Source organism: Streptomyces sp. NPDC002403 (assembly GCF_053593015.1).
Genome location: NZ_JBSFBQ010000003.1, coordinates 108930 through 164992 on the forward strand (window position 1 = coordinate 108930; position 56063 = coordinate 164992).

At 70.5% G+C, this 56063-nt stretch carries 51 protein-coding genes and 1 pseudogene (2 of these 52 cut by a window edge); 31 read left to right on the plus strand and 21 right to left on the minus strand.

Annotated features, from left to right (window positions below; translation table 11 throughout):
• Both ACWCPY_RS05100 and ACWCPY_RS05105 read right to left on the minus strand, forming a co-directional pair.
• Positions 1 to 190: the 5' portion of a fluoride efflux transporter FluC gene (locus ACWCPY_RS05100; RefSeq protein WP_451262930.1), read on the minus strand. The gene continues 185 nt to the left of window position 1, outside the view; only the first 190 of its 375 coding nucleotides appear in the window; it begins with the start codon at positions 188 to 190; its stop codon lies beyond the left edge, outside the window.
• A complete protein-coding gene (locus ACWCPY_RS05105; protein WP_451262931.1) occupies positions 187 to 657 on the minus strand; it encodes a fluoride efflux transporter FluC in 471 nt (156 codons plus the stop codon). The genes ACWCPY_RS05100 and ACWCPY_RS05105 overlap by 4 nt, the downstream gene beginning before the upstream one ends.
• Positions 658 to 854: 197 nt before the next feature.
• Between ACWCPY_RS05105 and ACWCPY_RS05110 the strand changes: the two genes are divergently transcribed.
• From ACWCPY_RS05110 to ACWCPY_RS05155, 10 genes and pseudogenes are all read left to right on the plus strand, one after another.
• A complete protein-coding gene (locus ACWCPY_RS05110; protein WP_451262932.1) occupies positions 855 to 1817 on the plus strand; it encodes an urea transporter in 963 nt (320 codons plus the stop codon).
• 68 nt (positions 1818 to 1885) lie between these two features.
• The gene (locus ACWCPY_RS05115; RefSeq protein ID WP_451262933.1) at positions 1886 to 2191 is read left to right on the plus strand and encodes an urease subunit gamma; all 306 of its coding nucleotides are present in this window, start codon (positions 1886 to 1888) and stop codon (positions 2189 to 2191) included.
• A gap of 4 nt (positions 2192 to 2195) precedes the next feature.
• On the plus strand, positions 2196 to 3017 hold the full coding sequence (locus ACWCPY_RS05120; RefSeq protein WP_451262934.1) for a sirohydrochlorin chelatase: 822 nt from the start codon (positions 2196 to 2198) through the stop codon (positions 3015 to 3017).
• Positions 3014 to 3487 (plus strand): urease subunit beta, encoded by a 474-nt coding sequence (locus ACWCPY_RS05125; protein ID WP_451262935.1) that lies wholly within the window; start codon positions 3014 to 3016, stop codon positions 3485 to 3487. Before ACWCPY_RS05120 ends, ACWCPY_RS05125 begins: the two co-directional genes overlap by 4 nt.
• Positions 3487 to 5211, plus strand: coding sequence for an urease subunit alpha (gene ureC / locus ACWCPY_RS05130; protein ID WP_451262936.1), 1725 nt, complete (start codon positions 3487 to 3489; stop codon positions 5209 to 5211). Before ACWCPY_RS05125 ends, ureC begins: the two co-directional genes overlap by 1 nt.
• 4 nt (positions 5212 to 5215) lie before the next feature.
• Positions 5216 to 5983 carry an urease accessory protein UreF gene (locus ACWCPY_RS05135; protein WP_451262937.1) on the plus strand — a complete coding sequence of 256 codons (768 nt, stop codon included), beginning with the start codon at positions 5216 to 5218 and terminating at the stop codon, positions 5981 to 5983.
• 35 nt (positions 5984 to 6018) lie between these two features.
• Entirely contained in the window at positions 6019 to 6639 is a 621-nt protein-coding gene (gene ureG, locus ACWCPY_RS05140; RefSeq protein ID WP_451262938.1) for an urease accessory protein UreG, read from the plus strand.
• Position 6640: 1 nt separating this feature from the next.
• Positions 6641 to 7624 carry an urease accessory protein UreD gene (locus ACWCPY_RS05145; RefSeq protein ID WP_451262940.1) on the plus strand — a complete coding sequence of 328 codons (984 nt, stop codon included), beginning with the start codon at positions 6641 to 6643 and terminating at the stop codon, positions 7622 to 7624.
• Positions 7625 to 7682: 58 nt separating this feature from the next.
• A complete protein-coding gene (locus ACWCPY_RS05150; RefSeq protein WP_451262941.1) occupies positions 7683 to 9032 on the plus strand; it encodes an ammonium transporter in 1350 nt (449 codons plus the stop codon).
• A gap of 174 nt (positions 9033 to 9206) precedes the next feature.
• A pseudogene (locus ACWCPY_RS05155) lies at positions 9207 to 11537 on the plus strand (alpha-L-fucosidase).
• Here the strand turns inward: ACWCPY_RS05155 and ACWCPY_RS05160 are convergent.
• From ACWCPY_RS05160 to ACWCPY_RS05185, 6 genes are all read right to left on the minus strand, one after another.
• The gene (locus ACWCPY_RS05160; protein WP_451262942.1) at positions 11515 to 12951 is read right to left on the minus strand and encodes a lipase maturation factor family protein; all 1437 of its coding nucleotides are present in this window, start codon (positions 12949 to 12951) and stop codon (positions 11515 to 11517) included. The pseudogene ACWCPY_RS05155 and the gene ACWCPY_RS05160 sit on opposite strands and share 23 nt — an antisense overlap.
• A 37-nt stretch (positions 12952 to 12988) precedes the next feature.
• On the minus strand, positions 12989 to 13507 hold the full coding sequence (locus ACWCPY_RS05165) for a DUF1990 family protein (RefSeq protein ID WP_451262943.1): 519 nt from the start codon (positions 13505 to 13507) through the stop codon (positions 12989 to 12991).
• Positions 13504 to 14352, minus strand: coding sequence for a YndJ family protein (locus ACWCPY_RS05170; RefSeq protein ID WP_451262944.1), 849 nt, complete (start codon positions 14350 to 14352; stop codon positions 13504 to 13506). The genes ACWCPY_RS05165 and ACWCPY_RS05170 overlap by 4 nt, the downstream gene beginning before the upstream one ends.
• 136 nt (positions 14353 to 14488) lie before the next feature.
• A complete protein-coding gene (locus ACWCPY_RS05175; protein ID WP_451263189.1) occupies positions 14489 to 15502 on the minus strand; it encodes a FecCD family ABC transporter permease in 1014 nt (337 codons plus the stop codon).
• Positions 15503 to 15549: 47 nt separating this feature from the next.
• Positions 15550 to 16587, minus strand: coding sequence for a FecCD family ABC transporter permease (locus ACWCPY_RS05180; RefSeq protein WP_451262945.1), 1038 nt, complete (start codon positions 16585 to 16587; stop codon positions 15550 to 15552).
• A gap of 16 nt (positions 16588 to 16603) precedes the next feature.
• On the minus strand, positions 16604 to 17653 hold the full coding sequence (locus ACWCPY_RS05185; protein ID WP_451262946.1) for an iron-siderophore ABC transporter substrate-binding protein: 1050 nt from the start codon (positions 17651 to 17653) through the stop codon (positions 16604 to 16606).
• A 404-nt stretch (positions 17654 to 18057) separates the two neighbouring features.
• Between ACWCPY_RS05185 and ACWCPY_RS05190 the strand changes: the two genes are divergently transcribed.
• Positions 18058 to 19110 (plus strand): chitinase, encoded by a 1053-nt coding sequence (locus ACWCPY_RS05190; RefSeq protein ID WP_451263190.1) that lies wholly within the window; start codon positions 18058 to 18060, stop codon positions 19108 to 19110.
• Positions 19111 to 19217: 107 nt separating this feature from the next.
• On the opposite strand, the gene ACWCPY_RS05195 is transcribed toward ACWCPY_RS05190, so the two are convergent.
• On the minus strand, positions 19218 to 20585 hold the full coding sequence (locus ACWCPY_RS05195) for an FAD-dependent oxidoreductase (RefSeq protein ID WP_451262947.1): 1368 nt from the start codon (positions 20583 to 20585) through the stop codon (positions 19218 to 19220).
• 256 nt (positions 20586 to 20841) lie between these two features.
• Between ACWCPY_RS05195 and ACWCPY_RS05200 the strand changes: the two genes are divergently transcribed.
• From ACWCPY_RS05200 to ACWCPY_RS05245, 10 genes are all read left to right on the plus strand, one after another.
• Positions 20842 to 22908 (plus strand): SpoIIE family protein phosphatase, encoded by a 2067-nt coding sequence (locus ACWCPY_RS05200; RefSeq protein ID WP_451262948.1) that lies wholly within the window; start codon positions 20842 to 20844, stop codon positions 22906 to 22908.
• 125 nt (positions 22909 to 23033) lie between these two features.
• The gene (locus ACWCPY_RS05205; protein WP_451262949.1) at positions 23034 to 24422 is read left to right on the plus strand and encodes a wax ester/triacylglycerol synthase family O-acyltransferase; all 1389 of its coding nucleotides are present in this window, start codon (positions 23034 to 23036) and stop codon (positions 24420 to 24422) included.
• Between the two features lie 145 nt (positions 24423 to 24567).
• The gene (locus ACWCPY_RS05210; RefSeq protein ID WP_451262950.1) at positions 24568 to 25551 is read left to right on the plus strand and encodes an aldo/keto reductase; all 984 of its coding nucleotides are present in this window, start codon (positions 24568 to 24570) and stop codon (positions 25549 to 25551) included.
• Position 25552: 1 nt separating this feature from the next.
• Positions 25553 to 25864 carry an L-rhamnose mutarotase gene (locus ACWCPY_RS05215; RefSeq protein ID WP_451262951.1) on the plus strand — a complete coding sequence of 104 codons (312 nt, stop codon included), beginning with the start codon at positions 25553 to 25555 and terminating at the stop codon, positions 25862 to 25864.
• Between the two features lies 1 nt (position 25865).
• The gene (locus ACWCPY_RS05220; protein ID WP_451262952.1) at positions 25866 to 26723 is read left to right on the plus strand and encodes an amidohydrolase family protein; all 858 of its coding nucleotides are present in this window, start codon (positions 25866 to 25868) and stop codon (positions 26721 to 26723) included.
• 33 nt (positions 26724 to 26756) lie between these two features.
• Positions 26757 to 27617 (plus strand): Fpg/Nei family DNA glycosylase, encoded by an 861-nt coding sequence (locus ACWCPY_RS05225; RefSeq protein WP_451262953.1) that lies wholly within the window; start codon positions 26757 to 26759, stop codon positions 27615 to 27617.
• 88 nt (positions 27618 to 27705) lie between these two features.
• A complete protein-coding gene (locus ACWCPY_RS05230) occupies positions 27706 to 28458 on the plus strand; it encodes a LytR/AlgR family response regulator transcription factor (RefSeq protein WP_451262954.1) in 753 nt (250 codons plus the stop codon).
• Positions 28459 to 28520: 62 nt separating this feature from the next.
• Positions 28521 to 28883 (plus strand): COX20 family protein, encoded by a 363-nt coding sequence (locus ACWCPY_RS05235; RefSeq protein ID WP_403774662.1) that lies wholly within the window; start codon positions 28521 to 28523, stop codon positions 28881 to 28883.
• A complete protein-coding gene (locus ACWCPY_RS05240; protein WP_451262955.1) occupies positions 28880 to 30343 on the plus strand; it encodes a sodium/solute symporter in 1464 nt (487 codons plus the stop codon). The genes ACWCPY_RS05235 and ACWCPY_RS05240 overlap by 4 nt, the downstream gene beginning before the upstream one ends.
• A 40-nt stretch (positions 30344 to 30383) precedes the next feature.
• On the plus strand, positions 30384 to 31613 hold the full coding sequence (locus ACWCPY_RS05245; protein ID WP_451262956.1) for a sensor histidine kinase: 1230 nt from the start codon (positions 30384 to 30386) through the stop codon (positions 31611 to 31613).
• Positions 31614 to 31632: 19 nt separating this feature from the next.
• Here ACWCPY_RS05245 and ACWCPY_RS05250 read toward each other — a convergent pair whose 3' ends face one another.
• Positions 31633 to 32151 (minus strand): hypothetical protein, encoded by a 519-nt coding sequence (locus ACWCPY_RS05250; RefSeq protein ID WP_451262957.1) that lies wholly within the window; start codon positions 32149 to 32151, stop codon positions 31633 to 31635.
• 110 nt (positions 32152 to 32261) lie between these two features.
• Here ACWCPY_RS05250 and ACWCPY_RS05255 point away from each other — a divergent pair, with 110 nt between their 5' ends.
• On the plus strand, positions 32262 to 32459 hold the full coding sequence (locus ACWCPY_RS05255; protein ID WP_451262958.1) for a zf-HC2 domain-containing protein: 198 nt from the start codon (positions 32262 to 32264) through the stop codon (positions 32457 to 32459).
• Here the strand turns inward: ACWCPY_RS05255 and ACWCPY_RS05260 are convergent.
• From ACWCPY_RS05260 to ACWCPY_RS05270, 3 genes are all read right to left on the minus strand, one after another.
• A complete protein-coding gene (locus tag ACWCPY_RS05260) occupies positions 32393 to 32962 on the minus strand; it encodes a sigma-70 family RNA polymerase sigma factor (protein ID WP_451262959.1) in 570 nt (189 codons plus the stop codon). The two genes, ACWCPY_RS05255 and ACWCPY_RS05260, sit on opposite strands and share 67 nt — an antisense overlap.
• 197 nt (positions 32963 to 33159) lie before the next feature.
• On the minus strand, positions 33160 to 34602 hold the full coding sequence (locus ACWCPY_RS05265) for an amino acid permease (RefSeq protein ID WP_451262960.1): 1443 nt from the start codon (positions 34600 to 34602) through the stop codon (positions 33160 to 33162).
• Positions 34603 to 34711: 109 nt separating this feature from the next.
• Positions 34712 to 35173: a universal stress protein gene (locus ACWCPY_RS05270; RefSeq protein ID WP_451262961.1), complete on the minus strand. Its 462-nt coding sequence runs from the start codon at positions 35171 to 35173 to the stop codon at positions 34712 to 34714.
• A gap of 165 nt (positions 35174 to 35338) precedes the next feature.
• On the opposite strand from ACWCPY_RS05270, the gene ACWCPY_RS05275 reads away from it, so the two are divergent.
• Complete coding sequence (locus ACWCPY_RS05275) at positions 35339 to 36181, plus strand: polysaccharide deacetylase family protein (RefSeq protein WP_451262962.1); 843 nt, start codon at positions 35339 to 35341, stop codon at positions 36179 to 36181.
• 72 nt (positions 36182 to 36253) lie between these two features.
• Here the strand turns inward: ACWCPY_RS05275 and ACWCPY_RS05280 are convergent, their stop codons facing one another.
• From ACWCPY_RS05280 to ACWCPY_RS05290, 3 genes are all read right to left on the minus strand, one after another.
• Positions 36254 to 36787: a hypothetical protein gene (locus ACWCPY_RS05280; RefSeq protein WP_451262963.1), complete on the minus strand. Its 534-nt coding sequence runs from the start codon at positions 36785 to 36787 to the stop codon at positions 36254 to 36256.
• Between the two features lie 175 nt (positions 36788 to 36962).
• Complete coding sequence (locus ACWCPY_RS05285; RefSeq protein WP_451262964.1) at positions 36963 to 37730, minus strand: bestrophin-like domain; 768 nt, start codon at positions 37728 to 37730, stop codon at positions 36963 to 36965.
• 16 nt (positions 37731 to 37746) lie between these two features.
• Positions 37747 to 37878 (minus strand): hypothetical protein, encoded by a 132-nt coding sequence (locus ACWCPY_RS05290; RefSeq protein WP_451262965.1) that lies wholly within the window; start codon positions 37876 to 37878, stop codon positions 37747 to 37749.
• Between the two features lie 1106 nt (positions 37879 to 38984).
• On the opposite strand from ACWCPY_RS05290, the gene ACWCPY_RS05295 reads away from it, so the two are divergent.
• Positions 38985 to 39803, plus strand: a complete 819-nt coding sequence (locus tag ACWCPY_RS05295; RefSeq protein WP_451262966.1) for an SAM-dependent methyltransferase — start codon at positions 38985 to 38987, stop codon at positions 39801 to 39803.
• Complete coding sequence (locus ACWCPY_RS05300) at positions 39800 to 41974, plus strand: putative bifunctional diguanylate cyclase/phosphodiesterase (protein ID WP_451262968.1); 2175 nt, start codon at positions 39800 to 39802, stop codon at positions 41972 to 41974. The genes ACWCPY_RS05295 and ACWCPY_RS05300 overlap by 4 nt, the downstream gene beginning before the upstream one ends.
• 43 nt (positions 41975 to 42017) lie before the next feature.
• On the opposite strand, the gene ACWCPY_RS05305 is transcribed toward ACWCPY_RS05300, so the two are convergent.
• A complete protein-coding gene (locus ACWCPY_RS05305) occupies positions 42018 to 42908 on the minus strand; it encodes a LysR family transcriptional regulator (RefSeq protein ID WP_403774699.1) in 891 nt (296 codons plus the stop codon).
• 95 nt (positions 42909 to 43003) lie between these two features.
• Between ACWCPY_RS05305 and ACWCPY_RS05310 the strand changes: the two genes are divergently transcribed.
• From ACWCPY_RS05310 to ACWCPY_RS05320, 3 genes are read left to right on the plus strand one after another with little or no spacing between them, the layout of a single operon-like run.
• Entirely contained in the window at positions 43004 to 43711 is a 708-nt protein-coding gene (locus ACWCPY_RS05310) for a succinate dehydrogenase (protein WP_451262969.1), read from the plus strand.
• A 1-nt stretch (position 43712) separates the two neighbouring features.
• Positions 43713 to 45662: a fumarate reductase/succinate dehydrogenase flavoprotein subunit gene (locus ACWCPY_RS05315; RefSeq protein ID WP_451262970.1), complete on the plus strand. Its 1950-nt coding sequence runs from the start codon at positions 43713 to 43715 to the stop codon at positions 45660 to 45662.
• Positions 45659 to 46405: a succinate dehydrogenase/fumarate reductase iron-sulfur subunit gene (locus ACWCPY_RS05320; RefSeq protein WP_365470425.1), complete on the plus strand. Its 747-nt coding sequence runs from the start codon at positions 45659 to 45661 to the stop codon at positions 46403 to 46405. The genes ACWCPY_RS05315 and ACWCPY_RS05320 overlap by 4 nt, the downstream gene beginning before the upstream one ends.
• 71 nt (positions 46406 to 46476) lie before the next feature.
• Here ACWCPY_RS05320 and ACWCPY_RS05325 read toward each other — a convergent pair whose 3' ends face one another.
• From ACWCPY_RS05325 to ACWCPY_RS05335, 3 genes are all read right to left on the minus strand, one after another.
• Positions 46477 to 48243 carry a glycosyl hydrolase family 18 protein gene (locus ACWCPY_RS05325; RefSeq protein WP_451262973.1) on the minus strand — a complete coding sequence of 589 codons (1767 nt, stop codon included), beginning with the start codon at positions 48241 to 48243 and terminating at the stop codon, positions 46477 to 46479.
• A gap of 248 nt (positions 48244 to 48491) precedes the next feature.
• The gene (locus tag ACWCPY_RS05330) at positions 48492 to 50915 is read right to left on the minus strand and encodes an ABC transporter (RefSeq protein WP_451262974.1); all 2424 of its coding nucleotides are present in this window, start codon (positions 50913 to 50915) and stop codon (positions 48492 to 48494) included.
• Positions 50916 to 51130: 215 nt separating this feature from the next.
• Positions 51131 to 52501, minus strand: coding sequence for a polysaccharide pyruvyl transferase family protein (locus ACWCPY_RS05335; RefSeq protein WP_451262975.1), 1371 nt, complete (start codon positions 52499 to 52501; stop codon positions 51131 to 51133).
• A 267-nt stretch (positions 52502 to 52768) separates the two neighbouring features.
• Between ACWCPY_RS05335 and ACWCPY_RS05340 the strand changes: the two genes are divergently transcribed.
• Positions 52769 to 53848: a hypothetical protein gene (locus ACWCPY_RS05340; protein WP_451262977.1), complete on the plus strand. Its 1080-nt coding sequence runs from the start codon at positions 52769 to 52771 to the stop codon at positions 53846 to 53848.
• Between the two features lie 12 nt (positions 53849 to 53860).
• Positions 53861 to 54349 (plus strand): phosphatase domain-containing protein, encoded by a 489-nt coding sequence (locus ACWCPY_RS05345; protein ID WP_451262978.1) that lies wholly within the window; start codon positions 53861 to 53863, stop codon positions 54347 to 54349.
• 61 nt (positions 54350 to 54410) lie between these two features.
• Here the strand turns inward: ACWCPY_RS05345 and ACWCPY_RS05350 are convergent, their stop codons facing one another.
• Complete coding sequence (locus ACWCPY_RS05350; RefSeq protein WP_072488929.1) at positions 54411 to 54626, minus strand: dodecin; 216 nt, start codon at positions 54624 to 54626, stop codon at positions 54411 to 54413.
• 202 nt (positions 54627 to 54828) lie between these two features.
• Here ACWCPY_RS05350 and ACWCPY_RS05355 point away from each other — a divergent pair, with 202 nt between their 5' ends.
• Positions 54829 to 56063, plus strand: partial view of an extracellular solute-binding protein gene (locus ACWCPY_RS05355; RefSeq protein WP_451262980.1) — the 5' portion only. The gene runs 22 nt beyond the window's last position; the window shows 1235 of its 1257 coding nt (coding positions 1-1235); it begins with the start codon at positions 54829 to 54831; its stop codon lies off the right edge, out of view.

A 56063-nucleotide genomic window follows, 5' to 3' on the forward strand; every position in this document is an offset into this window, starting at 1 on the left:
CCCGGGGCCCCAGATCCCCGTCGGTCACCGCCTCGGAGAGGAAGCCGAGGAGCAACGCCGCTGTCGCGTTGGCCGCGAAGGTGCCCCACGGAAAGGCGGTGTGGAGACGGAACTTCGCGTCCACACCGAGCAGATAGCGAAGCGGAGCGCCGGCCAGTCCGCCGGCCAGCACCAGCAGCCAGTCGGTCATCGGACGCCGTCCCGGTCCGCGTAGCCGCGCCCCAGGGCCAGATGTGCGGCGAAGGCGCCCGTCGTCACGGCGGCAAGGGCCACGACCACCGTCAGCAGCAGATAGCCGACCGCATAGCCGGGCCGGCCGTTCTCGAAGAGCTGTCGCACGTTGTTCGTGTAGTGGGAGAACGTGGTGAACCCGCCGAGCACACCGGTGCCCAGCAGCGGACTGATCAGCCGCGGCGATCCGGGGAAGCGCAGCTTCAGGGTGACCATCAGAACACCCATGAGGAAGCAGCCCACGGCGTTGATCAGCACAATCGTCCACGGGAACGCCGCAGGACCGGTCGGCCAGAGACGCTCGGCGCCGTAACGGGCCACGGCCCCCGCGGCGCCGCCGATCGCGACGGCCACCACTACGGCCGGCTGCGCCCCGGGGTGGTGATCGGGGTGGGTGTGGTGGTGCAGTCGCATCCTGGGGGACATCCGGCGAACCTAGCCAGCCGAACCGCGCAGGCAGGTCCAGCGCGCGCAATGGCGCACTTCCGGACTCGAACGGCGCAGTGGGACACCGCACGACGAGAAGTGCCGCCCGGCATATGCATTGATGGCGGTGAGCCACTTCCCGCCCCCTCCGCTCCACGTGGAGAGCGCCCTTCCCCGTCGAGTCGCTGGAGCCTCCCTTGCCCATCGTCGAGCCGGCAGTCGTCCGGAAGCTCGAAGGCCGGCAACCGACGGCCTTCCTCCTCGCCTCGGTGCGCGGAGTCGGACAGGTGGACCTCCAGTCGTGCATCTGGACCGGCGCGTTCATCCTCGCCGGGCTGTGGGCGGCGGGCTGGCGGACCGGACTCTTCGCCACCCTGGGCACCGTCGTCTCGACGCTGACCGCCTACGCGCTCGGTGTCGACCGGTCCGGCATCGCCCTCGGCCTCCACGGGTACTCCGGCTGTCTCACCGGCATCGCACTGGTCACCTCGCTCGGGCACCACCCCGCGACCTATGTGCTCGCCGTCATCGGCTCGATCATGTGCACCGTACTGACGATGACGCTGACGACCCTGCTCAAGCCGTACGGACTGACCGCGCTCACCGCACCGTTCTGCCTGGTCTCCGGCGTCATGGTGCTCGGGGCGCCGTCCTTCGGGCGGATCTGGCACGGAGCGCCGAGGGCCGTGTCCAGCACCACCAGCGGTGACACCGCGATCTCCTGGGACGACCTGTGGCACGCCTTCTTCACCAATGTCTCGCAGGTCTTCCTGGTGGACGCGTGGTACGTCGGACTCATCATGCTCGTCGGCCTGGCCTTCGCCGGGGTGCGCGTGGTGCTGTACGCGGCGGCCGGCTCCGTCGTCGGAATCGTCGCCGCCTGGGCACTCGGCGCCCCCACCTCGCTGATCGCCGACGGGATCTACGGATACAACGCCGTGCTCGTCGCCATCGCCGTCGGCGCGGTCTTCCTCACCGGCACGGTGTGGAACGGGGCGTACGCGCTCTTCGGCGCCGCGGCCTCCAGCGGCCTGACCGCCTCACTGACCTCGTTCTTCAAAGCGTTCGGCGGCCACACCTTCACCTGGCCGTTCATCCTCGTGACCTGGGCGCTCATGGCGGCCGTCCCCCTGCTGCCCCGCTTCCGCAGGAGCAGCTGACGACGCCCGGCCCCGGACCCACCTCCACCCCTCCACCCCTCCCCGTATCCCAGAGGAAGGTACTGACGATGAACCTCGCACCTCGCGAGATCGACAAACTGCTGGTGTACGTCGTGGCCGATCTGGCCCGCAAACGCCGGGACCGCGGCCTCAAGCTCAACTACAGCGAGTCCGTGGCGCTGATCAGCGAGGCGATCCTGGAAGCCGCGCGCGACGGAAAGAGCGTCGCCGACTGCATGGAACTCGGCCGTCACATCGTCGGCGAGGACGACACCATGCCGGGCGTGCGGGACATGCTCGGACTGCTGCAGATCGAGGCATCCTTCGTGGACGGCACCAAACTGGTGTCCTGCCACGACCCCATCGGCGGCTGAACCGGTGTCCGCCCCCTGCCGGGTGATCGCCGTGTGCGGCCACGAGGCCGCGTACGGAGAGGCCTTGCGCGGCCTCGTGGACCCCGGGGTGACCGTCGTGACGAACGGCCGCGAACTGTTCCGTACCGTCGCCGCGCTGAGCCGCCGGGGCGAGGAGAGCTGCGTCGTCCCGATGACGCTCGGCCGCGACCCGGAACTCGTCGCGGACAGCGCCCGCACCCTGCGCGCACTGCCCGCCGCCGACCGTGCCCGGGCCGTGCTGGCCGAGCCGTTCGCCACCTCCCAGCATCTGATCGCCTGGCTGCGCGCGGCGGCCGGCCGTGTCCCGGACACCGCCGCGTTCCTGGTCACCGCCCCGGCCGGCGACCCGTTCGAGGACGCCGAGCTGTACCGGGTCGCCAGCCTGGTCCGCCGCTACGGCAGTCACGACCTGGTGGAGGTCGCGTTCACCGGGGGCGACCCCGACCCCGCCGAAGGCGTCCGGCGCTGCACCCTGCTCGGCGCGCGGCACGTGGTGCTGCTCCCGGCGGCGTTCGCGCAGCCGCCGGTGCCCGGCGTACCCGGTGCGCGCGTGGAGTACGCCGGTCCGCTGATCGCTCCGGCAGCGCTGGCCCGGGTGCTCGCCGAGCGCGTGGCCGATGCCCTGCGGCACCGGGGCGAGCGCGGTGACGACGGCATCGCGGCCGGACTGACCGCCGCCGACGACCACGGCCACTCCCACACCCACCCGCCGGGCACAGCACACCACCACGGTCACGGACATCCGCACCCGCATCAGCACACCGATGGACATGGTGCGGGCCAAGTCATCAGGAGCACCGCATGACGTTCCGTCAGAAATACATCTACGGCAAGGAACCGGTCGAGATCAACGCCGGCCGCCGAACGGTCAAGCTCACCGTGAGCAACACCGGCGACCGTGCGGTCCAGGTCGGCTCGCACTACCACTTCTTCGAGGTCAACTCGGCGCTGTCGTTCGACCGCCAGAAGGCGCTCGGCATGCACCTCAACATTCCCGCCGGCACGTCCGTACGCATCGAGCCCGGTGGATCGCGCGAGGTGGAACTGTGCGCGTACGGCGGAACCGGGCGCCTCGTCGGCTTCAGCGGGCTCCTCAACGGCAGCCTCGCCTCGCACCCGGCCAAGGTCGAGGCCGTCCGGAAGGCGATCGAGCAGGGATTCCAGGGCGCTCAGAACAGTGCCGACGGCTCCGATGCTCCGGAGAAACGCGCCAAGAGCGTCAAGAGCACCAAGGACTCGAAGGACTCCAAGGAAAAGAAGAAGGGTTCGCGCTGATGCCCATCCTGCCGCGCAAGCAGTACACCGACATGTTCGGTCCGACGGTCGGCGACCGCTTCCACCTCGCCGACACCAACCTCGTCGTCGAGGTCGAGAAGGACTTCAGCGAGGGCCAGTACGGGGACGAGGTCCTCTACGGCGGTGGCAAGACCATGCGCGACGGCATGGCCTCCGATCCACAGTGCACCAGTGTCCAGGGCGCCCTCGACACCGTCATCACGAACGTCGTCGTCATCGACCCCGTCGTCGGCGTCGTCAAGTGCGACATCGGCATCAAGGACGGCTTCATCGCCGGGATCGGCAAGTCGGGCAACCCGCAGACGCAGAACAACGTCCACCCGGACCTGGTCATCGGGCCCGGCACCGAGGCCATCGCCGGTGAGCACCTCATCGCCACCGCGGGCGCCATCGACACCCACGTTCACCTGATCTCGCCCCAGCAGGCCGAGCAGGCGCTCACCAACGGCATCACCACCCTCATCGGCGGTGGCACCGGCCCCTCCGACGGCACGAACGGCACCACCTGCACGCCAGGTCCGTACAACATCGCCCGGTTCCTCCAGGCGGCCGAGACCTTCCCCATCAACCTGGGCATCATGGGCAAGGGCAACGGCAGTCTCCCGGAAGCGCTCAACGAGCAGATCGAAGCCGGGGCCTGTGCCCTGAAGGTCCACGAGGACTGGGGCGCCACCCCCGCCGTGATCGACAACTCGCTGAGTGTCGCGGACCGGTACGACGTCCAGGTGGCCATCCACACCGACAGCCTCAACGAGGGCGGCTTCTTCGAGGACACCCGCTCCGCGTTCGACGGCCGCACCATCCACACCTTCCACAGCGAGGGCGCGGGCGGCGGCCACGCCCCGGACATCCTGCGGGTGGCCGGCGAGCCGAACGTACTGCCTTCCTCCACCAACCCGACGCTGCCGTACACCAAGAACTCGGTGGACGAACTGCTCGACATGGTCATGGTCTGCCATCACCTCAGCCATGACATTCCCGAGGACGTCTCCTTCGCCGACAGCCGCGTGCGCGCCGAGACGATCGCCGCCGAGTCGGTCCTGCACGACCTCGGTGTGATCAGCATGATCTCCTCCGACTCGCAGGCCATGGGCCGGGTCGGTGAGTCCGTCACCCGGACCTTCCAGATCGCCCACCACTGCAAGGACAAGCTGGGCACGTTGGAGGGCGACTCCGCCCGCAACGACAACCAGCGGGTGCTGCGCTACCTCGCGAAGGTCACGATCAACCCGGCCATCGCCACCGGCATCTCCGACCACGTCGGCTCGATCGAGAGGGGCAAGATCGCCGACATCGTGCTCTGGCCCATCCATTCCTTCGGGGCCAAGCCGAAGATGGTGATCAAGGGCGGCATCATCTCCTGGGCGCAGATGGGCGACCCCAACGCCTCGCTGCCGACCCCGCAACCGGTGATCTACCGGCCGATGTTCGGGCAGTACGGCAAGGCCCTGCCGACGACCCACATCACCTTCATGTCCCAGGCCGGCATCGCCGCCGGGGTACCGGCCGCACTGGGCCTGGAACGCAAGGTGCTGCCGGTCAGCCGCACCCGGACCATCGGCAAGCACAACATGGTCCGCAACGACGCGCTGCCGGACATCAAGGTCGACCCGGAGACGTTCAAGGTCACGCTCAACGGCAAGGTCGCCACCATCGACCCGGCCGAGGAACTGCCTCTCAACCACCTGTTCTTCCTCGTCTAGGCCGATGTACCGCGACGAGAAGGACGTCCTGGGCGAGGCCGACCGGGCGCCGGGCGCGGCCACCGCCGGGACACCGGCCCCCGAGCCCGCGCTCGGGCCGCTGCTGGTCGGCCTCCAGCTGACCGACTCGGCCTTCCCCAGTGGCTTCTACACGCTGTCGCACAGTCTGGAGGGGTTCGCCCAGGCCGGGGCGGTCGACCGGGAAAGCCTGCCGCTGCTGCTGGAGGACCTGCTGGTGCACGGTGTCGGCCCGGCCGACGCCACCGCGCTCGCGCTCGCCCACCGCGCGACCCGGGCGGGCGACGCGGCGGCCGTCGTCCGTATCGACGAGCACCTGTTCGCCACCAAGCTGGGGCGCGAGATGCGTCAGGCGGCCACCCGGACCGGCCGTCAGCTCCTCGACCTCGCCGCCGAGGTGTTCGACCGCCCGGAGATCACCGAGCACTTCGGCCGTGTCGTACGCCGCGAGTCCCCCGGGACCCAGGCGGTGGCCGCAGGCGTCATCCACGCGGCGACCGGCGTCCCGGTCCGCCAAGCGGTCGCCTCGGACCTGTTCGCGTTCTGCGCGAGCTTCGCGGGCGCCGCGCTGCGGCTGCGGCTCACCGACCACCGCGGGGCACAGACCCTGCTGCGGGCCGCCGCACCCGTCATCGAGGCGGCTGCGGAGGCTGCGCTGCGGCGCGAACTCGCCGACGTCGGCGCCACCGTCTTCGCCTCGGACATCATGTCGGGCCGTCATGAACGCGCCGAGGCCAGGCTGTTCGCCAGCTGATCCAGCCATCCCCCCCCCACGAGCCAGGGAGCATCATGGACGACAACGTACTGCGGGTCGGCATCGGCGGACCCGTCGGGTCCGGCAAGACCGCGCTCATCGAGGCGCTGGTCCCCCTGCTGATCGAGCGCGGCCACCGTCCCTCCGTCATCACCAACGACATCTACACACAGGAGGACGCCCAGCACATCCGCCGCACCCTCGACGGCGTCCTCGAACCGGAGCGCGTCGTCGGTGTCGAGACGGGGGCCTGCCCGCACACCGCCGTGCGCGACGACCCCACGATGAACCTGGCGGCCGGTGCCGAGCTGCTGGAGCGCTTCCCCGACACCGACACGCTGCTCTACGAGTCCGGCGGCGACAACCTCACACTCACCTTCAGCCCGGCCCTGGTCGACCTCTTCGTCTTCGTCCTGGACACCGCCGAGGGCGAGAAGATGCCCCGCAAGCGCGGCCCGGGCATCACCGACTCCGATCTGCTCGTCATCAACAAGATCGACATCGCCGAGTACGTCCGCACCGACATCGGCGTGATGGAGTCCGACGCCCACCGGGTCCGCGAGAACCGCCCGGTCGTCCTCACCGACTGCCTCACCGGCGTCGGGGTCGAGGACGTCTTGGGCTACCTCGAATCGCGCCGCAAGGCGCTGATCTGACATGCTCCCCACCCCGTCCGCGCACCCCGGCTCGTCGCCGCCCCGGCCGGACCGGCTCGCCCCCGAGTACTACACCGCGGTCCGCGTCCCCCCGGACGTGGCGGCGCTGGCCTCCGTGCCGGACACACTGGCGCCGGGTTCCCCGGCCAAGGTCGGCATCCTCGACCTGGCCTTCGCGGTACGGGGTGGGCGCACCGAACTCGTCGAGCGTTACCAGAAGACCCCGCTGCAGATCATGCGGCCGCTGTGGATCGACCCGGCAATGCCCGGCATGAGTTACGTCTATCTGATGGCGACCGGCGGCGGCATCGCCCAGGCCGACCGCTACCGGATGGACTTCCGCTGCGGGCCCGGCACCGAGGTGCATCTGACCACCCAGGCGGCCACCAAGGTCTTCCGCATGGAGCACGACTACGCGAGCCAGCGCGTGCACCTCACGGCGGACGAGGGTGCCTACGTGGAGTATCTGCCGGACCCGCTGATCCCGTTCAAGGGCTCGCGGTTCTACCAGCGCACCGAGGTCACGGTCGCGCCCGGCGCCACCGCGGTCGTCGGCGACACCCTGACCGCGGGGCGGCTCGCCCGCGGCGAGCGCCACGACTACCGGGTCCTCGCCACCGATCTGCACATCGCCCGGCCCGACGGCGCCCTCCTCGCCATCGACACCCTGCGTCTGGCACCGGGCGCGGGGGCGCACGGCGACGGCGTCGTCGGCCCGGGGGTGTTCGCCGGGCACGACCATGTCGCCTCGCTCTTCGTCGTCACCGACCGCACCCCGGCCACCGAGCTCGCCGACACCCTCCACGGTGCGCTGGCCGGGCTCGGTGTCCTGTACGGAGTCAGCGTGCTGCCCCACGACTGCGGCGCCTGGGTCCGGCTCCTGGGCGACAGCCCGGTCGGGGTGGCCGCCGCGCACACCGCGGCCTGGGACGCCGTACGCCGGCTGCTCACCGGCCACCCGGCCCCCGATCCGCGCAAGCCCTGACGCACCACCGACCGGCCCCCGTACCCCATTCCGCCCCCCCACGACGAGGTATCCGCAGATGAACATCGCTCCCGCGCCGATGCCACCCGCGTACGACTCCGGTGACACCGCCTGGCTGCTCGCCTCCACTGCCATGGTGCTGCTGATGACGCCGGGACTGGCGTTCTTCTACGGCGGCATGGTGCGCACCCAGCACATCCTGATGATGATCAAGATGAGCTTCGCCGCGCTCGCCTTCGGCACGCTCGTCTGGTGGGTGATCGGCTACTCGCTGGCCTTCGGCCCGGACGTCGGCGGCGCCGGACTCATCGGTAATCTCGACCACGTGTTCATGCACGACATCGAGCTGAACACGCTCACCGGTCACATTCCCACCTATGTCTACAGCACCTTCCAGATGGGCTTCGCGATCATCACGGTCGCGCTGGTCAGCGGATCGATCGCGGACCGCGCCACGATGAAGGGCTGGCTCGTCTTCGTCGTCCTGTGGCTGCTCGTCGTCTACATCCCCCTCGCGCACTGGGTGTTCGACCAGGACGGGTGGATCGTCAAGCACCTCGGTGCGCTGGACTTCGCCGGCGGTCTGCCGGTGGAACTCAACTCCGGGGTCGCCGGGCTCGCCGTCGCACTGGTGCTGCGGGCGCCGCGCGACTTCGCCCGCCGCGAGGAGCGGCCCAACAACATTCCGCTCGTGGTGATCGGTGTCGGGCTGTTGTGGTTCGGCTGGTTCGGCTTCAACTCCGGTTCGGCGCTCAGCGACCAGGGCAACGCGGCAGCGGCCTTCATCAACACCCAGCTCGGCGCCGCCGGCGCCATGATCACCTGGCCGCTGGTCGAGAAGTGGCGCACCGGCACGGTCACCACCATGGGCGTGGTCTCCTCCGCCGTCGCGGGCATGGTCGCCATCACTCCCGCCTGCGGTGAGATCAACACCCTCGGGGCGGTGGTCACCGGCCTCGTCGTCGGGGCGGTCTGCGCGTTCGCCATCACGCTCAAGTACCGCTTCGGCGTGGACGACACGCTCGACGTGGTGGGTGTGCACGGTGTGGGCGGCCTGATCGGCCTGATCATGGTCGGCCTGTTCGCCACCGCACGGATCAGCGGCAAGAAGGGGCTCTTCTACGGCGGCGGCTGGGGGCTGCTGGGCAAACAGCTCGTCGCCATCGTCTCCGTGATGGCGTTCTCCTTCATCCTCACCTGGATCATCGCGAAGGTGGTCGATCTGGCCGTCGGCTTCCGCGCGCAGGACGAGTACGACACCGTTCCCGGTACGGAGCGGGAGCGCGCCTACGACTTCCAGACGGCCGAGCGCCTCGGCGCCCTGGTCTCCGGGAAGGCCGTGACCAGCGACGACGAACTCGTCCGGCAGATCACCAAGCTGCTGCGGGCCCGCGAGGAGGCCAAGTGACGTGCTCTGCCGGGGCCGGGCCCTGAGGGACCCGCTCCGGGAACGGCTCGGTCAGTCATCGGATGAGTACGGGAAAACTGTTTCGTTCTGTCTGGAAGATTGCATTGACAGGTTCGCGCCGCGCTCCAATCATCGGACGTCATGACCGAACTTCCCAGACGCCATGTACTCGGAATGACGGCAGGGGCGGCAGTCGGCGCCGCCCTGCTCACCCCCGCCACCGCCGATGCGGCCCCGCACCCCCGGGCCGCCCCGCGCACCGGAGCAGGCACTGACGACGGGGAATGGGACACCGTACCCGCCGCCGTGCCCGTGCCCCTCGACCAGTGGTTCGACAACGACGGCATCGACACCGCCGACGCCCGCGGCGGCGACTTCGACGGCTCCGGCTACACCTTCCCGGGTGAGGAACTCCCGGCCGGAGAGCGGGAGATCGGCGGCACCGCCTTCCTCTTCCCCGGCTCCGCAGCGGGCACCAAGAACAACGTCGTCGCCCTCGGCCAGCGCATCGGCCTGCCGCCAGGCCGCTATCTCTCCGGGCTCTTCCTCACGTCGTGCAGTTACGGCGACGCGTCCGGCAGAGCCACGGTCCACTACGCCGACGGCACCACGACGACCCCGCTGCTCGGCGGGCCCGACTGGTACGGCGGCAGCGGCGCCCTCACCGCCCCGTACCGCTACACGGCCGACGGCGCCAAGGATCCGCACCAGGTGTCCATCGCCGTCAGCGAGATCGCCCTCGACCCGGGCAGGGAGGCCGTCGCGCTCACCCTGCCCACCACTCAGCCCGCCGAGGCGGGCAAGCCGTCCCTGCACATCTTCGCGCTCTCGCTCCAGCCGGCCGCCCGGGGCAGGGCGTTGGCGCTGCGCGACGCCCACTCCACCACCTCGCTGCTGGACTCCGGCGCCCAGAGCGTCGAGGCCACCGTCGTGAACGCGGGCACGGTCGGCATCCTCGCCGCCGACGGCCTCACCCTCTCCGTGGACGTGGCCGGGGCCCGTACCGTCGAGCCCGCCCGGGTCGGCCGCCTCGCCCCCGGTGAGCAGGCCCGCGTCCGCATCGGCATCCGCAGCGGACCCGGCACCGCTCCCGGCACCGCCCGGGAAGGCAACGTTGTCGCGCGCGGCCGCGGAGCGCGGGCGGCCACCGTCCGGCGCTCCCTCACCCTCGGCGTCCCCGACTACGCGCCGACCGACGACTCCCTTGCCACCCATCAGGCGCCGTACTGGTTCCAGGAGGCCAAGTTCGGGATCTTCATCCACTGGGGGGTCTACTCGGTGCCCGCCTGAGCGCCGGTCGGCACCCAGTACGCCGAGTGGTACTGGAGCCAGATGCAGGATCCCGGCAACCCCACCCACGCCCACCACCGCGAGACCTACGGCGAATCCTTCGCCTACGACGACTTCATCCCGCGGTTCCGCGCCGAACGCTTCGACCCGCGCTCCTGGGTGGAGCTGTTCCGGGACGCCGGCGCCCAGTACCACGTCCTCACCTCCAAGCACCACGAGGGCTTCGCGCTCTGGGACACCAAGCTCTCGGACCGCAACTCGGTGAAGATGGGGCCCGGGCGGGACCTGGTCAAGGAGCTCTTCGACGCCTCGCGCCGCTACACCCCCGAACTCCACCCCGGGCTGTACTTCTCCATGCCCGAGTGGTTCAACCCCGACCACCCGTGGATGGGCCACGCACCGCGCAATCCGTACACCCTGGAGCCCGTCCCGTACACCGGCCACCGGGCGGGCAAGGACTACGTCACCGAGTTCCAGGGCCCGCAGATGCTGGAGCTGATCCACCGGTACGGCCCCGAGATCCTCTGGTGCGACATCGGCGGCGACAACGACAGCCACCGGGTGCTGGCCGAGTACTTCAACCACGCCAAGAACCGGGCCCGCCCGGTCGAGGTCACCGTCAACAACCGCTCCGGGATCGGCCCGCACGACTTCACCACGCCCGAGTACACGACGTACGACCAGATCGTCACCGCCAAATGGGAGTCCAGCCGCGGCCTCGATCCGTACAGCTACGGCTACAACGCCCAGACGCCGGACGAGAAATACATGACCGCCGAGGAGATCGTGCACTCGCTCGTCGACATCGTCTCCAAGAACGGCAACTTCCTGCTGGACATCGGGCCCAGGGCCGACGGCACGATCCCCGCCATCATGCAGCGCAGGCTGCGCGAGACGGGGGAGTGGCTGAAGACCAACGGGGAGGCGATCTACGACACCACGTACTGGTCACGGATGCCGCAGCTCGGCGAGGACCTGCGGTTCACCCTGAGGCCGAACCGGGCGTTCTACATCCATTCCCTGGTACGGCCTGGCGCGACCCTCACGGTGGAGGCACCGGTGCCGGTCCGCGGCGGTGACCGGATCACCCTGCTCGGTCACGACCGGCCGCTCAACTGGCGGGTCCGGGGCGGCTCGCTGGTGATCGACGTACCGGCGGCGGCCCGCAGCACCGGGCGGCACGCCTGGGTGTTCAAGATCGCCTGGTCGGGCTGATCCAGGAGGGGCCGAGCGAGACGGGGCGCATGAAGTCCCGCACATAGGTGCGGTGCCACCAGCGCCCGGTGGCCCGCAGTTCGCGCCAGGACGTGTACCGGTAGCGGTACACCCTGGCGCGGACGTGCGCGGGCGGGGCGTCGGGGAACGGGTTGTGACGCAGCAGCCGCAGGGTGTCCCGGTCGTTCTCCAGCAGCCGCTCCACGAACGGGCCGAACCAGGGACGGGCGTACGCGGGGGACAGCGCCGCGAACCACATCAGCCAGTCCAGCCGCAGATGGTACGGGGCGAACTGGCGGGGCATCCGGCGTGGATCGCCCGGTTTGCCGCGGAAGCCGTACTCCCGCCAGACGGTGCCGTCGTGGAGCACCTCCTCGTCCGTGCCCTCGACCACCACCTCCAGCCGGACCCGGCTGATGCTGCCGAATGCCCCGTAGGTGTTGACCAGGTGCAGCGGGTCGAACGAGCGGTTCATCACCTGGCGGCGGGAGACCAGATTGCGTGCCGGGCGGTAGCTGAGGAACACGACCAGCGCGGTCACCGCCAGGACGACGATCTCGTACCACAGCGGCGGCGCGGACTGGGCGGGCGGCGCGGTGAACAGCGACCAGTCGACGGCGGACAGGGCCAGGGTGATCGTCAGCCAGTTCAGCCAGGCGAAGTTCCCCGAGAAGACCAGCCAGAGCTGGGTGACGATCATCAGCCCGGCGGCCGCGCTCGCCACCGGCTGCGGAGTGAACAGGAGCACCGGCACCAGGAGTTGGGTGACATGGTTGGCCGCCACCTCGGCCCGGTGCACGGGCTTCGGCAGCCGGTGGAAGAACCAGCTCAACGGCCCCGGCATCGGCTGCGTCTCGTGATGGAAGTACAGACATGTCAGCCTGCGCCAGCACTCGTCGCCGCGGATCTTGATCAGCCCGGCACCGAACTCGACCCGGAACAGCACCCAGCGCAGCAGCCACAGCACCAGGACCGGCGGAGCCGTGTGCGCGTTGCCGAGAAAGACGGCGAGAAATCCGGTTTCCAGCAGCAGCGATTCCCAGCCGAAGCCGTACCAGGTCTGGCCGACCTGGACGATCGACAGATACAGCGCCCAGGGCAGCGCCCAGAGCACCATCGCCGCCCAGAGCGGAAGGTACGAGTCCGCACCCGCGAGCAGGGCGACGGCGATCGCGCAGCCGGTCCAGGAGACGAGGGCGAAGAAGCGGTCGCTGTAGTGGAGCCGGAAGAGTCCGGGTGCGCTGCGCCAGTCGGTACGCCGCAGGAAGTCGGGTACGGGCAGCATGCCTCGCTCGCCGATCAGCGCCCGGAACTGGAGCGCGGCGGCGAGAAAGGCGACCAGGTACACAGCCGCCAGAGCCCGCTGGAAGACCAGCCGGCTGAGCCAGTACCCGTCTGCGGTGAACCACTCCATCGCTTCCAGTATCGGCCCGCCGGCTCCGCCCAGCCCTTCAGCCCCGCGCGGCCCCGGCGACGATCCGGCGCAGCGTGGCTCCGAGCCGGCGGGCGTACCACCGCTGGGTCATCGGGACGAGAGGGCCCGCGAGGCGGGTGTACCAGGCGGCCGGGCGGCTGAACGCCGTGACGGTGAACCACACCGTCCCGTCGTCGGCCGACTCCACCACGAAGGACTCCTCGCCGCATTCGGGGTGTCTGTCGAGTGTCCCGTAGGCGAATCCGACGAGGTCCTTCTCGTACGCCGCCCAGACGACGCGGCAGGGGGCGGTGAACCGGAACGGCCCGGCGCCGAGCGACACCCGGACGCGGACTCCGGCCTCCGCGCGGTCCGCCGACGCCCGGACCCCGGCCCCGGAGGTGCGGTGCATGCGCCAGCCGGTGACGGCGGCCCCGGCGGCCTCGAAGTCGGCCCGGCCGCGGCCGACCCGGGTCCGGTGGTGGAGGTGGTGGTATCCGTCGGGGAGCGGGCCGAGGCGGGTGGAGCCGACCTCGGGGTAGGTGAATGCGGTCATGCGGTCCTGCCTTCGTGGTCGGTGCGGTTCTGGAGTCTTCGCCAGGCGAGCAGCGAGCAGAGCGCGAAGCCCAGCGCGTTCCCGACGCCATGGGTGGCGGCCATCCAGGTCAGTGTCGGGTGGGGGAGTCCGGTGGCCTCGCCGAGCGCCCAGCTCAGCGCGAGCACCATGGTGACGGCGAGCACGGCGGACGAGACGGCGAGCAGCGCCCGGGTCGTCCGGTCCCGGTTCCGGTCGCGGATCGAGCGCCAGGTGAGGAGGGCGACGGTCCACATCCCGGCGGTCAGCACGACCGCGCCGGCCAGCTCGGCCCGGTCCCCGATGAAGTAGCCGATCAGGACGAGCAGGGTGCCCAGCGGCACGCTCAGCGCGGCGAACCTGCCCGCACGGCTGTCGGTGGTCCGGCAGACGAGCCCCGAGACCAGCGCGGCGGCGAATCCGGCGAAGTGGAAGTGCGGCACGGTCAGTGCGAGGATGCCCGGCCCGAAGCCGAGGAGGGGGTGCCCCGCGCGTTCGGCCACCAGGGCCGTGGCGGCGATCGACGGCGTGACCAGGGCGGTGAGCAGGGCGATCTCGGCGGGTGCCCGGGATGTCGGCAGGCCGCGGAGCACGAGCAGCCGGGGCAGTGCGTGCAGGGCGAGGAGTACGGCCCCGAGCGCGTAGCAGGCCGCCAGGGCGGTGGCCGGTCCGCCGCGTGGCAGCCACAGGGCCACGGCGCCCGGGACGGCGAACAGTGGCCACCAGCGGCGGATCCGGTCCAGCTCGGGCGCACCGGCCAGCCGCAGTCCCACCGGGACCACCACCAGCATGCCCAGCATCACGGTCAGACCGACCAGTACCGACACCACGACCCCCTGAATTGAACGTGTTCAAGTGTCTTCGGGGATGACTGTACGGCCCTTCTTGAACGTGTTCAAGAAGGGCCGTACAGTCGGGGTGCGCCGGGTCGGGCCGCAGCGGGGCGGCGTCCGGTGCCCGGCGTCACAGGACTCCCCGGCGCCACTCCCGTATCAGCAGGTAGCCGAGGTACACGCCCCCGATGGCCATCGTGTAGATGCCGACGGGCAGGTTGTCGAAGAGCGGCAGCTGCTGGGCGCAGAGATCCGCGAGCACCAGCAGCAGCGCGCCGGTCAGCGCGGACAGCGCCAGATGCGGGCCTGACGCCCGGGTGATCCGTTTGGCGATCTGCGGCGCCGTGAGCGCGATGAACGCGATGGGCCCGGCGACCCCGACGGCGGCGGCGGAGAGCACGATGGCGAGGACCACGGCGATGGTCTTCGTGTTCCGGGGCTCCGATCCGAGCGCGCTCGCGATGTCGTCGCCCATCTCCCCGACGGACAGCCGCCGCGCGATCAGCGCGGTGAGCGGGGCAACGGCCAGGAGTACCAGCCAGATCGTGGTGGCGTCCTCCCAGGACCGCGCCGACAGGCTGCCGTTGACATAGGCGGTGAGCACGGCGGCCCGGTCCCGCTCCATGGCGTATACGACGTACTGGGTGATCGCGGTGCCGATCGCGGCGACCCCGATGCCCGCGACGACCAGCCGGGCCGGGTTGCGGAATCCGGTCCCGGTCGACACGTGGACGAGCACCATGGCGAGCACGGCGCCGAGCAGCGCGCCGAGCGCCACCGGCACGGTGTCCGGGAACAGCAGCGCGGTGATCGCGGCACCCGCTCCGGCGCCGGACGCCAGCCCGATCACGTCGGGGCTGCCGAGCGGATTGCGGGTGACGGACTGGAACAGCGCACCGGAGAGCCCGAGCGCCCCGCCGGTGCCCACGGCGACGACCAGACGGGGCCCGCGCAGCCGTTCGACGACGAAGGCGTTCTTGCCCTCGGCCCCGCCGGTCACCGCCCCGGGCAGATCGGCGAGCGGAATGCCCAGCCGTCCGAGCGAGAGTGTGGCGACGGCGCCCGCCACCAGCAGCACGAACAGTACGAGCGCCGTCAGTACGGACACCCGCCGGACCGGCAGGGCCACTCGCCCGCCGACCATCAGGACCTTCCTCGGCGACGCGGTGCGGATTCCGGCCTGATGCGACGTCATGAGTTTCCCCTCATCCTGCGTACGGCGATGAGCAGTGCGGGCGCCCCGATGAAGGCGGTCACGACACCGACCATCAGCTCCTGCGGGCGCATCACCACCCGCCCCACGACATCCGCCAGGAGCAGCAGCGCCGGGCCGGTCAGCGCCGAGAAGAGGATCTGCATCCGGAAGTCGACCCCGACCAGCGCCCGCACCACATGCGGAACGGCCAGTCCGACGAAGGCGATCGGGCCGACCGCGGCCGTGGCCGCCGCGCTCAGCAGCGTGGCCGAGAACAGCCCGCCCGCCCGCACCAGCGCCGGGCGGGCCCCCAGGGACGCCGCCGTCGAGTCCCCGAGGGCGAGCGCGTTGAGGCCGGGGCCGAGCACCGCGGCCAGCACCAGACCGGCCACGGCGAACGGAAGGACCGACCACAGGACGTCGAAGTCCCTTCCGCCGAGAGCCCCGACGACCCAGTACCGGTAGCTGTCGAACACTTTCGGACGGCTCAGGGTCACCGCCTGGATGAACGCCATCAGCACGGCGGAGAGCACCGCACCGGCGAGCACCAGCCGCACCAGCCCGCTGCCCGACCCCGCCGATCCGATCGCATGGACGAGCAGACCGGCGATCAGGGCACCGGGCAGCGCCCACCACATGATCTCCGTGCTGCCTGTCGCCCCGAGGAACGCCGTCGCGGCGACGATGCTCGCGGAGGCGCCCGCGTTGATACCGAGGAGGCCCGGATCGGCCAGCGGGTTGCGGGTCACGCCCTGCATGAGCGTGCCCGCGACGGCCAGGCAGAGACCGGCGAGCAGACCGAGCGCGGTCCGCGGATACCGGCTCTCGACGATGGCGGTGACATTGGGGTCGGCGGACTTGGACAGCACGTCCAGCACATCGCCGAACGAGGTGGTCCGGCTGCCGAACATGATGCTCGCGAACACGGCGAGCACGAGAACGACCAGTGCGACGACGAGGAAGGACACCCGCCGAGCGGTGCCGGCCCGTGAGGTGCCGGCACCGCTCGGCGGTGCGTGCGTGGTGGTGGCCATGTGGGTGATGGCCGGATCAGCCGTTGTCGGCGGCCTTGATGGCCTTGTCGATCAGTGGCAGGTAACGGTCGATCACCCACGGCACGGTGAGCGGGTTGATGATGGAGGAGGCCGTGACGAAGGAGTTGTCGTTGCTGTACACCATGGCGCCGCTCCTGACCGCGGGCATCGCCGCGTACAGCGGCTGGGCCTCGATCTCCTTGCGGGACTTGTCGTCCATGTAGAAGGTGAAGAGCAGATCGCTGTCCTTCAGCTTCTCGGCGTTCTCCAGGCCGATGAGCGCCGAGTCGGTGCCCTTGGTCTCCTTGAAGGAGTTCACCACGGGGTCGACGGTGAGGCCGAGCGAAGTGAGCATCTTGACGCGCTGCTCCTCGGGCTTGAACACGCCGAGGGTGCCGGGGCCGGTGTTGTAGATGTACGAGAACGTGTGCTTCTTGTAGTCCGGCCGGGTCGCCGCCGCGTCGGACAGCTGCTTCTCGATCTTCGAGACGAGGCCCTTCGCCTCGTCCGTCTGTCCCAGCGCCTTGCCGATGATGTCGATCTGCTGGTCCCAGTCCGTGCTCCACGCCAGATCGGGGTAGGCGACGGTGGGGGCGATGTCCTTGAGGATGTCGTAGTCCTTCTGCGTGATTCCGGACCACGGCGCGAGGATGACATCCGGCTCCAGCTCGGTGATGGCCTCGAAGTCGATGTCCTCACCGCCTGTGAACTGGGTCGGCAGCTTGTCGCCGGACTTCTTCACCGCGTCGTGGATCCAGGGCAGATAGCCCGTCTTGTCGCTGCCCCACTCGTACTTCTCGATGCCCACCGGGGTGTGACCGAGCGCGATGGCGGTCTCGGCCGAGCCCTGGCCGAGGGTGACGACCCGTTCGGGCTGCTCCTTGATCTCCGCGGTGCCGAGCGCGCTCTTGATGGAGACGGGGAACGCCCCGCTGGTCTTCCCCGGGGCGCCGGAGGTCTCCTTGCCGTCGTCGCTCGACGAGCAGCCGCCGAGGGCGAGAACGAGGGCTGCGGCGGCGGCAGTTGCGGCGAGCGTCCGGCGACGCGCGCGGGTGAACCGGGACATGGATGTTCCTCATGCTTGACGGATGGAGCGGCAGACCCCGCGACCGCGTGAGGGCATGCCGAAGGAACGGCCGTACGGATACGACGGGCGGCCCCGATGCAGATCGCAAGGAGTTAGGCAAGCCTAAGCTAAGTCTTTGTGCGGCGACAATCGACCCCCCGGCAAGTGCGTCCGTCTCCCGTGTCGTGCCGGTGTCGGCCGGTGCGCCCGAGCGGCTTCTTTGGTCCAGACCTATTGACGGGGGGTTCGGGCCTCCCTAGCGTGTGGCGAGCCGTGAAATACGAGACCGCATTCCGCCTGGATTGTCAGGGGCATGCCATTCACGCGCCAACTCGCCCTGTGCCGGGCCGCCTCGGGCATCCGTACCGCCCCGGCACCCGGCCGCGACAGGAAGGTAAATGAGCATGTTCGGTCGGACATCACGCCTGCTGGGGGTCGGCCTCGCGGCGGCATGTGTCGTACAGATGCTGGTCGGCGCAACGCCGAGCTCCGCCCAGGACGAGACCTGCGCGGTCAAGTCGAAGCCCGCCGGGAAGGTGCTCCAGGGGTACTGGGAGAACTGGGACGGCGCGTCGAACGGTGTGCATCCGCCGCTCGGCTGGATCCCGGTCACCGACAGCCGCATCGCCCAGCACGGCTACAACGTGATCAACGCGGCCTTCCCCGTCATCCTCTCGGACGGCACCGTCCTGTGGGAGGACGGGATGGACTCCACCGTGAAGGTCCCGACCCCCGCCGAGATGTGCGGTGCGAAGGCGTCCGGACTCACCACCCTGATGTCCATCGGGGGCGCGGCCGCGGGCATCGACCTGAGCTCCAGCGCGGTCGCCGACCGGTTCGTCGAGACCGTGGTGCCGATCCTCAAGAAGTACAACTTCGACGGCATCGACATCGACATCGAGACCGGACTGACCGGCAGCGGCAACATCAACCAGCTGTCGGCCTCCCAGTCCAACCTCATCCGCATCATCGACGGCGTACTCGCCCGGATGCCCTCGAACTTCGGGCTGACGATGGCGCCGGAGACCGCCTATGTCACCGGCGGGAGCATCACCTACGGCTCGATCTGGGGCGCGTACCTGCCCATCGTGAAGAAGTACGCCGACAACGGCCGCCTGTGGTGGCTGAACATGCAGTACTACAACGGCAGCATGTACGGGTGTGCCGGCGACTCGTACTCCGCGGGCACGGTCGAGGGGTTCACCGCCCAGACGGACTGTCTGAACAAGGGGCTCGTCGTCCAGGGCACCACGATCAAGGTCCCGTACGACAAGCAGGTCCCGGGACTGCCGGCCCAGCCGGGCGCGGGTGGCGGTCACATGACGCCGGGGCAGGTGTCGCAGGCCTGGAACCACTACGGCGGCGCACTCAAGGGCCTGATGACCTGGTCACTGAACTGGGACGGCTCGAAGGGGTGGACCTTCGGGGACAACGTCAAGGCGCTCCAGGGCCGCTGAGCCTTCGGGGCACCGAGGGCCGGGCGGCTCCGCCGAGGTGGACGAAGCCGCCCTCGGGCCCTTCCGCCCGGCCGTGACGACGGCCGGGCGGAAGAGGGGCCGTACGGTCAGGAACGGGGCTCGGAGGCGTCCAGCATGGCGTCGCGCTCCACGACCTTGATCCGCTCGCGCCCCTGCTCGGCGCCCAGGGCCTTCTCGTGCGCGTCCAGGCGGTGCCAGCCCTCACGGGTGGTGTACCGGACGCCGCGCTCCTCCAGGAAGGCGGTGACGGCCTCCGGCTCGGGCCGGACCGGGGCGGGCAGCCGGCCCTCGGCCCGGTCCTCCAGCAGGCAGGCCACGGTCTCGTTGGCGTCGCCCTTGGTGTGGCCGATCAGGCCGATCGGACCGCGCTTGATCCAGCCCGTGACGTAGACCGAGGGCATGTGCTCCCCGCCGTCGACGACCCGTCCCGCCGCGTGCGGAACCGTGCCGGAGACCACGTCGAACGGGAGCTTGGGGAGTTCCTGCGAGTAGTAGCCGACCGCGCGGTAGACGCTCTGCACGTCCCAGTCGGTGAAGTTCCCGGTGCCCTTGACGTTGCCGGTGCCGTCCAGCTCGGTCCGTTCGGTGCGCAGGCCGACGACCCGGCCGTCCTCGCCCAGGATCTCCACCGGGGACTCGAAGAAGTGCAGGAACAGCTTGTGCGGCCGGTCGCCGACATCGCGGATGGCCCAGTTCTCCAGCGTGGAGGCCACCATGTTGGCCTGCTTGTTGCCGCGCCGGGTCTCGATCGAACCCGCGTCGTAGTCGATGTCCTCGGGGTTGACGATGACCTCGATGTTCGGCGAGTGGTCCAGCTCGCGCAGCTCCATCGGGCTGAACTTGGCCTGCGCGGGGCCGCGGCGCCCGAAGACGTGCACCTCAAGGGCCTTGTTGGCCTTGAGGCCCTCGTGGACGTTGGCGGGAATCTCGGTCGGCAGCAGTTCGTCCGCGGTCTTGGCGAGGATGCGCGCCACGTCCAGGGCCACATTGCCCACGCCGAGCACGGCGACCTTCTCCGCCTCCAGCGGCCAGGTGCGCGCCACGTCGGGGTGTCCGTCGTACCAGGAGACGAACTCCGCGGCGCCGTGGGAGCCGTCCAGGTCGCTGCCCGGGATGTCGAGCGCGCGGTCCGCGTCGGCGCCGGTGGAGAAGATCACGGCGTCGTAGAAGGACCGCAGATCGTCCAGGCCGATGTCGTTGGGGTAGTCGACGTTGCCGAACAGCCGCAGCTGGGGCTTGTCGAGAACCTGGTGGAGTGCCTGGACGATGCCCTTGATCCGCGGGTGGTCCGGAGCCACTCCGTAACGGATCAGACCGAAGGGGGCGGGCATCCGCTCGAACAGGTCGATCGAAACCCCCGGGTCCTGGGCGGCGTCGGATTTCAGCAGCGCGTCCGCCGCGTAGATGCCGGCGGGGCCGGCTCCGACTATGGCGACACGGACGGGGCGGGTCATCAGGTGCTGGTCCTTAGAACGACTGATGCGGGCAGTGCAGCTCAGGGTAAAGGTAAGGCTGGGCTTACCGTGCTCCCCGGGACACGTTATCCGTTGCCCGCCCGAGACCTCGGGGCGGTTCGCCCTGCGAGACATCCGGTCCCGTCGTCCGGTCCCCGGAAGCAGCCCCGCGCCACCCGGGTGGCGCGGGGAGTGATACGTCCAAGCGTGCGAGGTTCGCTCGAAGAATCGGACAAATGATGGCAGAGTGACCCACATGGATGATCGGGTAGCGGGTGCCCTGTCACTCCCGGACGACTGGCCCGCCCACCCGGATCTCAGCCTCGCCCTGAACCGTATGGGCAGCTTCGACTGGGACCTCGACAGCGGCCTCATGCACATGGACCGCCCCGCGCTCGACGTGTTCGACCTGCGGGCGGACGAGTACGACGACCGGCCGGAGTCGCTCGCGCGCCGGGTGCCGGCCGACGAAGGCGTACGCCTCGACGCCATGGTCGCGCAGGCGCTCAAGAGCGGGCAGAGCAATTACGGGGCGTACTTCAGGATCAGACGGCGGGACGGCGGCCTGCGCTGGACCCATACCCAGGGCTTCATCCGGCGGGACGGGACCGGCCGCCCGCACCGCATCATCGGCATCGTCCGCGACGCGACGCAGGAACTGGCCGACTCCACCGCCCGCCACGAGCTGGACCTCCAGCGGCGCCGCCGCACCAGCCTGGTCGACGGCACCACCGCGGCGCTGGCCCACGCCCGCACCGTCGGCGACGTCATCGAGGTGCTGAAGAACTCCCAGGGCCTGGCACACCTCGGGGCGACCAGCCTGGTGATGGGGCTGATGGAGGCCGGACGCATCCACCTGGTGGCCGACGGCCCGGAGGACTCGTTCGTGCCCGGCACCCGGTACACCCGGACGGACGAGCAGTACCCGATGAGCGAGGTCGTACGCACCCTCTCGCCCCGCTTCATCGAGTCCGCCACGGACTTCGCCACCTCGTACCCGATCCTGTGGCCCCACATCAGCCACCTCGGCATCACCTCGGCCGCCTATCTGCCGCTGATCGCCCAGGCCCGGCCCATCGGCGCGCTCGGCCTGCTCTACAGCGACAAGGACGGCTTCACCGGCGACGAACGCAATCTCCTGGTCGCGCTCGGCAGCTCCATCGCGCAGAGCCTGCAGCGGGCCATGCTGTACGAGCAGGAGCACGACCTCGCCGAGGGCCTCCAGCAGGCCATGCTGCCGCGCAGGATCCCGGACGTACCGGGGGCGCAGATCGCCGTCAGGTACCGCTCCGCACGGCTGGGCCGCGACATCGGGGGCGACTGGTACGACGTCATCCCGCTGCCCGGCGGCCGGGTCGGGGCCGTCATCGGGGACGTGCAGGGCCACGACACCCATGCCGCGGCCGTCATGGGCCAGCTGCGCATCGTGCTGCGGGCCTACGCGGCCGAGGGCCACAGCCCCGCGACGGTGATGGCGCGGGCCTCGGTCTTCCTGCACGAGCTGGACACGGAGCGCTTCGCGACCTGCACCTACGCCGAGGTCGACCTGACGACCGGGGTGGTCCAGCTGGTCCGGGCCGGCCATGTCGATCCGCTGGTGCGCGAGAGCGACGGAAACTGCCGCAGGCTGCCCGCGGAGGGCGGGCTGCCGCTGGGGCTCTCGGCCGAGTTCGGGCGGCTCGAGTACCCGGTCAGCACGGTGGAGCTGGACCCCGGCCAGACCCTGGTGCTGTTCACCGACGGTCTCGTGGAGCTGCCGGGCGCGGACCTCGACGAGGGCATGCAGCTGCTGACAGCCATGGTGCGCAATGGTCCGCAGGACCTCCAGCGGCTCGTCGACCGGCTCTGCGAGGCGGTCGACGAGCGCGGCGGCGAGGACGATGTCGCGGTCCTGCTGCTGCGCCGCAAAGCCGCCCACGCCCCCCAGCCCGGCGGCCGGCTCCAGCAGCATGTCGCGCAGAGCGACCCGGAGGCGCTGAGCTCCGCGCGCCACATGATCCGGGCGGCGGTTCGGGCCTGGGGCGCCAAGGCGCGGGCCGACGAGGTCGAGCTGGCCGCCGACGAGCTGATCACCAACGCGCTCATGCACACCGACGGCGGGGCCATCGTCACGATCCGGGTGCTCACCGGCCCTGAGCGACGGCTGCGGGTCGACGTCGAGGACCGCTCCAGCGCGCTGCCCAGGCGCCGGGACGCGGGCGAGGCCGGAGTGTCCGGGCGGGGGCTGATGCTGGTGGACCGGCTGGCGGACCTGTGGGGCGTGGAATCCCGGGGCAGCGGCAAGTGTGTGTGGTGCGAATTCGTCATCCCGGCACACGAGTGACAGAAACGTGCTTATCTACCCGACAGTAACAGAACGTAACATGTCTGTACTTGACCGTAACCGATCGCGAGCGATTGACTGCGACTCCGTCAGTCATTCTTTGTCTTCGAGGACATGAGGACCCGTTGGGAACTGAGCTGCTGGCACCGCTCGATCTGGCCTTCTGGCACCTCGAATCCGATGCCCATCCGATGCATCTCGGCGCACTCGCCGTCTTCTCCCCGGCCCCCGGCCCGGCGCCCGGCGCCGGTGCGGAGGCCGTGCTCGAACTGCTGGGCACCCGCGCCGCCGCCATTCCCCGGCTGCGGATGCGGGTCAGGGACGTACTGCTGCCGGTCGGCGGCGCGGCGTGGTTCGTGGACAAGGACTTCGACGTCCACCGGCACGTCCGGCGGGTGCGGCTGACCGGCGCGGAGTCGCGGGGCGAGGACGGGGAATTCATGGCGGGCGCCACCCGGCTCGCCGGTGAACTGATGGAGCGGCCCCTCGAACGGGGGCTGCCGCCCTGGCAGATGTACGTGATCGGCGGCGCCGACGGCGGCCCCTTCGCGGTGCTGGTCAAGCTTCACCACGCGCTGGCCGACGGAATGCGCGCGGTCGCCATCGGCGCCGGGATCTTCGACGAGATCGCCGCCGCCGGCCGTGCCCGCGGCGGGGCGTCCGCACGCCGGGCGCGCACCGTCCCGCCCCGCTCGTGGATGCCGGGACCGCGCCAGGTGGCCGGTCTCGCACTCGGCCGGATCGAGGATCTCGGGCGGGCCTTCGGTGTCGGTGCCTCCATGGTGCGGGCCAGCCGGCTCGACCCGCGAGGAGCGCCCGCACTCACCGCGAGCTCCAGCGGCACCCGGCGGCTGGCCACCGCGGACCTGGACCTCGAAGCGGTCCAGCGGATCCGCCGCGCCGCGGGCGGCACCACCAACGACGTGCTGCTCGCGATCGTCGCCGGAGCACTGCGCCGCTGGATGCGGGAGCGCGGCGAAGCGCTGCCCGACGAGGACCCGCGCGCCCTGGTCCCGGTCTCCCGCCGCAGGGCGGGCCAGGGCGCGGCGACCGGGAACAGGCTCTCCGCCTATCTGCTCGGGCTCCCGGTCGGTGAACCCGATCCATGGAAGCGGCTCGGCCGTGTGCGCACCGACATGGACCGCAACAAGGCCGCGGGTCCGCTCCGCGGCGCCGGGGCGGTCGCGGTGCTCGCCGACCAACTGCCCTCGCTGGCCCATCGCTTCGGGGCCCCGCTGGCCGGGAACGCGGCCAGGATGCTCTTCGACGTCCTGGTCACCAGCGTGCCCCTGCCGCGCTCGGCGCTCTCGCTGGGCGGCTGCCCGCTGCGGGCCGTCTATCCGATGGCGCCGCTGGCCCGCGGCCAGGCCCTCGCGGTGGCGCTGTCCACGTACGGCGGCCGGGTGCGGGTCGGGCTGGTGGCCGACGGCAAGGCGCTGCCCGATCTGGAACGACTGGCGCGCTGTGCCGACGAAGAGGTGGCGGAGCTGCTCGCGCTGCTGTCCACCCACTGAGCAGTCGGCACCTGATCGGTCATAGATCGGACATATTTCCGAGAGAATGCCGTAATCGGTAGTGCTGAAGGTGTTGACGCGCTCAAGTGATCCGATGAATATTCGCTGTGTGCAGGAAGCGATCATCGGGGAGGGCGGCGGAAGCATGCGGCGCAACAGACTGGGAAGCAGCGCGGTCGAGGTGACCGAGCTGTCCTTCGGGGCGGCCGCCATCGGCAATCTCTTCACCGCCGTCGAACCGGCGCGGGCGGCCGCCGCCGTCGACGCCGCCTGGGACGAGGGCATCCGCTACTTCGACACCGCGCCGCACTACGGACTCGGCCTCTCCGAACGGCGGCTGGGCGAGGCCCTGCGCTCCCGGCCCCGCGACTCGTACGTGCTGTCCACCAAGGTCGGACGGGTGCTCGATCCGCTGCCCGCCGGCTCCGGGGACGGCCCCGGCGGACTCTCCGAGGGCTTCGCCGTACCCGCCACCCACCGCCGGCGCTGGGACTTCAGCGCCGACGGCGTACGCCGCAGCATCGAGGACAGCCTGGAACGGCTCGGCCTCGACCGCATCGACATCGCCTATCTGCACGACCCGGACGACCACGCGCGGGCCGCCTTCCACGAGGCCTACCCCGCGCTGGAGCAGCTGCGTGCCCAGGGCGTCGTGGGAGCCATCGGCGCCGGGATGAACCAGACCGGGATGCTGACCCGGTTCCTGCGCGAGACGGATGTCGACGTGGTGCTCTGCGCCGGGCGCTACACCCTTCTCGACCAGTCCGCACTCGACGAACTGCTGCCCGAGGCGGCCGCCCGCGGTCGCGGCGTGGTCGTCGGAGGGGTCTTCAACTCCGGGCTGCTCGCCGACCCGCGCCCCGGTGCCACGTACGACTACACGGCCGCGCCCCTCTCGCTCCTGGACCGGGCGCTGCGCATCAAGGCCGTCACGGAGGGACACGGTGTCCCGCTGCGGGCCGCCGCGCTCCACTACCCGCTCGCCCACCCGGCGGTCGCCGGAGTGCTCGTGGGCACCCGCTCCCCGGACGAGGTGCGCGACGCCGCCGCCCTGCTCCGCCGCGAGATCCCGGACGAGCTCTGGGACGAGCTGCGTGCCGAGGGCCTGCTGACCGAGAACGGACACTGACATGAGAATCGCCCTGCACACCAAGGTCCGCGCCGACCGCATCGAGGAGTACGAGGCGGCGCACCGCGAGGTCCCGGCGGAGCTCACCGCCGCGATCCGCGCGGCGGGCGCCACCTCCTGGACGATCTGGCGCAGCGGCACCGACCTCTTCCACGTCATCGACTGCGAGGACTACGCCGCGCTCCTGGCCGAGCTGGAGCAGCTCCCCGTCAACGTGGCCTGGCAGGCCCGGATGGGCCAACTGCTCGACGTGGCGCACGACTACTCGGCCGACGGCGCCGGAGCAGGTCTCCCGGTCGCCTGGGAGCTGTGACATGACCGGGCAGGAACGGATCGTCGACGCCCACCACCATGTGTGGGACCTGTCGGTACGCGACCAGGACTGGATCACCGGCGACGAACTCGCCCCGCTCCGGCGCGACTTCACCCTGGCCGACCTGGAGCCCGAGGCGCGCGCCGCCGGGGTGCGGGCCACCGTCCTCGTCCAGACCGTCACCGTCGCGGAGGAGACCCCCGAGTTCCTGGCCCTCGCCCGGGACAGCGACCTCGTCGCGGGCGTCGTCGGCTGGTGCGACCTCACGGCCCCCGACGTCGCCGGCACACTGGACGCACTGCGCGAACTCCCCGGCGGCGACCGGCTCGTCGGCATCCGCCACCAGGTCCAGGGCGAACCCGACCCCGCCTGGCTGCTGCGCCCCGACGTGCGGCGCGGACTGCGCGCCGTCGCCGACGCCGGGCTCGTCTACGACCTCGTCGTCCAGGCCCGCCAACTCCCCGCCACCGTCCAGGCCGCGGCGCTGCTGCCCGAGCTGACCTTCGTGCTCGACCACGCCGGCAAACCACCCGTCGCCGCCGGTGAGCTGCACCCCTGGGCCGACGACATCAGGGCGCTGGCCGCCCGCCCCAACACCGTCTGCAAACTCTCCGGACTGGTCACCGAGGCCGATCCGCGCTCCTGGACCGTGAGCGACCTGCGCCCGTACGCGGACACCGTCCTCGACGCCTTCGGCCCCGACCGGCTGATGTTCGGCTCGGACTGGCCTGTCTGCCGGCTCGCGGCGACGTACGGGGAGGTGCTCGACACGGCCCGCGCCCTGACCGGCGCCCTCAGCGGAGACGAACGCGCCCGCGTCCTCGCCACCACGGCCGAACGGGTCTACGGCCTCCGATAGGCGCCGGGCCGAAGCTTCCGGCAGGCTGGAACCATGCCAGAACTGCCGGAAGTGGAAGCCCTGCGGGTCTTCCTCGACGACCACCTGGTCGGCAAGGAGATCGACCGCGTCGTGCCGCTCAACGTCAGCGTCCTCAAGACGTACGACCCACCGCCGGCCGCACTGCACGGCGCCACGGTCAGCGCCGTCGCCCGGCACGGCAAGTTCCTCGACATCGCGGCCGGACCGCTGCACCTGATCACCCATCTCGCCCGGGCCGGCTGGCTGCGCTGGAAGGACTCCTTCCCCGCCGCGCCGCCACGCCCGGGCAAGGGCCCCCTGGCGCTGCGCACCGTGCTCACCGGCGGCGACGGCTTCGACCTCACCGAGGCGGGCACCACCAAACGCCTCGCCGTGTACCTCGTGCACGACCCGGCCGAGGTGCCCGGCATCGCCCGGCTGGGCCCCGACCCCCTGGACGACTCCTTCGACCGCGACGCCTTCGCGGCACTGCTCGCCGGGGAGCGCCGCAGGATCAAGGGCGCGCTGCGCGACCAGTCCCTGATCGCGGGCATCGGCAACGCCTACAGCGACGAGATCCTGCACGTCGCGAAGATGTCGCCGTACCTGCTCACCGCGAACCTCACCGACGACCAGATCACCCGGCTCCACACGGCCATGCGCACCACGCTCCAGGACGCGGTCGCACGCTCCGGCGGACTGGCGGCCGGGAAGCTCAAGGCCGAGAAGAAGAGCGGGATGCGGGTCCACGGACGCACCGGCGAGGCCTGCCCCGTCTGCGGGGACACCATCCGCGAGGTGTCGTTCAGCGACTCCTCGCTCCAGTACTGCCCGACCTGTCAGACCGGCGGCAGACCGCTCGCCGACCGCCGGCTCTCCAGGCTGCTGAAATGACCCGCCGGTGGGCGCGGGCCGGCCGGCCCGCGAAGAAGCGGTGAATCACCCGGCGCCGTGAGCCCGTGCGCGCTCTACACTCCGGCCCATGCTGCGCGTACTCGCCGTCGACGACGAAGAACCCGCCCTGGAGGAACTCCTCTACCTCCTGCGCGCCGATCCCCGGATCCGCAGCGCCGAGGGCGCCACCGGGGCCACCGAGGCGCTGCGCCGCATCGGCGGTGCCGTCGAGGCGGGCCGGGACGACCCGGCCGCCATCGACGTCGTGTTCCTGGACATCCACATGGCGGGTCTCACCGGCCTCGACGTGGCCCAGCTGCTGGCCGGCTTCGCCGCGCCTCCGCTCATCGTCTTCGTCACCGCCCACGAGGACTTCGCCGTCCAGGCCTTCGACCTCAAGGCCGTCGACTACGTCCTCAAGCCCGTACGCCGCGAACGCCTGGCCGAGGCGGTGCGCCGGGTCGCCGAACAGGTCGGGGACCGCTCCGCGCCCGTACTCGACACCGCCGGCGACCAGATCCCGGTGGAGCTCGGCGGGGTCATCCGGTTCGTCCCGATCGACGACATCGCCTACGCCGAGGCCCAGGGCGACTACGCCCGGCTGCACACCGCCACCGGCAGCCACCTCGTCCGCGTCCCCCTCACCACCCTGGAGGAACGCTGGCGCACCCGCGGCTTCGTCCGCATCCACCGCCGCCACCTCGTCGCCCTCGGCCGGATCGACGAACTCCGCCTCGACGCGGGCAGCATGAGCGTCCGCATCGGCACCGCGGAGCTCGCGGTGAGCCGCCGCCACACCCGGGCGCTGCGCGATCTGCTGATGCGCCGGACCGGCCGCTGACCAGGGCCTCCGGGGGTCCGGCCCTTCCCACGGCGGTCCGGTGCTGCGTACACTCCGGGCCCATGTCCGCAGAGCCAGCGCCCCGGCGCGAAGTGGTGACGGGGGAGCCCCGGCGGGTGCGTCCGCTGCCGCGCTACCGCACCCAGTCGGAGATCGACGAGCAGACCGCACTCGGCGGCGCGTACGTCCGGTCGCTGATGCGCAGCCAACTGCGGGCCGGACTGACCGCGTTCACCGTCCTCGCCGTGGTCGTCGGGACGCTGCCGCTGGTTTTCGAGGCCCTGCACAGCGCCGCGCTCGTCTGGGCCGTCCTCGGCTTCGCCGCCTATCCACCGCTCACCCTGATCGCCTGGTGGTACGTGCGCCGGGCCGAACGCAACGAACGCGACTTCGCCCGGCTCGTGGAAGGCCGCCCCACGCCGTGAGCCGTACGTATGCGGTGGCGGCGGTCGCCGCCGTCGTCCTCGCGACCGTCCTCGTCGGCGGATTCGGACTGCGCATCTCCCGCACCACCTCCGACTTCTACGTCGCCTCGCGCACCGTGCGGCCCCGGCTCAACGCCGCGGCCATCAGCGGCGAATACCTCTCCGCCGCCTCCTTCCTCGGCATCGCGGGCCTGGTGCTGGTGCACGGCCCGGACATGCTCTGGTACCCGGTCGGATACACCGCGGGCTATCTGGTGCTGCTGGTCTTCGTCGCCGCACCGCTGCGCCGCTCGGGGGCGTACACACTGCCCGACTTCGCCGAGGGGCGGCTGGAATCGCGGCAGGTGCGCAGGCTGGTCAGCGTCTTCGTCGTCGCGGCGGGCTGGCTCTACCTCGTACCGCAGCTCCAGGGCGCGGGGCTGACGCTCAAGATCCTCACCGGGGCGCCCGGCTGGCTCGGCGACGTACTCGTGGCGTCCGTCGTCGTCATAGCCGTCGCCGCGGGCGGCATGCGGTCCATCACTTTCGTCCAGGTGTTCCAGTACTGGCTGAAGCTCACCGCGCTCCTGGTCCCCGCGATCTTCCTGGTGCTCGCCTGGCAGGACGACGGGAGCCCCCGGGTCACCTTCGACGAGCAGCTCTCCGTCTTCCGCGCGGACCACCCGCTGTACGCCACCTACGGGCTGATCGTCGCGACCTTCCTCGGCACCATGGGCCTGCCGCACGTCGTCGTCCGCTTCTACACCAGCCCCAACGGCCGCGACGCCCGCCGCACGACGGTCGCCGTCCTCGCACTCGTCGGAGTCTTCTACCTGCTGCCCCCGGTGTACGGAGCCCTCGGCAGGCTGTACGCCCCCGAACTGATCCACGGCGGGGACGCGGACGCCGCGGTGCTGCTGCTGCCCGGGCGGCTCGTCGGCGGGCTCGGCGGGGACCTGCTCGGCGCGCTCATCGCGGGCGGCGCCTTCGCCGCGTTCCTGTCGACCGCCTCCGGGCTCACCATGGCCGTCGCCGGAGTCATCACCCAGGACGTGCTCCCCTCGCGCGGGGTACGGCACTTCCGGCTGGCCACCGTCCTCGCCATGTGCGTACCGCTGGCCGGTTCGCTGATGGTCAGCCGGGTGCCGGTCGCCGACTCCGTGGGCATGGCGTTCACCGTCTCCGCGTCCTCCTTCTGCCCGCTGCTGGTCCTCGGCATCTGGTGGCGGCGGCTCACCCCGCCCGGCGCCATCGCCGGACTGCTGCTCGGCGGCGGCTCCGCGTTCCTGTCCGTCGCCATCACCGTCAGCGGCGCGGTGCGCCCACCCGGCTGGCCGCACGCACTGCTCGCCTGGCCCGCCGTCTGGTCGGTGCCGGTCGGCTTCCTCGCGATGGTCCTGGTGTCCCTCGCCACCCCCGGCCGGATACCCGCCGGCACCAACGCGGCCATGACCCGCTTCCACCTCCCGGAAACCCTGTGAGGGCCCGGCAGCGGGCCCTCACGACATCGGGGAGGCACCGATGACCGGAGCCGGATACGCCGTACTGGTCCTGCTCGCCCTCCTGCTCCTCGGCGCGGGGTTCCTGCTCGGCCGCCGCACCGCACGCCCCCTGCGCACCAGCGACGTCGGGACCCCCGTCGAACACGCCACCTTCGAGACGCTGCACACCGCCTCGCTCGCCGCGCCCCCGCTGCGCGCCGGGCTCACCGAGGAGAGCGCCCGCAGATCCGCCCGCAGGCTGCGCTCGCTGCTCGGCACCGAAGCGCTCTGCCTCACCGACCGCGAACGGGTGCTCGTCTGGGACGGCGAGGGCGAGCACCACGGCCGCCACGTCATGGACCAGGTGCGGGGCCTTCTCGCCAGCGGCCGGGACACCGCCTTCCGCAGCGACTGCGACGACCTCGACTGCCCGCTGCGCTGGGCCGTCGCCGTGCCGCTCACCGTCGACAACCGGGTGCTGGGCAGCCTGATCGCCTACGCGCCGCGCGAATCCGCGGTGCTGGCGAGAGCCGCCGGAGAGGTGGCCCGCTGGGTCTGCGTACAGCTGGAACTCGCCGAACTCGACCGCTCCCGCACCCAGCTCATCGAGGCCGAGATCAGGGCGCTGAGGGCGCAGATCTCCCCGCACTTCATCTTCAACTCACTGGCCGCCATCGCCTCGTTCGTCCGCACCGACCCGGAACGCGCCCGCGAACTCCTGCTGGAGTTCGCCGACTTCACCCGCTACTCGTTCCGCCGCCACGGCGACTTCACCACCCTCGCCGACGAACTCCACTCCATCGACCAGTACCTGGCACTCGTACGGGCCCGCTTCGGCGAACGGCTCGCGGTCACCCTCCAGATCGCCCCCGAAGTACTGCCCGTCGCCCTGCCGTTCCTCTGCCTCCAGCCACTGGTCGAGAACGCCGTCAAGCACGGCCTCGAAGGAGCCGTGGCCGTGCCCCGGGACGCCGGCTCCGTACCGGCGGGGGAGACCCCGACCCGTATCACCATCAGCGCCTTCGACGCCGGCTCCGAGGCCGAGGTCGTCATCGAGGACAACGGCACCGGAATGGACCCGGAACGGCTGCGCCACATCCTGCGCGGCGAGGGCGGCCACTCCACCGGGATCGGACTGCTCAACGTCGACGAACGGCTGCGCCAGGTGTACGGGGACGACTACGGACTCGTCATCGAGACCGGCATCGGTGCCGGGATGAAGATCACGGTGCGGCTGCCGAAGTACCGTGCCGGGGTGCACGGTTCCTGACCGGCGGGCCGGTCGCCGCTCAGTGGAGATGGATCGCCAGATGCCCCAGCGGAAGGCCCAGCTGCCAGGCCGGCGTCCACACCTGGGCCGTCTCCTCCGCGTCCGGTTCGTCTCCCACCGCCTCCCACGGCGGCGCACCGATCGCATCGAGGTCGGCCGCGAGCAGTTCGGTCTCCTCCAGCCAGCGCCAGGCCGCGCGGGCCATGGCCAGATCGGGATCCGCACCGGCCGGCCCGGCCGCCGGGACCGCGCCGAGCGTGTCGAGCCGCTCCCGGACCCAGCCGCACCACGCCGCTCCGTACGCCGTCAGCAGGCGCAGCTCGTCCAGCCGGGCCGCGGGCAGCGCATCGGGCACCGCACCCTCGGAGAGGAAGACGGTGAGCGCGAGGGCGTCGCGGCCCGCGCGGTACTCCAGTGTGGACGGCTCCATCAGATTGCCGGTCCGCAGCATTTCATCGGCGATGTACTCCGCGTACATCCAGGCCATCGGGACCAGCAGACCGTTCCCACTGGTTCCGTCCTGACGCTCCGGGCGCATCCCGTCTCGCCTCTTTCTCTGTTCGGCACCGCGCTTCACGGAGCATTGAACCGGGGGAGTGCGGCCCGCGTGGCCAGAAGGACAGGATCCGTTCACGACACGAGGATGCGATGACCTCCGATCCCGGGAAGGGCCCCCACATGCGGCATGTGCTCGGCGCCTACGTACTCGACGCGCTCACGGCCGGCGAGACCCGAACGGTCTCCTGTCATCTGCAGTCCTGCGACCGCTGCGCCGCAGACTACGTGGCGGTCGCGGAGGCCGTCTCGCTGCTCGCCCTGCTGCGCGAGGAGGACCTGCTGGAGTAACCGGGCAGATTGCGGGAGAGCTGACGCAGTGCGTAGTAGGAGCGGGACTTGACCGTGCCCGCCGGGATGCCGAGCACCCGGGCCGTCTCCTCCACGGTGAGCCCGCGGAAGTACATCTGGACGAGGACCGCGCGGTGTTCCGGGCTGAGGGTGCGCACCGCGTCGCGCACATCGAGGGCCGAGACCGCGGCCTCGGCGGTGTCCTCCCCGGTCGCGGTGGTCTCCAGCACCGCGTCGCCGACCTCGGCCGGACGCGCCTGCCTGGAGCGGCGGGCGTCGATGGCGAGCCGCCGCGCGACCGTGAAGAGCCAGGGCCGCATCGAGTCGTACGGGGCGTCGAAGGCCTCCGGATGCTGCCAGGCCCGTACCAGCGTCTCCTGGAGCAGGTCCTCGGCCCGCTGCCGGTCGCCGAAGGTCAGACCGAGCAGGAAGTGGAGGAGGGCGGGCCCGTGTTCCCGCTGGAGCTCCGCGAGGGCCCGCTCATCGGTCGTCGTGGTGGTCATCGTGAACGCCCTTTCCGCCGAGGTCCTGCCGTTGCGCTGCCGACTGGCGTATACGAACGCATCGGGGCGCCGAGGAACAGGAGGTGGGCGGCTCCGTGCGACGAGCGGTCGCACAGTGCGGCGAATGGTGCGGTGAACGGTCGGGCGGCGGCCGGCGCGGTGGGCACACGGGCGCCGGACAGCCGCGGTACACCGGGTCAGCCCGTACCCGTATCCGTCGCGGGCGCCTTCGCCATCTCCGACTTCCGGTACGAGTAGCCGAAGTAGATGACCAGACCGATCAGGAACCACACCACGAACCGCACCCAGGTCTGCCACTGCAGGAAGGTGATCAGCCAGACCGAGAACACCACCCCGAGGGCCGGGACGAACGGCATGCCGGGGGTACGGAAGGTGCGCGGCAGGTCCGGCTGCTTGTAACGCAGCACGATCACCGCGATGCACACCACGACGAACGCCAGCAGAATACCGATGTTCGTCAGCTCGGCCGCCTCGCCGATCGGGAGGAACCCTGCGATCAGGGCCGAGGCGAAACCGACGATCCAGGTCACCCGGGTCGGCACGTGCCGGGTCGGGTGAGTCTTGGCGAACCACTTCGGCAGCAGCCCGTCACGGCTCATCGAGAACCACACCCGGGTCACGCCGAGCATGAAGGTGAACATCACCGTGAGGATGCCGATGATCGCGCCCACCGCGATCACATCGGCGAGCCGGTCGAGCCCCACGGACTTGAAGGCCGTGGAGAATCCGGACTCCGGATCGATGTCCTTGTAGCTCTGCATCCCCGTGAGCACCAGACACGCCGCCACATAGAGCACCATGGAGATCCCGAGGGAGTACAGGATCGCCTTCGGCATATGGCGCTGGGCGTCCTTGGACTCCTCGGCGGCCGTCGACATGGCGTCGTAACCGAACACCGCGAAGAACACCGTGGCCGCACCGGTGAAGGCCCCGCTGATCCCGAACGGGAAGAACGGGGAGTAGTTGGCGGTGTTGATGTGGAACATGCCGACGCCGATGACCAGCAGGACGACCAGGACCTTCAGGACGACCACGATCGTCTCGAAGCGGGCCGCGTTCCTGATCCCGAGAGTCAGCAGATACGCGACGAGCAGACAGAGCAGTGCGGCGAACAGGTCCACCTTGTGGCCGTCGCCGGTGCCGGGCGCGCCCAGCATCCACTTCGGTACTTCGAGCCCCATCTCCCCGAGCAGGAAGCTGAAGTAGCCGGAGATGCCGATCGCGACCACCGCCACGATCGCCGTGTACTCCAGCAGCAGGTCCCAGCCGATGAACCAGCCCACCAGCTCGCCGAGCACCGCGTAGCCGTAGGTGTAGGCGGAGCCGGCCTTCGGGATCAGGCCGGCGAACTCCGCGTAGCTGAATGCGGCCGCCGCGCTCGCCACACCCGCGATCAGGAACGAGACCAGGACGGCGGGGCCGGCGGTGCCGTTTGCCACCGTGCCGGCGAGGGTGAAGATGCCCGCGCCGATGATGCCGCCCACGCCGATGGCGGTGAGCTGCCAGAGTCCGAGTGTTCTGGTGAGCTGAGTGGAGGCCTCTCCCGCGGCCCCCTTCTCGTCGATCTGCTCGATCGGCTTGCGGCGCAGCACACCCTCGCCCACTCGGAGCCTTGCCATGAGTCACCTCTTCGCTGACGGCTGTCCCTGACGGGCGCTCATGATGGCTCAGGCGGGGCCGGTGCGGAAGACGGCGTGCCGTCCGGCGGAGCGGAGGATTCCGGGACGCTTACGGGACCACCGTGACGGGCCAACGGCCCGCCTTCACCAGCCGGATCGCGACCGAGCCGATGAACCGGTGGCCCGCCGACTCCGAGGCTCCCACGACCACGGCATCCGCCTTCAGCTCGTCCGCCGCGGTCACGAGGCCGTTGTACGGGTCGCCGCGAAAGGTGTGGAACTCCCAGCGCACGTCCCATATGTCCTTCATCCGGTGCGTCGCTTCCCGGATCTCGCTCACCAGCCCCTCCGCGACCTCACCGGTCGTGTCGGCGACCGGGGCGCCGAGAGCGGCCCCGGCGGGCAGCACGGGCTGGACGTACACGAGGGCGAGCACGGCGCCCTGGCGGCGGGCCAGTCCCGCAGCGTAGGCCGCGGCACGCATGGAGGAATCGGACCCGTCCAGGCCTGCGACGATCACTTTCGGGCCGTCTGTGCCACGTTCGAACTGATGAGGCTGCGGTTCTGTCACGGCAGTGAGGCTATCCGCTGCCCGGTCCGCCCCCGTAGCGGGCTGCGGCACGGCCTCGTCGGAAGCTGCCGGATGGCGTGCCGGAGATCCCTCCATTGGGTGCAAACCCCTCGTCGGCCGGTGTCGATGACAAGAGCGGGACCACCGCCGTGCGAGCAGTAGGTCATGAAAAATGATCAGAGGCTGCCGGGACGCAGGGCACTGCTGCGGCTGGCCGCCGGACTCGGTGCGACCGCCGCCGTGCACACGATCGCAGCGAATCCGGCCGGAGAGGAGCTCCGGGCCACCGCATCGCCCTCGGCCGGGGCGGCCGGACCCCCGTCTGCCTTCCGGGCGGGGCCCGCCGCCTACCGGCTCCAGCCCATGACCGCGGGTGCCCCGCCCCGCTTCCGGCCGACCCCGCCGCCCGTCCGCACGAGGCCCTTCGAGGAGCTGCCCGGGATCGGGCACGCCATGGTGCTCACCTTCGACGACGGGCCCGACCCGCTCTACACCCCGCACATCCTCGCGACCCTGCGCGAACACGATGTCCGCGCGATGTTCTTCGTCTGCGGAGAGATGGCCAACGACAACCAGAACCTGGTGCGGGCCATCGCCGACGACGGTCACACCATCGGAAACCACTCCTGGACCCATCCCCTGGTCACCAGGCTCTCCCGGGCCGGCGTCCGCGACGAACTGGGCGCCACCAGCGAGGTCATCGAGAAGATCACCGGCGCTCCGCCGCTCTGGTTCCGGGCACCGTACGGGGCGTGGAACCGCAACTCCTTCGAGATCGGTGCCGACCTGGGCATGGAACCGATGGCCTGGACCGTCGACACCCTGGACTGGACCGAACCCGGTGTCGGCACCATCGTCCGCCGCGTCCGGGACGGGGCCGCACCCGGCGTCGTCGTGCTGTCGCACGACGCGGGCGGCGACCGTTCGCAGAGTGTGACGGCGCTCCGCCGCTACCTGCCCGAACTGCTCGACGAGGGCTACCGGATCACGGTGCCGCAGCGCCGTTGAGCCGACGGCGCCCCGGGTCCCGCGACAGGACCCGGGGCGACTTCTCGTCCGGTCGGCGCACCGCCCCTGCTCTCAGTGCGCGCGGCTCTCCCCGCGACGGCGTGCCAGATACACGGCGCCGGCCGCCGCGATCACCGCCAACGCCGTTCCGGCGGCGGTCTTCACGGTGCCGGTCGTGCCGATGCCGCCGCCGGGCCCGCTCCCCGCACCGGCCGCGGCCACCGTGGCACCGGTGGTGGGCGCGTGCGAGAGCGCGGCGATCGTGAGACCGGACCTCGCGGGGGAGTCGGGCGACGTGTCGCAGATGAACGTCACTTCGTAGGAGGCGCCGGGTCTCGCGTCCCAGTCGACCGTGGCCGCGACGGAGCGGCCGGTGGGAATGGTGACGGTGTCGAAGACGCCCGAGCCGGCGGTTGCGGTGGTACGGCACCCCCGGGCGGCCAGGGTGACCTGGCTTCCCGGCGTGATCACCGACGGAGTGACGGTGAATCCGGTCGCGGAGGACGCGCTCCCCGGCCGCGCCGCGTCCGCGATCGCGGACGGAGCGGTCAGGGCGAGTGCGGCGCCGAGCAGGGCGACGGGTGCGACACGTATTGCGGCGCGCATGGGTGAGTCCTCCGGGTCCCCGAGGAGCACTTGCGGAACGAGTTTCCACAAAGTGTCAGAAATGCACCTCGACCCGCCAGACGCTAGGAGTCGCGCAGGGTGCCCGCGATCGGAGTGCGCCGCCCGGGGCACCGGCTTCGCCCGAGCGGCGCATCACCCGTGTTCCGGCGGATCGCTATCCGCCCGCGGCGCGCGGGAACAGATCGAGGAACGGCGCCGCGGTGGCCGAGATCTCCCGCCCGAAGGGGGAGTCGAAGTCCCAGATCAGGAAGAGCAGAAAGGCGATCAGGACACTGAAGAGGCCGGCCAGCAGCAGTTCGCGGAAGGTCCTGCGGATCTGCAGCGTGAACAACAGCCCGACGGTCACCAGGGCTCCGATGATCAGGCCGAACCAGACCACGCCCGGCATGGTCGCACCGGCGCTCTGGCCGCGTGCGCTGCGTGCGTCGTCGGCCGCGGCCACCTCGTCGACCAGTGGCTGATATGCCTGCCCCTCGTGGTCGTTCTTCGGCCGGTACTGGGTGACGTCGGCGCGCACCCGGTCCAGGAGGCGGGTCCCCTCGGCGGTCAGCGTGCCGCGCTCGCTCATCGCCCGCCACTCGTCGTGGACGACGTGGTGGACATAGGCGTCGACGTCCGCGCGGATACGGGAGCGGACCTCGGCCGGGTAGACGGCGGAGCGGGCCTGCACCTCGTGCAGGGCCTGGGCCTCCAGGCGTACGTACTCCTGGGCGGCGCCGCGGCCCTCCCAGACTCCCGCGATGGCGAGGCCCAGCACGATCGCGTAGACCACGCCGATCATCATCGTCATGTACTCGATGACGTCAGGAGTCTCGGACGGGTCGTCGTCCTCCCCGACCCGGCGGTTGTTGAGCACGGCGATGGTCAGGACGACGGCGCTCGCCGCGACCATGGCGAGAGCGAGAACAAGCCATTCCGACATGGTGATCCTCCGGAGGTCAGCGGGAGCGTGGACGCAGTACGGCGACGGCGAACACCGCGGGCGCGGTGATCACCAGGGTGAGGGTGACCAGGGAGGTGCCGTGCCGGACGGCCTTGCGTGCCGGCTTGTGGTAGGAGGGCAGGGCCACGGGCCGGGGCGATGGCGGTGCGGGGCGTGCCGAGGGTGTGGGCGGGGGTGTCGGAGTGGGCGTAGGGGTGGGCGTGGGCGTCGGTGCAGGCAGCGGGGGTGCGGGCTCCGGCTCCGGTCGCGGTGGCGCGGGTGGCGGTGGGGGAGGAGGAGGGGGCGGAGTCGGCGAGGGCGGAGGGGGGGGGGGCGGCGGTCGCGGTGAGGGCGGTGGCGTCGGCTCGGGCATCGGGCCCGCGTGGCAGCTGCCGTCGCCCGACGTGGCGACCGACGAACTGCCGCCGTTCTCACCGATGGAGGCGTATGCGCAGCTGTCCGCGACCGCGGGCGTCGGGGTGCTCAGCAGCCAGAGCAGGGCGACGGCTGCCGTGAGCCGTCCTATGAGTGATCCGTACACGACCGGGAGCATGTTCCGGCCGCTCGCGGGACACGCGGTGGGAAGACGTGATTCGCCTGATGGTGGGGACATGGGGCGGCGGATGTTTGCCGCCGGGGGAAGTCATGAGGCCCTGGTGAACCGAGCGGGCACGCGGTCCGTGCCAGAAGCGGCGGTTGAAGCGGGCGCGATCCGCAACCTGGTTGTCCGGTTCGTGAGTTGACGCGGTCTCCAGGCCGAACCCCTTGCCTGCCCTGCGGCGGACGGTGGTCCGGCGCGGGGGTCGTCCGGTCGGTGCGGCAGGCCGGCGCGGTGACTGCCAACATGGAGCGAACGGCTATTGCCGCATTGGTAAAGAATGCTGCCAATCACGTCGCCGCCAAGTGATTTGCCACCCGCAATCGGTCCGGCGGAGTCAAGTGGCAGGACATCGGCCGCCATCCGGTCCAGACCTTTTTCCGCGATGTGAAACCGGTTGTATGACCGGCTACTTCAACGGCCGAGGTGTGAGCGGTGCAGGGTATCGCCGGCATCGCGCGACGCCTCCCCCGGAGCGGTCCGATGCCGAATGTCACCCGTAGCGACGGGCCGGTTGCACATGCCACTGGTGTGTGACCAATAACGGACGGCTAATTTCCGTTTCCGCTCGCTCTCTTGGCGGACGATCAGTAGCCTCTGGACAACACTGACCATGAACATGGCCGGATCGCCGTGGCGACTTGTTGGAGACATTGATGGAGCGTCCCGCCTGGGCACCGCGAGGCATAGACATTTCGGTGCCGAGCGTGTCCCGCATGTACGACTTCTATCTGGGCGGATCGCACAATTTCGAGGTGGACCGGGAAGCGGCGCGCAAGGCCATGGAGTTCATGCCTGGACTCCCCAAGATCATGCAGGCGAATCGCGCGTTTATGCGCCGAGCCGTGCGTTACGCGGTGGGTGAGGGCATCACCCAGTTTCTGGACATCGGCTCCGGAATACCGACCTTCGGCAATGTCCACGAAGTCGCCCAGGCGGCCGATCCCGAGGCCCGGGTGGCATACGTCGATCACGACCCGGTCGCGGTGGCGCACAGCCGCGCCGTACTCGACGGAAACGACCGGACGGTGGTCGCCGCCGCGGATCTGCGCCGCCCGCAGGAGATCCTGAAGAGTCCGGAGGTCTCCGGACTGATCGACCTGGACCGCCCGGTGGCGCTGCTGCTCGTCGCGGTGCTCCACTTCATCGAGGACTCCGACGACCCGCAGGCCGCGGTAGCCGGACTGCGCGAGGCCCTCGCCCCCGGCAGCCTCCTCGTCCTCACCCACGCCTCGTACGAGGGCATTCCGCTCACCCGGGAAGAGGCGGGCGGCACGGTCGAGGTCTACAAGAGCATCCGCAACCCCCTGGTCATGCGGTCCCGCGACGAGATCGCGAGCTTCTTCGAGGGGTACGAGATGGTCGAGCCCGGGCTCGTGTCGATGCCGCACTGGCGCCCGGACACCCCGGTGGTCGCGGAGCAGGAGGACCCATTCGCGTTCTCGGGCTTCGCGGGAGTGGGACGCAAGGCGTGAGCATTCCCGCCCAGTCGTCCGGTGCGCCGGACACGGAGCCCGACGGTCCCGAGGACCGGCTCCGGAGATTCGCCACGATCTGGAGCCGGGCCATCTTCCCTTCGACGGCCACCTCCTTGACGCGCACGGAGTTCGAACAGCATCTGCTGCCGCTGGCCCGCGGGCTCAGCGACATCCTGCACGCCTGGCCCTTCGACGCCGCGCCCGCGAGCGAGGTGGGTGCCGCTCTCGTCGCCGCGCACTGCACGGACCCGGACGCGCTGAGCAGCACGCTCGGCGTCGTCGACTCGTACCTGGTGCTCTACTGCGGAGGCAACGGCGCGACGCCGTTGTCGACGGAGGACAGCAGAGCCCGCTGCGCCCGGATCCAGCACGCCCTCGCGGGCGGCTTCACCCAGGCGCTGCGCGAACGCACTCTGTCCGAGCAGGAGGCCATCGCGCGCTCGGCGCTCACCGCCCGCTCCGACGCCGAACGGGCACTGCACGCGACCGAGGCACGTTTCCGCGCCGTGTTCAAGGACGCGGCCATCGGTATCGGCATCGCCGACCTGGACGGCAATGTGCTGGAGGTCAACGACACCCTCACCCGGATGTTCGGCGGACTCGACCACCATGTGCGCAGCCACAAGGTCAACGAATGGGTCCACCCGGAGGACTCGCCGCACGTCTGGAAGTACTACGACGAGCTGGTGCGCGGCGAACGAGAGCACTACCGGGTGGAGAAGCCGTACTACCGCAACGACGGCACCGTGCTGTGGACCAATCTGACGGTGTCCCTGCTGCGTGACGCCGAAGGCAGGCCGCAGTACCAGCTGGCGCTGATGGAGGACACCACCGAGCGCCGGCTGCTCAATCTGCGGCTGCGGTACGAGGCCACGCACGACGCGCTCACCGGTCTGCCCAACCGGACGCTGTTCTTCGAACGGCTGGAGAAGGCGCTGTCCGCCGACGACAGCAGCCGGTTCGGCCTGTGCTACCTCGACCTGGACGGCTTCAAGGCGATCAACGACAGCCTCGGCCACGCGTCCGGGGACCGGCTGCTGGTCGAGGTGGCCGACCGGCTGCAGAGCTGTGCGACCGCGCCCGGCGAGATGGTCGCCAGGCTCGGCGGCGACGAGTTCGTGGCCCTGACCACCGGCCCCGACACCGAGACGGAGGTCGCCGAACTCGCCTGCCGCATCCTCGGCGTGCTCGGCACCCCGATCCGCCTGGAAGGCCGCGAGCTGACCGTGCGCGGATCGATCGGGGTCGTCGAAGGACCGGCCCGCGAGCGCAACGCGGCCGAGGTGCTGCGCAGTGCCGACATCACGATGTACCGGGCCAAGTCGGCGGGCGGCAACCGCTTCGAGCTCGCCGACGAGGAGGCCGACGCCCGCGCCATCACGCGGCACGGGCTGACCACCGCGCTGCCCGCCGCCCTGGACCGCGGCGAGTTCTTCATCGAGTACCAGCCGCTCGTGCACCTCGACGACGGCACGGTGCACGGTGCGGAGGCGCTGGTGCGCTGGTGCCACCCGCAGCACGGGGTGCTCGGCCCGGACCGGTTCATCCCGCTCGCCGAGCACACCGGGCTGATCGTGCCGCTGGGCCGCTGGGTGCTGGAGGAGTCCGTACGCCAGGCCAACTTCTGGCAGGAGAGGCACACCGACGGCGGTCCGCTGCGGATCAACGTCAACCTCTCACCCACCCAGCTGCACCATCCCCGGCTGGTCGCCGAGACGGTCGACGTGCTGGAGCGCTCGGGGCTCGAACCCGGGGCGCTCTGCCTGGAGGTCACCGAGTCCGCGCTCATCGGCGCGGACGACGACCTGCTCAAGCCGCTGCGGCAACTGGCCGAGATGGGCGTGGACATAGCGCTCGACGACTTCGGCACCGGGTACTCGAATCTGGCGAATCTGCGCCGGCTGCCGGTGAGCGTCCTCAAGCTGGACCGTTCCTTCACGATGGGCATGCAGCAGCACCCGGCCGACCCGGTCGATCTGAAGATCGTCGAGGGGATCGTCTCGCTGGCGCACAGCCTGGACCTCGCGGTCACGGTGGAGGGCGTGGAGACCGGGGCCCAGGCGGAGCAGCTGCGCAAGCTGGGCTGCGACACGGCTCAGGGCTGGTACTACGCCAGGCCGGGCGCGCCCGACCGGATCCACTCGCTGCTGCTGGCCGACGCCGTGTGAGGGAGGCGGGCCCGGCCCGCCCCCCGCCGCCGGACGGTCCGGTTCAGGCCCGTCCGGCGGCGAGCAGCACCTTCTGCAGCTCGCGTGCGGCGCGCGGCGGGGCCACGTCGCTGCGGTGCGCGAGCGCGATCGTGCGCCGCAGGCCCGGCCGGGCCAGCGGTGTGGTCCGCAGGCCGTGTCCGGACCGGCCGGCGACCATGCTCGGCACCACCGCGATCCCGAGCCCCGCCCGGACGAAGCCGAGCACCGCGTCCATCTCCCCGCCCTCCACGGTGAACGAGGGTTCGAAGCCCTCCGCCCGGCAGGCGGCGACCGTCAGCTCCCGCAGGTCGTAGCCGTGCCGGAACATCACCAGGGGTTCGCCCTGGAGGTCGGCGATCCGTACGCTCCCGCCCCGGCCGGGCCGCGGTGCCTGCGCCGAGGACACCACGACCAGGTCCTCCTGGAGCAGCTCGACCGTTGTGAGCGCGGGGGACGCGGCGGGCAGCGGCAGCACGACCAGGGCGAGATCGAGTGCCCCGCGCGCGAGCTCCCGTACCAGGTCGAGCGAGCCGCCCTCCTCCAGCAGCAGCCGGATCCCCGGATGCCGGTCGTGGAAGGCGCGCAGCACCTCGGGGAGCAGGCCCGTGCAGAGGCTGGGCGTCGCGCCGAGCCTGACCCGGCCCCGGCGCAGCTGTGCCAGCTCCTGCACCTCGTGGCGTGCCGTGTCGGCGTCCGCGAGGATACGGCGGGCCAGCGGCAGCAGGGCCTCGCCCGCGTCGGTGAGCGTGATGTTGCCGCGCGCCCGGCTGAACAGCTCCGCCCCCAGCTCGCTCTCCAGCGCCCTGATCTGCTGGGAGAGCGAGGGCTGCGAGACATGTACCTCCTCGGCGGCGCGGGTGAAGTGACGGGTCTCGGCCACCGCCACGAAATACGTCAGCTGCTGGAACTGCATGAACCCACTCTAGCTAGCACGATAGCCTCAGCCTATGAACATGAGCCGCTCCATGTCTTGGACTGATGAGGTGGTTCGGTCCTAGCGTCGTGTCCATGGCATTGGCTACCCGGACGGACCGACGGCCGTCCATGACGCGTACGCTCTGGGACTCGTCCGTCGGCAAGAAGACGATCATGGCCGTGAGCGGCTTGATCATGCTGCTCTACTTGGTCGTCCATATGATCGGCAACCTGAAGATCTTCTTCGGGTCCGGAGAGTTCAACCATTACGCGCACTGGCTGCGGACCATGGGCGAGCCCTTCCTGCACTACGAGTGGGCGCTGTGGATCGTCCGCGTGGTGCTCGTCGCCGCCGTGGTGCTGCACGCCGTCTCCGCGTACCAGCTGAGCCGCCGCGACATCCGGGCGCGCCCCGCCAAGTACGTACACAAGAAGCCGCGCTCCGGCTATGCCACCCGCACCATGCGCTGGGGCGGGATCATCCTCGCCCTGTTCATCGTCTGGCACATCCTCGACCTGACGACGGGCACCGTGCACTCCGGCGGATTCCAGTCCGGGCACCCGTACCAGAACGTCATCGACACCTTCTCCACCTGGTACGGCAACGTCATCTACATCGTCGCCATGCTCGCCCTCGGACTCCATGTCCAGCACGGCTTCTGGAGCGCCGCCCAGACACTCGGCGCGGGCAGAGCGACCCGTGAACGTGTTCTCAAGACCATCGCCAACGTCCTCGCACTGGTGCTGACGGTGGGCTTCATCTCCGTACCCGTCGCCGTCATGACCGGAGTCGTGAGCTGACATGACCGACTACTCGCACTACGAGACCGGCGCGCCCGTCGTCGACACCAAGGCCCCCGAGGGCCCCGTCGCCGAACGCTGGGACACCCGCCGCTTCCAGGCGAAGCTGGTCAACCCGGCCAACCGCCGCAAGCACACCGTCATCGTCGTCGGCACCGGCCTCGCCGGCGGTTCGGCCGGCGCGACCCTCGCCGAACAGGGCTACCACGTGGTCCAGTTCTGCTTCCAGGACTCGCCCCGCCGCGCCCACTCGGTCGCCGCCCAGGGCGGCATCAACGCCGCGAAGAACTACCGCAACGACGGCGATTCGATCCACCGGCTCTTCTACGACACCGTCAAGGGCGGCGACTTCCGCGCCCGCGAGTCCAATGTCCACCGGCTCGCCCAGATCTCCGTGGAGATCATCGACCAGTGCGTCGCCCAGGGCGTCCCCTTCGCCCGGGAGTACGGCGGCCTCCTCGACAACCGTTCCTTCGGCGGCGTCCAGGTCTCCCGAACCTTCTACGCCCGGGGACAGACGGGCCAGCAGCTCCTGCTCGGCGCCTACCAGGCGCTGTCCCGGCAGATCGCCGCGGACAACGTCGAACTGCACGCCCGCACCGAGATGCTCGACCTGATCGTCGTCGACGGCAAGGCCCGCGGCATCGTCGCCCGCGACCTCGTCACCGGGAAGATCGACACCTACTTCGCGGACGCGGTCGTCCTGGCCAGTGGTGGCTACGGCAACGTCTTCTACCTGTCGACCAACGCCATGAACTCCAACGCCACCGCCGTCTGGCGTGCCCACCGACGCGGCGCCTACTTCGCCAACCCCTGCTTCACCCAGATCCACCCCACCTGCATCCCGCGCACCGGCGACCACCAGTCCAAGCTCACGCTGATGAGCGAGTCGCTGCGCAACGACGGACGGATCTGGGTCCCGAAGGCCAGGGGCGACGACCGCCCCGCCAACGAGATCCCCGAGGACGAGCGCGACTACTACCTGGAGCGCATCTACCCCGCCTTCGGCAACCTCGTCCCGAGGGACATCGCCTCCCGCGCGGCCAAGAACGTCTGCGACGAGGGCCGCGGCGTCGGCCCCGGCGGCCAGGGCGTCTACCTGGACTTCGCCGAGGCCATCCAGCGGATGGGCCGGGACAAGGTCGAGGAGAAGTACGGCAACCTCTTCGACATGTACGCGCGGATCACGGCGGAGAACCCGTACGAGACCCCGATGCGGATCTACCCCGCCGTGCACTACACGATGGGCGGACTCTGGGTCGACTACGACCTCCAGACCACCATCCCCGGCCTCTTCGCCATCGGCGAGGCCAACTTCTCCGACCACGGCGCCAACCGCCTCGGCGCGTCCGCGCTGATGCAGGGCCTCGCCGACGGCTACTTCGTCCTCCCGTCGACGATCAACGACTACCTGGCCCGCAATCCGCACCACGAGGAGATCGACGCCTCGCACCCCGTGGTCGAGGAGGTCGTCGCCGACACCGAGGACCGGCTGAACCTGCTGCTCTCCGTGGACGGCGACCGCACCCCCGACTCCTTCCACCGTGAGATCGGTGAGCTCATGTGGGAGTACTGCGGCATGGCCCGCACCGAGGACGGGCTGCGCACGGCGCTCGAACGCATCCCGCGGATCCGCGAGGAGTTCTGGCGCCGCATCAAGGTCCCCGGTACCGGCGACGAGTTCAACCAGTCGCTGGAGAAGGCCAACCGCATCGTCGACTACCTGGAGCTCGCCGAGATCATGTGCCTCGACGCACTGCACCGCGCCGAGTCCTGCGGAGGTCACTTCCGCGAGGAGTCACAGACCCCGGACGGCGAAGCCGCCCGCCGGGACGAGGAATTCTCCTACGCCGCCGCCTGGGAGTTCTCCGGCACCGGCCGGGCCCCCGTCCTGCACAAGGAAGACCTCGTCTTCGAGTACGTCCACCCCACTCAGCGGAGCTACGCATGAAGCTCACCCTGCGCGTCTGGCGCCAGAAGAACGCCGACGCACCCGGCGCCATGTCCACCTACGAAGTGGACGGCATCTCGCAGGACATGTCGTTCCTCGAAATGCTCGACACCCTCAACGAGGAACTCATCCTCGCCGGCGACGACCCCGTCGCCTTCGACCACGACTGCCGTGAGGGCATCTGCGGTGCCTGCAGCCTCGTCATCAACGGCGATGCCCACGGCCCCGAGCGCACCACCACCTGCCAGCTCCACATGCGGTCCTTCGAGGACGGCGACACCATCGACATCGAACCGTGGCGCGCCTCGGCCTTCCCGGTCGTCAAGGACCTGGTCGTGGACCGCTCGGCCTTCGACCGGATCATCCAGGCGGGCGGCTACATCTCCGCGCCGACCGGCACCGCCCCCGAGGCGCACGCCACCCCGGTGCCCAAGCCGGACGCCGACTTCGCCTTCGAGCACGCCGAGTGCATCGGCTGCGGCGCCTGCGTGGCGGCCTGCCCCAACGGCTCGGCGATGCTCTTCACCTCGGCGAAGGTCAACCACCTCAACGTCCTGCCGCAGGGCGCCCCGGAGCGCGAGACCCGGGTACTCGACATGGTCGGCCAGATGGACAGCGAGGGCTTCGGCGGCTGCACCCTCACCGGGGAGTGCGCCACCGCCTGCCCCAAGGGCATCCCGCTGCCGTCGATCTCGGCCATGAACAAGGAGTGGCTGCGGGCCACCCGCAAGGTGCGCCGCTGAGCGAAGCGCGGGTTCCCGGCCCCGGAGGCCGCCCACCTCCGGGACCGGGAAGCCTCATCCGCTCCGGCGGATCAGGAGGTCACGGAGATGTCGTCGCCGTAGACCGTGCCCTGCCCGTACCAGCCGTGCAGATAGACGGTGACCTTGCCGGACGAACCGGTGGTGAACGTCACCGACTGCTTCGCGTAGCCGCTCGACGAACCCCAGACACTCGCGGTCGCGTCGCCGCGCACCCCGAGGTATCCGTAGCTGCCCTGCACCCAGCCGCTCAGCGTGTACTTGGTGCCGGGGGACAGGGTGAGGGTCTGCGCGCACTCACCGGTCTGCGACGCGGTGGCCGCCGCGGCGAGCGCGTGCGAACCGCCGTGCACCGGCGAGGAGACGACCGCGCCACCGGACTCGCACGTCCAGGGGCCGAGCGCTCCGGTCTCGAAGTCGCCGTTGACCAGGGCCCCGGTGCCGCCACCCGGGCCCGACACCGTCAGCGTGAAGGACGCCGTGTGGCTGAGCGTGCCCGCCGCGCCGGTCACGGAGACCGTGTACGTGCCGGGCGCCGCGGAGGCCGACGCCTGGACCGTCAGCTTCGACGTCCCGCCCGCGGTGACCGAGGTCGGGCTGAGTGTCGCCGTCACGCCCGCGGGCGCCCCGCTCGTCGTCAGCGCGATGGTCTTCGCGTTGCCGGAGACGACCGCGGTGTTCACCGTCGCCGTCGTGGAGCCGCCGGGGGCGACCGTCGCCGAGGCGGGCGCGACGGCCACCGAGTAGTCGTCCGTCACCGGACCGGTGCCGCCGCCCGTGAACGGGGCGAAGGTGTGGCTGAAGTACCAGGTGTCCTGTGCGATGCCGGAGCAGGTGTCGCTCCCGCCGGTGCCGGGGCAGCCGCCGTTGTCACGCTGGAGCGCCCAGAACGACAGGGTGCTGAGCCCCTTGGCCACGGCCCAGTTGTAGACCGAGGTGGCATCGGCCGTGGTGAACGTCTCGGCCGGGCCGTAGTCGTCGATGCCCGGCATCTCGATGACGCCGGTCATGCCCCACAGCTGGGCGTCGGTCTTCGACGGGTACAGATCGGCCAGCTGGCCCTTGAGACCCGTGATCGCCGTCTGGGTGTCCTGCGCCATGTTGTGCGAGGCGCCGTCGTAGTAGTCGAAGGTCATCAGGTTCACGACGTCGACCTTGGCACCGTTGGACACCGCGTTCTCCAGCACCGCGAGACCGCTGTCGGCCAGACCGCTCGTGGTGGTGGGAAGGGTGTACGAGATCTGCACCGAGCGCCCGTTGGCGGCCGCCCAGTCCTGGACCTTCTTGATCGCCTTGTTGCGGCGGTCGATCCCGGCGCTGTTCTCCAGGGAGTTGTCCTCGATGTCCATGTCGAGGCGGGACACGTCGTAGGTCGTGATGACCTTCTCGTAGGCCGCCGCGATGGAGTCGACGTTCGTACAGCTGTCGGCGATCTCGGTGCCGCCGTTGTCGGCCGTGTATCCGCCGAACGAGGGGATCACGTCGCCGCCGCGGGACCGCATGGTGGTGAAGTCGGCGCCGAACTCGGACTGGGCGATGGGTGTGCCCGAATCGCCGTTCCAGTAGGGGGTGCAGGAACCTCGGGCCTCCGTCTGGATGAAGGCCATGGTCAGGTACTTGGCGCCGGATGCCTGTGAGAGCGCGGCCGGGCTGTCGCCGTTCCACGCCTCGAAGTACGGGGCGAAGACGTGCGCGGGCAGGGGAGTGGCGGCGGTGGTGGCGGCCTGTGCGCCGGCGCCCGATCCGAGGATCAGACCGGCGGACGCGACGACGGTGGCCAAGGCGCTCAGGACGGCGCCGGCTGTTCTTGGACGTCTCATGGGGCAGCTCCCAGCGGGGTGAGACAACGGGCGGATCGCTCGGCTCGGCCGCGCCCGGGGAGGGGTGCGGCCCGTTCCTGTGATTCCCGGCCGGGGTCACGTGCCGCACGGCAAGGAGAGGCCGTGAGGCATGCCCATAATTGGTCTGGACCAAGTAACTGTCAATGTTCTTTACTGTTTCATTCCCCATTGCTTGCCCGGGTCGGCAACTCGCTCGGCCAATAGGCGAGTTGACGGTGACGGGGCAGTCAGTCGAGACGGAGTGCGGTCCGGAGGTACGGAGCGGTCCGGCTCCCCGGGACCCGGGCCACCTCGACGGGCGGTCCCGCCGCCACGATCCGGCCGCCCCGGTCACCGCCGCCGGGGCCGAGGTCGATCACCCAGTCGGCACCCGCCACCACCGCCATGTCGTGCTCCACGACCACCACCGTGTCGCCCGCCTCGACGAGCCCCTGCAACTGCCGCATCAGCACGTCGACATCGGCGGGGTGCAGCCCCGTCGTCGGCTCGTCCAGCAGATACAGGGTGCGGCCCCGGCGGGTGCGCTGGAGTTCGGCGGCGAGCTTGATCCGCTGGGCCTCACCGCCCGACAGCTCCGTCGCGGGCTGCCCGAGCCGCAGATAGCCGAGCCCCACGTCGAGCAGCGTCCGCAGACTGCGCTCGGCGGCCGGCGTACCCGCGAAGAACCCGGCCGCCGACTCCACCGTCAGATCCAGCACCTGCGCGATGTCCAGCCCGCGCAGCGTGACCTCCAGCGTCCGCGGGTTGTACCGCGCGCCGTGACAGTCCGGACAGGGCGCGTACGTACTGGGCAGGAAGAGCAGCTCCACCGAGACGAACCCCTCGCCCTGGCAGGTCTCGCACCGCCCGCCCGCCACGTTGAACGAGAACCGCCCGGCCCGGTAGCCGCGCTCCCGGGCCGTGTCCGTACCGGCGAACAGCTTCCGCACCACATCGAACAACCCGGTGTACGTGGCCAGATTGGACCGGGGGGTACGGCCGATCGGCCGCTGGTCGACCTGGACGAGGCGGTCCACCGCCTCCAGCCCCCGCGCCGACGCGCACCAGGGCGCGGGGTGTTCCGCGGACGGGTCCGCGGCGGCGGAGGCCTGCCGGTCGGCGAGCACACCGGCCAGGACCTGCCCGACGAGCGTCGACTTCCCCGATCCCGAGACCCCGGTCACGGCCGTGAACACCCCGAGCGGGAACGCGGCGTCCACGCCGCGCACGTTGTGCCGGTCGATCCCGTCCAGCCTCAGCCATCCCGACGGTGTACGCACCTCCCGGACCGGCGCCGGCCCGTCGTCGAAGAGGAAACGCCGGGTGGCCGACTCCGCCACCTCCGCGAGCCCCGCCGGGGGACCGCTGTGCAGCACCCGGCCGCCGTGCTCACCGGCCAGCGGCCCCACATCGACCAGCCAGTCCGCCCGGCGCACCACGTCCATCTGGTGCTCCACGACGAAGACCGAGTTCCCGGCCTCCTTCAGCCGGCCCAGCACCCCCAGCAGCGACTCGGTGTCCGCCGGGTGGAGACCGGCCGACGGCTCGTCCAGCACATAGACGACACCGAAGAGTCCCGAGCGCAACTGGGTGGCGAGCCGCAGTCGTTGCAGCTCGCCGGAGGAGAGCGTCGGGGCCGTGCGGTCGAGGCTGAGGTAGCCGAGGCCGAGCTCGGTGACCGTCTCGATCCGGCCCAGCAGATCCGCCGTCAGCACCCGCGCCGTGTCGCTGCCGCCCGCCGTGCTCAGCAGCTCGGCGAGCGAGGTCAGCGGCAGCGCGGCCAGCTCCGCGATCGTATGCCCGGCGAAGGTGACGGCCAGTGCCTCCGGACGCAGCCGGCTGCCGTCGCAGACCGGACACGGGGCACTGGTCAGGAACCGCTCGGCCTTCGCCCGCAGGGTGCGGCTCCTGGAGTCCGCGAAGGTGTGCATCACATAGCGGCGGGCACTGGTGTACGTGCCCTGGTAGGGCCGCTGGATGCGCCCCGCCTCCCGCACCGGATGGACCGTCACCACCGGCTGCTCGTCGGTGAACAGGATCCACTCCCGTTCCTCGGCACCCAGTTCGCGCCACGGCCGGTCGATGTCGTACCCCAGCGCGTCCAGCACATCGCGCAGGTTCTTGCCCTGCCAGGCCCCCGGCCAGGCGGCGATCGCACCGTCCCGGATCGACAGCGAGGGGTCGGGAACCAGCAGCTCCTCGGTGGTGCGGTGGACGAGGCCGAGCCCATGGCACCGAGGGCACGCCCCGGCGGCGGTGTTCGGCGAGAAGGCGTCGGAGTCCAGCCGTTCGGCACCGGCGGGATACTCCCCGGCCCGGGAGAACAGCATCCGCAGGAAGTTGGAGAGCGTGGTGACCGTGCCGACGGACGAACGGGCGCCGGGCGCCGAACGGCGCTGCTCCAGGGAGACGGCGGGCGGCAGACCGGTGACCTCGCCGACCGCGGGCGCGCCGACCTGATGGATCAGCCGGCGGGCGTACGGGGCGACGGACTCGAAGTAGCGGCGCTGGGCCTCGGCGTAGATCGTCCCGAAGGCGAGGGAGGACTTCCCGGAACCGGAGACACCGGTGAAGACGGTGAGGGTGTCGCGCGGGATGTCGACCGAGACGTCCTGGAGATTGTGCTCACGGGCGCCGCGCACCCGGACGTACGGATCGTGGGGGGTGGACATGTGCGCAGGTCTCCGTACGGATCGGGGCAGGGCAGGCGGCCCGGTACAAACACTCCGATTCTAGGCATGGGGGCGATGGATACGGCCCGGCCCGCAACGGCCGGAGGCCGGCCCCGTCGGGCCGGCCCCGCGGGTCCGTGCGGTGCGAATGTCCCCAGGGCCTCTCGTCTGGATCATGCCGGGCTCGCGATCCGGCCTGATCCGAACGAAAGACCCTAGCGGGAGGGGCGCAGGGCGCGCTTGATGGGCCGTCCCACGACGCTGCGGGCGCGCTGGTACGTGGAGCGCTGGGCGGGCAGCGAGGCGCTCTTCAGTAGTTTCCGCTTGAGCTGGTCGTTCTCGGTGGCGAGTTCGGTCAGCCGGCTCTGGAGCCAGTTCAGCCGCGGTGCCACAGTGGCGGGGTCGGAGCCGACCCAGGGGCGGACGCCCGGCGGGAAGGACAGCTTGCTCATCCGGGTCTCGAAGGCCGTGCCGCCGTCGCCGTGGGTGAAGGTGTTCTCCAGGCCGTTCTTGTCGAGGAAGTTCATGAACCGGTCGAAGCGCTCCTGGTGACCGCGCATCAGCGGCCCGAAGTCCGCCGAGGCGTGCAGGTCGGCGGGGTCCAGGTCGGCCGGCACCTTGGCGAGCGTCCGGTGCGGGATGTCGAAGTAGCGGCACAGCTCCAGCGTCCGGGAGTCGCCGCAGAGCACGGTGGCCGGCGTTCCGGCCAGCAGTGCCGCGATGTTGCCGTGGATCCGGGAACCGAAGGAGAAATCGAAGCCCCGCAGGTCGTCCATCCAGGTGACCGGGTCGATGTAGACCCGGACCTTGTCCTCCCCGTACATGGGGTGGTCGGGATGGGTGGGTATGTTGGTGATTGCGGCGTTCTGGTGGGACAGATCGCGCCAGTGCAGCTGACGGGCGTCGGAGAGGTTCTGGCCGATGAACCGGAGGTGGGGGTAGCGCGCGTGGGTACGGTCGATGATCTGCCCGAGCTTGTGCTTGCGCACCGCGTCGTGCGATCCGTTGACGGCGATGCGTGATTGCGGCCCGAGCGCCCGGCCGTCCTCCCGGACGACGAGCTTGCTGCCGTGGAGGAACATCGAGGGGCAGCCGATGACGTCCACGTCACGGAAGCCCATGTCCCGCAGATACCGCTCGGTGAACTCCCCGCGCACGCCGATCGAGGCGCTGTGGTCGAGCACGGCGGAGACGAAATCGTAGACCGTGGACTGCATCGGCTTCAGCCGGTCCGCGGAGTAGTTGATGCCGGTCTGGGCGCCCACGCCCGGGACGACCACCGGGATCTTCAGCTTCGAGATGAGCTGGGTCAGCCGCTTCAGCTGCGGTTCGAAGGACGGCCGGAAGGCGTTGGCGAGCGGGATGACGAAGACGTCGAACTCGCTGTTGATGCGGTCCGCGTCGGCGACCCTGGTGGTGATGCCGTTCGACACCACCTCCGAACGTGGCGTCTCAAGGATCTTGTGAGCGGCGTCGCTGAAGATCAGGTTGCCCGAGTTGGTGGCGAACACGTCCTCATGGAGGGCGCGCTCGACAGGGACGACGTCGTAGGGGCTCTTCCCTGAACGCAGGAGTATTCGCTTCACATCATTAACGTTGGATGCCACAAACCTGAATATAGCTTTACGAACGCTTTTGCTTCCACGTGCATCCTGTACAACCTTTTGCGATCTTGGCGGAACGTGAGCGGCGGATGACCCATCCGTGCACGGGCAGGCGCGCGCGTGGTGTCTGACGGACACCCGGTGCGGCCCGCACGGGCTCCTCGTACGCCCTCTTGAACGCCGGACGGCCCCGCCCGTACGCTGCGTCGGGCGCGCGGGCACGCCTACCGGGGAGGTGGAAGCGCGGTCATGGCCGACGCACTGTCCGAGGACGAGATCCTCGAAGCGATCGCCCGGCACATCGGCCGCCCGGGACAGGGGCCCCGGTTGCGGCGGGCCGGCGCCGACATCACCCGGCACCCGATGCTGGATCTGAGCATCGTCCGCTCCGTGGAGACCCGCAGCACACGGTCGGAGACCAGGCCCGGCACGTACGACACCTCGGGGCGGCCGACGTACGAGGGCGAGCTGCGCGACCATCCCGTCGAGCCGCCGAAGGATCCGGCCCGGTCGCGGGAGGTGGAGCTGGTGCTCCACGGCTCGGCGCGGACGGTGGACTGCGGCTGCGACGGAGGCCGGCAGCCCTGTTCGCGCTGCCGGGCCAAGGGGAAACTGCGCTGCGACATCGGTCCGTTGTGTCCGGCCTGCGAGGGTGTGGAGCCGTGCACCTGGTGCGACGGTACGGGTGAGCGCCGCAAGGACCGTGCGGCCGCCGGGCCGGAGCGGGAGAAGCAGCTCGCCGGGCGGACCACCTGTGTGAAATGCCGCAAGCCCCGTACCGCCTGTCCGCGGTGCCGAGGGCGGGGCACGGAGAAGTGCCCGCAGTGCGACGACACCGGCTTCCGGGACTGCCCGGTCTGCGAGGGCGAGCGGTCGACGAAGCACGCGCCGTGCGACGGCACGGGACTGATCACCCGGTGGACGGCCGGCTCGGTCGGACACGCCCCGCAGCGGAGCACGGCGAAACTCCCCGACCCGGCGCCGCCGCTGCGGGTCCGCCAGCAGACCGGACGCACCGGAGCGTGGGAACGGGTCACGCTGACCTCGGCAGGCGATCCGCTCCCCGACGCCCTGGACCCCGCCCACGTGAAAGCGGTCGAATCGGCACTCGCGCCCCGGCCCGACGAGGTGGCCAGGCGTGTCGAGATCGGGTGGCTGCACCTGGTCTCGGTCGCGGTCCCGGACGATCCCGACCATGTCTTCTACGTCTTCCCGGGAAACGACGGCCCCGAGGTTCTCCCGGTCTGGTCCAGGCGCCGGTCCCTGCGGGTCGCCGCCGTGGTGGCCGGGGTGGTCGTGCTGGTGCTGCTGGTGGCCGCGCTGGTCTGATTTGCTGGAGGTATGAGAGGCGACCACCGGCCCCTGGCCGTATTCGACTTGGACGGCACGCTAGCGGACAGCGGTCACCGGCAGCACTTCCTGGAGGGCCGTCGGCGCGACTGGAACGGCTTCTTCTCGGCGGCCGTCGACGACCCACCGCTCCCCGAAGGGGTACGGCTGGTGCTGAGCAGCGCCGAGAGCTGCGAGGTCAGATATCTCACCGGACGGCCCGAGCGGTGCCGCCGGGACACCGTGGCCTGGCTGGCGCAACACGGACTGCCCGAGGGGCGGGTGTACATGCGCCGCGACGACGACCGCAGGCCGGCCCGGCACACCAAGCTGGAGATCCTGCGGCGGCTGGGCCGGGATCGTGAGGTGCGGATGCTGGTCGACGACGACGAACTCGTCTGCGACGCGGCGGAGCAGGCGGGCTTCGCCGTGGTGCGGGCCCGCTGGGCGAAGCCGTCGGACGCGCTCAAGGACGCGCAGGAGCGCGAGGGCCGCACCTGAACCCTGCCGGGTGTGCCGGGCGGGAACGTGGCCTCGGCCCGGTCGCGCCCGGGCGGCCGGATCAGCTCGTCTCGTCGAGCCGGAAGCCCACTTTCAGTCCCACCTGGTAGTGCTCGACCCGGCCGTCCTTGATCTCGCCGCGTACCTGCGTGATCTCGAACCAATCGAGATTGTGCAACGTTTCCGAAGCCCTTGCGATGCCCCTGCGGATGGCGTCGTCGACGCCCTCGTGGGAGGTTCCCACGATTTCGGTGACCCGATAGGTGTGGTTTGACATCTTATGTCTCCTCTCGTCCCTACCACGGTGCCCCACCCGGCCCGAGTCCGCGAGGGGTCGACGTGCAGAATGTCCCGTGAACGGGCCTTGACCAATTCATTGGTCCATACCAAAATCCAGCCACGCCCGTGCGAGCGTTGCCCGCAGTCCCCCACACCGGGTCCCTGAATTCAGTCGTGCCGTTTCGCAGAAGGTGAACCTGGTGAAGAACCGCATACTCGTCGGAGCCGTCGCGCTCGTTTCCACCTTTGCGCTGGGTGGATGCGGGCTGGGCTCCGGCTCGGAGGCATCCGGCAGCAAGAAGGTCACGATCTGGCTGATGAAGGACAGTGTCTCCGCAGATTTCCTGAAGCGGTTCACAAAGGCTTATGAGGACGAGCATCCGTCCGTCAAGCTCGAGTTCAAGTTCCAGAGCTGGAGCGGAATCGGCCCGAAGGTCATCGGCGCCCTCAAGGGCAAGGACACCCCGGATGTCATCGAGGTCGGAAACACTCAGGTCGCCCAGTACGCGGAGAGCGGTGGCCTGCGCGATCTCACCCTGGAGTCCGTGCGTGATCTCGGCAGCGAGGAGTGGCTGCCCGGTCTCGCCGACCCGGGCAGCATCGACGGGATGCAGTACGGAATTCCCTGGTACGCGGCCAACCGTGTGGTGATCTACAACAAGGAGCTCTTCGAGCAGGCGGGCATAAAGAACCCGCCGAAGACCCGGGACGAGTGGATCCAGGACAGCCAACTGCTGAACCGGGACGGCAATCAGGGAATCTACCTCGCGGGCCAGAACTGGTATGTCCTCGCCGGATTCATCTGGGACGAGGGCGGCGAACTTGCCGAGGAGAAGGGCGGGGAGTGGGAAGGCGCCCTGGACAGCCCCGCCGCGATCCGGGGCATGAGCTTCTACAAGGAACTCCAAGGGCTCGGCGACGGCCCCAAGAACGCCGACGAGGAAAAGCCCCCGCAGGCCGACGTGTTCGCCGAGGGCAATGTCGCACAGATCATTTCGGTGCCCGGCACCGTCGCGCAGATCGAGAAGCAGAATCCCGAACTCAAGGGAAAACTCGGCTACTTCCCCATCCCGGGCAAGACCGCGAAGGAGCCCGGAGCCGTCTTCACCGGCGGATCCGACCTGATCGTTCCTGACAAGGCGGACCAGCGCGCCGAGGGCATCGAGGTGATCAAGGCGCTGGCGGGCCGCAAGTGGCAGGAGGAGCTCGCCAGGAGCATGAGCTACGTGCCCAACAAGCCGGGTCTCGCAAGCGTCGTCGTCGGCCAGGAGGGCACCGCGGCGATGGCCCGTGGCGCCGCCCAGGGCCGCGCGACCCCCAACTCGCCGCAGTGGGCGGACGTCGAGGCCGACAACCCGATCAAGCCGTACATGACGGCGGTGCTCGAAGGCGGCGACCCGCTGCGGGAGGCGAAGACCGCCTCGGAGAAGATCAC

What these genes read in the sequence shown, in the direction of transcription:
- ACWCPY_RS05105 (WP_451262931.1), bottom strand. Translation starts at nt 657, where the DNA reads ATGTCCCCCAGGATGCGACTGCACCACCACACCCACCCCGATCACCAC.
- ACWCPY_RS05115 (WP_451262933.1), top strand. Translation starts at nt 1,886, where the DNA reads ATGAACCTCGCACCTCGCGAGATCGACAAACTGCTGGTGTACGTCGTG.
- ACWCPY_RS05125 (WP_451262935.1), top strand. Translation starts at nt 3,014, where the DNA reads ATGACGTTCCGTCAGAAATACATCTACGGCAAGGAACCGGTCGAGATC.
- ureC (WP_451262936.1), top strand. Translation starts at nt 3,487, where the DNA reads ATGCCCATCCTGCCGCGCAAGCAGTACACCGACATGTTCGGTCCGACG.
- ACWCPY_RS05135 (WP_451262937.1), top strand. Translation starts at nt 5,216, where the DNA reads ATGTACCGCGACGAGAAGGACGTCCTGGGCGAGGCCGACCGGGCGCCG.
- ureG (WP_451262938.1), top strand. Translation starts at nt 6,019, where the DNA reads ATGGACGACAACGTACTGCGGGTCGGCATCGGCGGACCCGTCGGGTCC.
- ACWCPY_RS05145 (WP_451262940.1), top strand. Translation starts at nt 6,641, where the DNA reads ATGCTCCCCACCCCGTCCGCGCACCCCGGCTCGTCGCCGCCCCGGCCG.
- ACWCPY_RS05150 (WP_451262941.1), top strand. Translation starts at nt 7,683, where the DNA reads ATGAACATCGCTCCCGCGCCGATGCCACCCGCGTACGACTCCGGTGAC.
- ACWCPY_RS05160 (WP_451262942.1), bottom strand. Translation starts at nt 12,951, where the DNA reads ATGGAGTGGTTCACCGCAGACGGGTACTGGCTCAGCCGGCTGGTCTTC.
- ACWCPY_RS05165 (WP_451262943.1), bottom strand. Translation starts at nt 13,507, where the DNA reads ATGACCGCATTCACCTACCCCGAGGTCGGCTCCACCCGCCTCGGCCCG.
- ACWCPY_RS05175 (WP_451263189.1), bottom strand. Translation starts at nt 15,502, where the DNA reads ATGGTCGGCGGGCGAGTGGCCCTGCCGGTCCGGCGGGTGTCCGTACTG.
- ACWCPY_RS05180 (WP_451262945.1), bottom strand. Translation starts at nt 16,587, where the DNA reads ATGGCCACCACCACGCACGCACCGCCGAGCGGTGCCGGCACCTCACGG.
- ACWCPY_RS05185 (WP_451262946.1), bottom strand. Translation starts at nt 17,653, where the DNA reads ATGTCCCGGTTCACCCGCGCGCGTCGCCGGACGCTCGCCGCAACTGCC.
- ACWCPY_RS05190 (WP_451263190.1), top strand. Translation starts at nt 18,058, where the DNA reads ATGTTCGGTCGGACATCACGCCTGCTGGGGGTCGGCCTCGCGGCGGCA.
- ACWCPY_RS05195 (WP_451262947.1), bottom strand. Translation starts at nt 20,585, where the DNA reads ATGACCCGCCCCGTCCGTGTCGCCATAGTCGGAGCCGGCCCCGCCGGC.
- ACWCPY_RS05200 (WP_451262948.1), top strand. Translation starts at nt 20,842, where the DNA reads ATGGATGATCGGGTAGCGGGTGCCCTGTCACTCCCGGACGACTGGCCC.
- ACWCPY_RS05210 (WP_451262950.1), top strand. Translation starts at nt 24,568, where the DNA reads ATGCGGCGCAACAGACTGGGAAGCAGCGCGGTCGAGGTGACCGAGCTG.
- ACWCPY_RS05215 (WP_451262951.1), top strand. Translation starts at nt 25,553, where the DNA reads ATGAGAATCGCCCTGCACACCAAGGTCCGCGCCGACCGCATCGAGGAG.
- ACWCPY_RS05220 (WP_451262952.1), top strand. Translation starts at nt 25,866, where the DNA reads ATGACCGGGCAGGAACGGATCGTCGACGCCCACCACCATGTGTGGGAC.
- ACWCPY_RS05225 (WP_451262953.1), top strand. Translation starts at nt 26,757, where the DNA reads ATGCCAGAACTGCCGGAAGTGGAAGCCCTGCGGGTCTTCCTCGACGAC.
- ACWCPY_RS05230 (WP_451262954.1), top strand. Translation starts at nt 27,706, where the DNA reads ATGCTGCGCGTACTCGCCGTCGACGACGAAGAACCCGCCCTGGAGGAA.
- ACWCPY_RS05235 (WP_403774662.1), top strand. Translation starts at nt 28,521, where the DNA reads ATGTCCGCAGAGCCAGCGCCCCGGCGCGAAGTGGTGACGGGGGAGCCC.
- ACWCPY_RS05245 (WP_451262956.1), top strand. Translation starts at nt 30,384, where the DNA reads ATGACCGGAGCCGGATACGCCGTACTGGTCCTGCTCGCCCTCCTGCTC.
- ACWCPY_RS05250 (WP_451262957.1), bottom strand. Translation starts at nt 32,151, where the DNA reads ATGCGCCCGGAGCGTCAGGACGGAACCAGTGGGAACGGTCTGCTGGTC.
- ACWCPY_RS05255 (WP_451262958.1), top strand. Translation starts at nt 32,262, where the DNA reads ATGACCTCCGATCCCGGGAAGGGCCCCCACATGCGGCATGTGCTCGGC.
- ACWCPY_RS05260 (WP_451262959.1), bottom strand. Translation starts at nt 32,962, where the DNA reads ATGACCACCACGACGACCGATGAGCGGGCCCTCGCGGAGCTCCAGCGG.
- ACWCPY_RS05265 (WP_451262960.1), bottom strand. Translation starts at nt 34,602, where the DNA reads ATGGCAAGGCTCCGAGTGGGCGAGGGTGTGCTGCGCCGCAAGCCGATC.
- ACWCPY_RS05275 (WP_451262962.1), top strand. Translation starts at nt 35,339, where the DNA reads ATGAAAAATGATCAGAGGCTGCCGGGACGCAGGGCACTGCTGCGGCTG.
- ACWCPY_RS05280 (WP_451262963.1), bottom strand. Translation starts at nt 36,787, where the DNA reads ATGCGCGCCGCAATACGTGTCGCACCCGTCGCCCTGCTCGGCGCCGCA.
- ACWCPY_RS05285 (WP_451262964.1), bottom strand. Translation starts at nt 37,730, where the DNA reads ATGTCGGAATGGCTTGTTCTCGCTCTCGCCATGGTCGCGGCGAGCGCC.
- ACWCPY_RS05295 (WP_451262966.1), top strand. Translation starts at nt 38,985, where the DNA reads ATGGAGCGTCCCGCCTGGGCACCGCGAGGCATAGACATTTCGGTGCCG.
- ACWCPY_RS05305 (WP_403774699.1), bottom strand. Translation starts at nt 42,908, where the DNA reads ATGCAGTTCCAGCAGCTGACGTATTTCGTGGCGGTGGCCGAGACCCGT.
- ACWCPY_RS05310 (WP_451262969.1), top strand. Translation starts at nt 43,004, where the DNA reads ATGGCATTGGCTACCCGGACGGACCGACGGCCGTCCATGACGCGTACG.
- ACWCPY_RS05315 (WP_451262970.1), top strand. Translation starts at nt 43,713, where the DNA reads ATGACCGACTACTCGCACTACGAGACCGGCGCGCCCGTCGTCGACACC.
- ACWCPY_RS05320 (WP_365470425.1), top strand. Translation starts at nt 45,659, where the DNA reads ATGAAGCTCACCCTGCGCGTCTGGCGCCAGAAGAACGCCGACGCACCC.
- ACWCPY_RS05325 (WP_451262973.1), bottom strand. Translation starts at nt 48,243, where the DNA reads ATGAGACGTCCAAGAACAGCCGGCGCCGTCCTGAGCGCCTTGGCCACC.
- ACWCPY_RS05330 (WP_451262974.1), bottom strand. Translation starts at nt 50,915, where the DNA reads ATGTCCACCCCCCACGATCCGTACGTCCGGGTGCGCGGCGCCCGTGAG.
- ACWCPY_RS05340 (WP_451262977.1), top strand. Translation starts at nt 52,769, where the DNA reads ATGGCCGACGCACTGTCCGAGGACGAGATCCTCGAAGCGATCGCCCGG.
- ACWCPY_RS05345 (WP_451262978.1), top strand. Translation starts at nt 53,861, where the DNA reads ATGAGAGGCGACCACCGGCCCCTGGCCGTATTCGACTTGGACGGCACG.
- ACWCPY_RS05350 (WP_072488929.1), bottom strand. Translation starts at nt 54,626, where the DNA reads ATGTCAAACCACACCTATCGGGTCACCGAAATCGTGGGAACCTCCCAC.